The 57,671-nt window shown below is 31.3% G+C and carries 46 protein-coding genes (2 of these 46 running past the window's edge); 36 read left to right on the top strand and 10 right to left on the bottom strand.

Annotation, left to right across the window (positions count from 1 at the left end):
• A protein-coding gene (locus V9L05_RS03655) for a carboxy terminal-processing peptidase (protein WP_338814417.1) crosses the window boundary here: on the bottom strand, positions 1–527 show its 5' portion. Its footprint begins 1,762 nt before the window's first position; the window shows 527 of its 2,289 coding nt (coding positions 1–527); the start codon lies at positions 525–527; the stop codon falls past the left edge of the window.
• Positions 528–869: 342 nt separating this feature from the next.
• Here V9L05_RS03655 and V9L05_RS03650 point away from each other — a divergent pair, with 342 nt between their 5' ends.
• The 5 genes from V9L05_RS03650 (at position 870) to V9L05_RS03630 (ending at position 7,179) form a co-directional block, all read left to right on the top strand.
• Complete coding sequence (locus V9L05_RS03650) at positions 870–1,574, top strand: FkbM family methyltransferase (protein ID WP_338790275.1); 705 nt, start codon at positions 870–872, stop codon at positions 1,572–1,574.
• A gap of 9 nt (positions 1,575–1,583) precedes the next feature.
• Positions 1,584–2,405 carry a hypothetical protein gene (locus tag V9L05_RS03645; protein WP_338814416.1) on the top strand — a complete coding sequence of 274 codons (822 nt, stop codon included), beginning with the start codon at positions 1,584–1,586 and terminating at the stop codon, positions 2,403–2,405.
• 143 nt (positions 2,406–2,548) lie between these two features.
• Entirely contained in the window at positions 2,549–4,477 is a 1,929-nt protein-coding gene (locus V9L05_RS03640) for an O-antigen ligase family protein (RefSeq protein ID WP_338814415.1), read from the top strand.
• 307 nt (positions 4,478–4,784) lie between these two features.
• A complete protein-coding gene (locus V9L05_RS03635; RefSeq protein ID WP_338789949.1) occupies positions 4,785–5,795 on the top strand; it encodes an IS110 family transposase in 1,011 nt (336 codons plus the stop codon).
• Between the two features lie 307 nt (positions 5,796–6,102).
• Positions 6,103–7,179: an MBL fold metallo-hydrolase gene (locus V9L05_RS03630; protein WP_338814414.1), complete on the top strand. Its 1,077-nt coding sequence runs from the start codon at positions 6,103–6,105 to the stop codon at positions 7,177–7,179.
• A 70-nt stretch (positions 7,180–7,249) separates the two neighbouring features.
• Here the strand turns inward: V9L05_RS03630 and V9L05_RS03625 are convergent, their stop codons facing one another.
• The 3 genes from V9L05_RS03625 to V9L05_RS03615 all read right to left on the bottom strand — a co-directional run bounded on the left by V9L05_RS03625 (position 7,250) and on the right by V9L05_RS03615 (position 11,229).
• A complete protein-coding gene (locus V9L05_RS03625; RefSeq protein WP_338790279.1) occupies positions 7,250–7,708 on the bottom strand; it encodes a hypothetical protein in 459 nt (152 codons plus the stop codon).
• Positions 7,709–7,895: 187 nt separating this feature from the next.
• A complete protein-coding gene (locus V9L05_RS03620) occupies positions 7,896–9,080 on the bottom strand; it encodes a hypothetical protein (RefSeq protein WP_338790280.1) in 1,185 nt (394 codons plus the stop codon).
• Between the two features lie 712 nt (positions 9,081–9,792).
• Complete coding sequence (locus V9L05_RS03615; RefSeq protein WP_338814413.1) at positions 9,793–11,229, bottom strand: C1 family peptidase; 1,437 nt, start codon at positions 11,227–11,229, stop codon at positions 9,793–9,795.
• 219 nt (positions 11,230–11,448) lie between these two features.
• Here V9L05_RS03615 and V9L05_RS03610 point away from each other — a divergent pair, with 219 nt between their 5' ends.
• From V9L05_RS03610 to V9L05_RS03600, 3 genes are all read left to right on the top strand, one after another.
• Positions 11,449–12,522, top strand: coding sequence for a nucleotidyltransferase domain-containing protein (locus tag V9L05_RS03610; RefSeq protein ID WP_338814412.1), 1,074 nt, complete (start codon positions 11,449–11,451; stop codon positions 12,520–12,522).
• A 192-nt stretch (positions 12,523–12,714) separates the two neighbouring features.
• Complete coding sequence (locus tag V9L05_RS03605) at positions 12,715–13,719, top strand: WYL domain-containing protein (RefSeq protein ID WP_338814411.1); 1,005 nt, start codon at positions 12,715–12,717, stop codon at positions 13,717–13,719.
• A gap of 84 nt (positions 13,720–13,803) precedes the next feature.
• On the top strand, positions 13,804–14,667 hold the full coding sequence (locus tag V9L05_RS03600; protein ID WP_338814410.1) for a hypothetical protein: 864 nt from the start codon (positions 13,804–13,806) through the stop codon (positions 14,665–14,667).
• A 93-nt stretch (positions 14,668–14,760) separates the two neighbouring features.
• Here the strand turns inward: V9L05_RS03600 and V9L05_RS03595 are convergent, their stop codons facing one another.
• Complete coding sequence (locus V9L05_RS03595) at positions 14,761–15,393, bottom strand: TetR/AcrR family transcriptional regulator (RefSeq protein WP_338814409.1); 633 nt, start codon at positions 15,391–15,393, stop codon at positions 14,761–14,763.
• A 185-nt stretch (positions 15,394–15,578) separates the two neighbouring features.
• On the opposite strand from V9L05_RS03595, the gene V9L05_RS03590 reads away from it, so the two are divergent.
• The 5 genes from V9L05_RS03590 (at position 15,579) to V9L05_RS03570 (ending at position 22,000) form a co-directional block, all read left to right on the top strand.
• Positions 15,579–16,475 carry an alpha/beta hydrolase gene (locus V9L05_RS03590; RefSeq protein ID WP_338814408.1) on the top strand — a complete coding sequence of 299 codons (897 nt, stop codon included), beginning with the start codon at positions 15,579–15,581 and terminating at the stop codon, positions 16,473–16,475.
• Positions 16,476–16,588: 113 nt separating this feature from the next.
• Positions 16,589–17,410 (top strand): orotidine-5'-phosphate decarboxylase, encoded by an 822-nt coding sequence (pyrF, locus tag V9L05_RS03585; protein WP_338814407.1) that lies wholly within the window; start codon positions 16,589–16,591, stop codon positions 17,408–17,410.
• A gap of 145 nt (positions 17,411–17,555) precedes the next feature.
• A complete protein-coding gene (locus V9L05_RS03580) occupies positions 17,556–18,632 on the top strand; it encodes a hypothetical protein (protein WP_338814406.1) in 1,077 nt (358 codons plus the stop codon).
• Positions 18,633–19,000: 368 nt separating this feature from the next.
• A complete protein-coding gene (gene porV / locus V9L05_RS03575; protein ID WP_338814405.1) occupies positions 19,001–20,188 on the top strand; it encodes a type IX secretion system outer membrane channel protein PorV in 1,188 nt (395 codons plus the stop codon).
• A gap of 141 nt (positions 20,189–20,329) precedes the next feature.
• Positions 20,330–22,000, top strand: coding sequence for an IS1182 family transposase (locus V9L05_RS03570; protein WP_338812234.1), 1,671 nt, complete (start codon positions 20,330–20,332; stop codon positions 21,998–22,000).
• Positions 22,001–22,054: 54 nt separating this feature from the next.
• On the opposite strand, the gene V9L05_RS03565 is transcribed toward V9L05_RS03570, so the two are convergent.
• Complete coding sequence (locus V9L05_RS03565) at positions 22,055–22,522, bottom strand: DUF4293 domain-containing protein (RefSeq protein WP_338790288.1); 468 nt, start codon at positions 22,520–22,522, stop codon at positions 22,055–22,057.
• A gap of 263 nt (positions 22,523–22,785) precedes the next feature.
• Here V9L05_RS03565 and V9L05_RS03560 point away from each other — a divergent pair, with 263 nt between their 5' ends.
• Positions 22,786–23,262, top strand: a complete 477-nt coding sequence (locus tag V9L05_RS03560; protein ID WP_338814404.1) for a GNAT family N-acetyltransferase — start codon at positions 22,786–22,788, stop codon at positions 23,260–23,262.
• 42 nt (positions 23,263–23,304) lie between these two features.
• Positions 23,305–23,691, top strand: a complete 387-nt coding sequence (locus V9L05_RS03555; protein ID WP_338814403.1) for a hypothetical protein — start codon at positions 23,305–23,307, stop codon at positions 23,689–23,691.
• Between the two features lie 79 nt (positions 23,692–23,770).
• Here V9L05_RS03555 and V9L05_RS03550 read toward each other — a convergent pair whose 3' ends face one another.
• The 3 genes from V9L05_RS03550 to V9L05_RS03540 form a co-directional block, all read right to left on the bottom strand.
• Positions 23,771–24,943, bottom strand: coding sequence for a zinc-dependent alcohol dehydrogenase (locus V9L05_RS03550; protein WP_338814402.1), 1,173 nt, complete (start codon positions 24,941–24,943; stop codon positions 23,771–23,773).
• 289 nt (positions 24,944–25,232) lie between these two features.
• Positions 25,233–25,778, bottom strand: coding sequence for a SiaB family protein kinase (locus V9L05_RS03545; protein WP_338814401.1), 546 nt, complete (start codon positions 25,776–25,778; stop codon positions 25,233–25,235).
• A gap of 120 nt (positions 25,779–25,898) precedes the next feature.
• On the bottom strand, positions 25,899–30,062 hold the full coding sequence (locus tag V9L05_RS03540; RefSeq protein ID WP_338814400.1) for a two-component regulator propeller domain-containing protein: 4,164 nt from the start codon (positions 30,060–30,062) through the stop codon (positions 25,899–25,901).
• Between the two features lie 412 nt (positions 30,063–30,474).
• Here V9L05_RS03540 and V9L05_RS03535 point away from each other — a divergent pair, with 412 nt between their 5' ends.
• The 5 genes from V9L05_RS03535 to V9L05_RS03515 all read left to right on the top strand — a co-directional run bounded on the left by V9L05_RS03535 (position 30,475) and on the right by V9L05_RS03515 (position 35,701).
• On the top strand, positions 30,475–30,627 hold the full coding sequence (locus tag V9L05_RS03535; protein ID WP_338790294.1) for a hypothetical protein: 153 nt from the start codon (positions 30,475–30,477) through the stop codon (positions 30,625–30,627).
• A gap of 231 nt (positions 30,628–30,858) precedes the next feature.
• Positions 30,859–31,470, top strand: coding sequence for a biliverdin-producing heme oxygenase (locus V9L05_RS03530; RefSeq protein WP_338814399.1), 612 nt, complete (start codon positions 30,859–30,861; stop codon positions 31,468–31,470).
• A gap of 64 nt (positions 31,471–31,534) precedes the next feature.
• On the top strand, positions 31,535–33,949 hold the full coding sequence (locus V9L05_RS03525) for an ATP-binding protein (RefSeq protein ID WP_338814398.1): 2,415 nt from the start codon (positions 31,535–31,537) through the stop codon (positions 33,947–33,949).
• Positions 33,950–34,079: 130 nt separating this feature from the next.
• Positions 34,080–34,508 carry a response regulator gene (locus tag V9L05_RS03520; protein ID WP_338814397.1) on the top strand — a complete coding sequence of 143 codons (429 nt, stop codon included), beginning with the start codon at positions 34,080–34,082 and terminating at the stop codon, positions 34,506–34,508.
• A gap of 56 nt (positions 34,509–34,564) precedes the next feature.
• Positions 34,565–35,701 (top strand): ATP-binding protein, encoded by a 1,137-nt coding sequence (locus V9L05_RS03515; RefSeq protein WP_338814396.1) that lies wholly within the window; start codon positions 34,565–34,567, stop codon positions 35,699–35,701.
• Here the strand turns inward: V9L05_RS03515 and V9L05_RS03510 are convergent.
• Positions 35,698–36,144: a hypothetical protein gene (locus V9L05_RS03510; protein ID WP_338814395.1), complete on the bottom strand. Its 447-nt coding sequence runs from the start codon at positions 36,142–36,144 to the stop codon at positions 35,698–35,700. The genes V9L05_RS03515 and V9L05_RS03510 overlap by 4 nt on opposite strands.
• Positions 36,145–36,300: 156 nt before the next feature.
• On the opposite strand from V9L05_RS03510, the gene V9L05_RS03505 reads away from it, so the two are divergent.
• The 16 genes from V9L05_RS03505 to V9L05_RS03430 all read left to right on the top strand — a co-directional run.
• Positions 36,301–37,407 carry a DNA polymerase III subunit delta gene (locus V9L05_RS03505; RefSeq protein ID WP_338814394.1) on the top strand — a complete coding sequence of 369 codons (1,107 nt, stop codon included), beginning with the start codon at positions 36,301–36,303 and terminating at the stop codon, positions 37,405–37,407.
• Between the two features lie 24 nt (positions 37,408–37,431).
• Positions 37,432–37,902: a hypothetical protein gene (locus V9L05_RS03500; protein WP_338814393.1), complete on the top strand. Its 471-nt coding sequence runs from the start codon at positions 37,432–37,434 to the stop codon at positions 37,900–37,902.
• Between the two features lie 68 nt (positions 37,903–37,970).
• Positions 37,971–38,969: a hypothetical protein gene (locus tag V9L05_RS03495; RefSeq protein ID WP_338814392.1), complete on the top strand. Its 999-nt coding sequence runs from the start codon at positions 37,971–37,973 to the stop codon at positions 38,967–38,969.
• Positions 38,959–39,543, top strand: a complete 585-nt coding sequence (locus V9L05_RS03490) for a hypothetical protein (protein WP_338814391.1) — start codon at positions 38,959–38,961, stop codon at positions 39,541–39,543. Before V9L05_RS03495 ends, V9L05_RS03490 begins: the two co-directional genes overlap by 11 nt.
• Entirely contained in the window at positions 39,540–39,809 is a 270-nt protein-coding gene (locus V9L05_RS03485) for a hypothetical protein (RefSeq protein ID WP_338814390.1), read from the top strand. Before V9L05_RS03490 ends, V9L05_RS03485 begins: the two co-directional genes overlap by 4 nt.
• A gap of 26 nt (positions 39,810–39,835) precedes the next feature.
• Positions 39,836–40,285: a hypothetical protein gene (locus tag V9L05_RS03480; protein ID WP_338814389.1), complete on the top strand. Its 450-nt coding sequence runs from the start codon at positions 39,836–39,838 to the stop codon at positions 40,283–40,285.
• Positions 40,286–40,607: 322 nt separating this feature from the next.
• Positions 40,608–42,611: an ATP-binding protein gene (locus tag V9L05_RS03475; protein ID WP_338790305.1), complete on the top strand. Its 2,004-nt coding sequence runs from the start codon at positions 40,608–40,610 to the stop codon at positions 42,609–42,611.
• A 219-nt stretch (positions 42,612–42,830) separates the two neighbouring features.
• A complete protein-coding gene (locus V9L05_RS03470) occupies positions 42,831–44,105 on the top strand; it encodes an asparagine synthetase B (protein ID WP_338790306.1) in 1,275 nt (424 codons plus the stop codon).
• A gap of 122 nt (positions 44,106–44,227) precedes the next feature.
• Positions 44,228–44,680 carry a DUF1569 domain-containing protein gene (locus V9L05_RS03465; RefSeq protein WP_338814388.1) on the top strand — a complete coding sequence of 151 codons (453 nt, stop codon included), beginning with the start codon at positions 44,228–44,230 and terminating at the stop codon, positions 44,678–44,680.
• A 257-nt stretch (positions 44,681–44,937) separates the two neighbouring features.
• Positions 44,938–47,280 (top strand): transglycosylase domain-containing protein, encoded by a 2,343-nt coding sequence (locus tag V9L05_RS03460; protein ID WP_338814387.1) that lies wholly within the window; start codon positions 44,938–44,940, stop codon positions 47,278–47,280.
• 246 nt (positions 47,281–47,526) lie between these two features.
• Positions 47,527–53,742, top strand: coding sequence for a S8 family serine peptidase (locus V9L05_RS03455; protein ID WP_338814386.1), 6,216 nt, complete (start codon positions 47,527–47,529; stop codon positions 53,740–53,742).
• Positions 53,743–54,265: 523 nt separating this feature from the next.
• Positions 54,266–54,436 carry a hypothetical protein gene (locus tag V9L05_RS03450; protein ID WP_338814385.1) on the top strand — a complete coding sequence of 57 codons (171 nt, stop codon included), beginning with the start codon at positions 54,266–54,268 and terminating at the stop codon, positions 54,434–54,436.
• A gap of 529 nt (positions 54,437–54,965) precedes the next feature.
• Positions 54,966–55,118: a hypothetical protein gene (locus tag V9L05_RS03445; protein ID WP_338790311.1), complete on the top strand. Its 153-nt coding sequence runs from the start codon at positions 54,966–54,968 to the stop codon at positions 55,116–55,118.
• Positions 55,119–55,182: 64 nt separating this feature from the next.
• On the top strand, positions 55,183–55,368 hold the full coding sequence (locus tag V9L05_RS03440) for a hypothetical protein (RefSeq protein ID WP_338790312.1): 186 nt from the start codon (positions 55,183–55,185) through the stop codon (positions 55,366–55,368).
• 117 nt (positions 55,369–55,485) lie between these two features.
• Complete coding sequence (locus tag V9L05_RS03435) at positions 55,486–57,144, top strand: cysteine peptidase family C39 domain-containing protein (RefSeq protein WP_338814384.1); 1,659 nt, start codon at positions 55,486–55,488, stop codon at positions 57,142–57,144.
• A 65-nt stretch (positions 57,145–57,209) separates the two neighbouring features.
• A protein-coding gene (locus V9L05_RS03430) for a hypothetical protein (RefSeq protein ID WP_338814383.1) crosses the window boundary here: on the top strand, positions 57,210–57,671 show its beginning. It continues 870 nt past the right edge of the window; the window shows 462 of its 1,332 coding nt (coding positions 1–462); it begins with the start codon at positions 57,210–57,212; its stop codon lies off the right edge, out of view.

The following is a 57,671-nucleotide window of genomic DNA, read 5'->3' as shown; positions in this document are numbered from 1 at the left end:
TCGAAAATTTCATAAGCTGTATTAAAGAAGGCGTAGTCGCCTTGTAGAGCTTGGTCGTCGATTAGGTTTTTTTGAGCTTCAATTTTCTTAAAGTCTTCTTGTGTAAAATAACGCTTGTTATTATCCATTCGCTTCAAAAACAAATCAAATGTTTTGGCTGCAAAATCGTCATCTAAGGCTAAAGGCTGATAATGTTGTTGTGTTAGAGCTTGCACTAAAAGAGTAAGCAAAAAGCGATTTTTCTCTTCATTATCTTCATCTGGGTTGTCTAAAGTAGCCAAATTTGGATATTGCAAGGCTACATTCTGAGCAACCATCTCTATTGGAACTTGATTAGAATCTAACTCTTGAGCTTCAGCAGTATTTTGATTTTGATTACAAGAAGACAAAACCAAAAGAGCAAAAGCTCCTACATAGCCAAATCTGAAAGTAGATTTAATTTTGGAGTTAATGGATTGCTTTGTTTTCTGAAAAAGTGTGCTATCATTTTCAGTAGTTGAATATATATTTTGAAGGTATGTTTTCATGTATAAATTAGTAATGTTGGATAACTTGAATGAAAGCGAATAAAAATGGTAAATCAACGTTATGGTATTTTACTGTTCCTATTTTTATATCATTTGAATTTGAATAAACTAGTCTAAAAAATTAAGCCAAAATACACACTATTTTTCAAAAAAAGCTATTCAGAGGTTTTAATTTGCTTTATTTTTGATTTAACAGATTAGAAATAACATTTGTTAGTTTTTCAATCAAAAAAAGACCTTCTCTAATAAAGTTACCCAAAAACAAAGTATATCTGATAAATAAAATTTTATAGGCTTATTTTTTGCCTTTAATTTTTGTGTTATCATTATAATAACAGAACTTTGTCATTTCATTCTAAACCTCATCACATGTTATTTAGAAAAGCAAAACCCTCTGAAAAAGAGTTGCATCAAAAAGTCAGTTATTCACAATCAGGAGAAGATTTGATTATAGATTTTTTCTTTACTGCTCGTAAGATAGATAAGCCTTCTTATATTGATATTGGAGCATACCATCCTTACAAAATAAGTAATACAGCACTTTTTTATGAAAAAGGTTCAAGAGGAATTATTATCGAACCTAATCCTGATGGGTTTGAAAAATTTACTAAATATCGTCCAGAAGATACAAATTTGAATATTGGTATTGGTAATGAAGAATCTGTTTTGGCTTATTACTCAATGAATTCGCCTACACTAAATACTTTTTCTGAAGAAGAGGCTAAAAGATATGAGGAAAAAGGTTCAGCACGCATAGAAAAAGTAATAGATGTACAAGTAAAAACATTGACGTATGTTCTTGAACAATATAATAAAAGTGTTTTTCCAGATTTCTTATCATTAGATGTGGAAGGTTGGGATTATCAAATATTGGAATCTCTAAAGCAATTTCAAACCACTCCTAAGCTGGTTTGTGTAGAAACATATAGCTATACAGAAGGCTATATCTACAAAGAACGATTTGATAACTTAATGAAAGAGTTAGGTTATACAATCTATGGAACGACAACTATTAACACTATTTATGTAAAAAATGAATTATTTTAATATCAATTTATGAAAAATAAACAAAAAATAATATATATCCTCCTTTGTCTATCTGTGTTTACATCTTGTATGATGCAAGCAGAATTAGACTCTATACAACCTAATTCTGTACAGGTAAAACAAGGAGCAGCTCCTATGCAAAACCAATCTACACTAGTAGAGTATGGTACATTGAGAATTTTGAAAGATTCTGTAACCAAAAGTTATACACTTACAAATACGGGTGAACAAATGCTTTACTTTAGTCAAATTACGAGTGATAGCCCAGATTTTTTTGTGAAACTAGAAAAAGATACAGTTGCTTTACTCCCTAAACAAAGCCTAAAATTTTCTGTTACTTTTGCGCCCAAATTAGGAGGAACAACAATAGGAAAGATTAGTTTTTCTACAAATGACCCTGCTTTTCCTGTATTTAGTTTTGGTGTAAAAGGACAAGCTGTTGCACCTCCTGAGATTATAGGAAGTGGTTCTCCTCAATTTAATGAACTCAATACAGTAGATTTGGGAACAAATGATTTGGGTGAAGATTTGGGAAATGCAACTCGTTTTACTATCGAAATTAATATTGACGACCCTTATGATAGAATAAACGCATCAGGACTTAGTGTTAAGTTAGTACCTATTTTTAGTAATGGAGACAGACCTGAGCCTATCACAAAAACTCCTAGTGAAATTACGCTAAGCGAGGACAAAAAACGCCTTATTTATAGTATTCCTATTCAATTTGGAAGTAGCACTTTTCTAGACATAGAGACAACACTTATTCTTTCAAACGGAGATGTATCTAATGTGTTTACAACTCGTGTAGAAAAACCAGCAGCAGCAGAATAAATAAGTTCAGCTTCAAAACAAGAAAAAGACATTTACTATTTTTATAAAAGTAAATGTCTTTTTTATGGATTATAAAATCTCTCAAAAAATCAATACATTTGAACGACTAAAAATAAATTCTTTTTCTATTTGACTTCTTTTTAATGAATCCTTCTAAATGGCTTTGGCTTGCTAGTCTTGCTTTTCTTCCCTTCTTATTTGCCAAAAATGGACAAACTCAAATTGATTCTGTTCTTTTCAGAACAACAGTTTGGAGTGTGGTCAATTTTTTAATTTTGGTTTTTAGCTTTAAAGAAATACCTTTTTCCATATTCAAAAAAATAGGTGTCGTTTCTTTTTTAGGTTATGCAGCAATCGGAATTTTTAGTTATTTCCTAGTTCATTTTTTATATGCTCCTTTTCAGCTTGAAGGAATTTCAGAGATTATACGACTGATTAATTGTTTTTTTTCCATCATTTTTTCTATTCATTTTATCAAAAAAGAAGAAAAATTACTGTCTTTACTTACCAAAATTATTTCGTTGCAAGCCGTCATTTTGGCAGTAATAGGGCTTTTGCAATATATAGGAGCTTTGCAGAATTGTGCTGATGGAGTTGCTCCTTGTGGCTTTTTGGTCAATCGGAATCTTTTTGGTTCATATTTAGTGTTAGGACTTCCTTTTGCTCTCTTGGGCTTTCAAAATGCAATTAAGAAGCAAAATAAAGAGGAAAATAATTTTATTACCAGTATTTCTTATTTAGTTGGAATAATTTTCATTTTAATAGGAGTTTATCTTTCTCAAACTCGTAGTGCTTATGTGGCAACAGCTTTTATAGGGCTTTTTTATGTGCTTTATTTCTTGCTCAATCTTCGCTTTTTGTATGTTGCGCTTACTGTTTTGGTTTTGGGAAGTGTTGGTGGTTTTGTGTTTTATAAATATTCAATTTTAAATACTGGAAATTTTGACCAAAACTCTAAAGAAAAAAGTTGGAGAGATTTGACACAAACAGATAGCCAAGCAGAACGACTTTTACTTTGGGAAAAAACACTTTCAATGATAAAAGAAAATCCATTTTTAGGAGTAGGTTTTCAAAATTGGAAATATCAAATTCCCAAATATAGTTTGGAAGGACTCAGAAGTGAAAAAAATGAAGTTAATGTACAACGTCCTCACAATGATTTTCTGTGGATAGCTGCCGAAAGTGGAATTATTACACTGCTTTTTTATCTTTTTTTGATGAGCTATTTGGTGTATGTCGGAATAAAAAACAAAAATATTTTGGTGCTTGTTGTTTTTGCTTTTCTAATTGATTCTGTCTTTTCTTTTCCAAAAGAAAGAATTGTTCATACTCTTATTTTGACTACCAGTATTGGAATTATTTTGATAGATGATAGAAAATTATTTAGTAAAAATTCTCTTTCAGAATCTAATACAAAGAAGGAAATTGATAAAGTAGAAGAAATTAAGATAGAAGAAAAACCGATTATACAAAACTCAAAAAATAAGAAGAAAATTAAATCTAAAAATAAAAAAACAGGTTCAAAATTAGTTCAAAAACACATTGAAAAACCTAAAGTTATTCTTCCTACTTTCAAAATAATTCCTACTTATTTAGCCTATTTAAGTCTATTTGTATTAGCTATTTGTGTTTATATTTCCTTTGTTCAGAACCGAGATAAAGCCAAAACGATTGATTTACTTATCAACAATCAAAGCCGAAATTTTAATGCTGTTTTGCCTTTAGCTGACCAAATAAATGATTATTTTGTGCCATCTGATTATTTTATCAATTCGGTTTATATGCACAAAGGTTATGCGTATCTAAACTTAAAAAATCCAAAAGCTGCAAAAGAAAATTATCTAAAAGGATTAGAACAAATGCCATATAGTATTGCACTTCTGAAACAAGTAGCTGTTCTTTATCAATCTGAAAAAAAATATGATAGTGCTATTTTTTATTATGATAAAATGCAAAAAATAATCCCTCATTTGCCTGAAACGTATCAACAGATGTATAATAATTATCTTCTGAAAAAGGATACATTGAGTGCAAAGGAAATGATAGAAAAATGCCCTGCTCCTTGTAAGTAATATTCGTTGTTGGTGTCGCTACGCTAAAACACCAACCTTTAGGTTTGCACTAGATAAATAGAATGAAATACTTATCTTGTATTTAAGTATTCATCAAGTAGGTAGAGAACCTGTAACACCAACAAGAACATAGATTCTATCCGTTGAATTAGCCTCTACCTACATTTATTCAATCGCATACTTATATAGAATTCGGAGAACTTTTATTACTCTAAATAATAAAAATTACCTCATTAGATAAGGTTTTAAGTTTGATTGACTAATTGATGAACTACTCTATTAAATAATCACTTAAAATTAACTTTTTATGCAAACTTATCAAACTTTTTTAGGAATCGATGTAAGTCGCAATCATTTAGATTGTACTTTATTGAAAGATGGTGTTATAGTAAGCCAAAAGCAAATTAAAAATAACTTAGCTTCAATAGAGAGTTACTTAGCAAAATTAGAAACTCAAATAGATATTTCTTTTTTATTAGTTTGTTTAGAGCCTACAGGCGTATATATAAATTTTTTATTGACTGCACTACTAGACAAAAAAATGAATGTTTGGGTAGAGAATGCCCTTCAAATAAAACAATCTATGGGCTTTACTAGAGAAAAAAATGACAAAGAAGATGCCTATAGAATAGCTTTGTATGCTTTTCGTTTTCAAGACCGTTGCAAACTGTATACCCCTGTAAGTCAGTCTATTAAGACCTTAAAAACATTGCAATTAGTTCGTAAAAATTTAATCAAATGCAAAAAACAACTGGAAACATTTTGGAAAGAATCTCAAAAATTTGAAACAGAACAACAAAATGAATACTTAACAGAACATCTACAAAAGCCAGTAGAGCAGATAAAAGAACAAATTATAGCAGTAGAAAAAAGCATGAAAAATGTAATTAGAAATGATGAGAAATTAAAAGAACTCTATCGACTCACTACTTCTGTTGTTGGAGTAGGAGATGTAACAGCTATAAAATTACTTGTTGTTACACAAGGTTTTACAAAGTTTAAATCTGCTAAACAACTAGCTTGTTATGCTGGTGTTGTTCCCTTTGAAAAATCATCAGGTAACCACAAAGGAAAGCCAAGGGTATCAAAAATAGCTGATAAATCACTTAAAACATTGTTACATATGTGTGCTTTAGCTGCTATAAAAGTAAAAGGGGGAGAATTAAGTGAATTTTATGAACGTAAAATAAAAGAAGGCAAAAATAAAATGAGTGTTTTGAATGCTTTACGAAATAAAATACTTCAACGTGTAGTAGCTTGTGTACAAAATAACAAAATCTATGAAAGACAAGGAGTAGGATTTCAAAATGCAGCATAAATTTATCCTAAATTTCTAAAGATTAGGCTTGACTTTGTCATAGAATTCAACAGCATAATAAACCAACTATTCAACACACAACCTGCAACAATTGAAAATTTTGGGAAGTAAATACTTTGTTGAAAATGACTAAATTTTCATTAAAATACCTTTTTTGTGAAACAAAAAATTATATATTACGTTCATCTGTTCTAAATACTTTTTATAAATGAAAAAAAAATCACTTAAAAGGTCTGAAAAAACCTTTAAACAAAAATTGAAAACGTTTTTCAAACGAACTTTCTATACTCTTTTAGTTTTAACTATTATGCTTACAATTGCTACAAATCTTATTTTACGACAAGACAAATTTGGAAAACTTCCTGATGGAGAGCGTTTGGAACGCATCAAAAAATCGCCTAATTACAAGGATGGAGCTTTTCAAAATATTCATCATACCCCAGACCTTAGTGAAGATGCCAATTATTATACAGTTTTGAAAGAATTTGCTTTTGGAGATAAAAGCCGTGTTTCACCTGTCGATAAAATTCCTTCTACCAAAATTGATTTATTTGCTTTAGATGCAACTGAAAATGTTTTAATTTGGTTTGGGCATTCGTCTTATTTTATGCAGCTTGACGGAAAAACGATTTTAGTTGATCCTGTTTTTAGTGGTTCGGCTTCTCCTTTTTCATTTACAGTAAAGGCTTTTAATGGAACAGATGCTTACACAACTGATGATATTCCAGAAATAGATTATCTCTTTATTTCGCATGACCATTGGGATCATGTAGATTATGAAACGCTTTTAAAATTAAAACCAAAAATCAAGAATGTATTTTGTGGTTTAGGTGTGGGAGCACATTTTGAGCATTGGGGATTTGATTTGAATAAAATTCATGAAGAAGATTGGAATACAGAAATCAAGTTAGATGACAATTTTGAAGTTCATGTTATTCCAACTCGTCATTTTTCTGGTCGTGGTTTTAAGCGTAATCAAGCTCTTTGGGCTTCGTATGTTTTGAAAACGCCTACCATGCAAATTTATATTGGTGGAGATAGTGGTTATGATACACATTTCAAAGAAACGGGCGATAAATTCGGAGTTTTTGATTTGGTAATCTTAGAAAATGGACAATATGATAAAAGTTGGAAATACATTCATATGATGCCTGAGGAGGTCTTAAAAGCTGCTAAAGATTTGAATGCAAAACGTTTATTTCCTGTTCACTCTTCCAAATTTGCTCTTGCTAATCATGCTTGGGACGAACCTCTAACAAAAGTTTCCACACTGAATCAAAGTTTAGAAAAACCATTTTCTTTAGTAACTCCAATTATTGGAGAGAAAGTAGAAATTCAAAATAGCAATCAACCTTTTGAAAATTGGTGGAAAGGACTGCAATAAATGAAGTTGTTTAAAATTAAAAAAGGTTTTTTTGTTTCTTAAACAACTTCAATAAATATTTATTACTTATTTATTCGGCAATTGAAACTACATTGTTTTTATGTGTTACCCAATCTTTAGCTTCTTGCAATTGGTCAGGATTAAAAAAGTCGATATGAATATTAGGTTTAAAACTTGTTATTGAATTTTTAATAATACTTGTAACAGCTTTTTCTAGTGCATTAGATGAACTTATAACAGCACAATAGATATTATTTTGGCTTAAAATAGAATGAGCTTTTTTAGTCACATAAGAAACAAACCAAATTCTGCTTTTTACTTGAGTAGATTTTTGCTTACTCAAATCGAAAATGATGCTATTATATTTGTATTCTTCGACTACTTCTAAAAACTTAAGATTTGTAGTAGTATGAAACTCTTGAGTAATATCACCTCCTGTACTGATAAGAAGATATTTCTTTTGTTCATCAATATAAATTCTGTAAAAAGCATTTTGCTTTTCGTCTTTGTTTTGGTAAATCAGTTTCATAAAAGTTAAAAATAAAATTAGAGTTAAAATAAAAAGAGAATTTTTTTAAAAAGGAAGTTTACCTTTTTTGTTATCTTAATTTTAGTGTTTTAGCAAATTAATAACAGCACCAAGTTTTCACTGTGTGAACTCGTTTTTTTCTAGTTTAGGGTTTATAAACTCTAAGCAAAATAAAATACTCTTTGGTCTAACAAATATTTTTTGAAAGTCCTAAATTTGTAAAATGAATTTCTTTCTTTTCCTCAGTAAAATTTTCTTTTAGTTTTCCGATTGGTAAAATATTACCTTTACATTGAAGGGTTGCAGCACTTAAATTAAACCTTTCAAAGGCATTATAATAAACATTTATCTGCTCTGATGATGGTATTCCCAAAATTGAAGGCAGACTATTATCCAAATGTTTCAAGAGTCCTTCTGCCATACAACACCACGAAGTAGTTGTTCCATTTTCATCATGATTAGCAAAATCAAAAGGAAAATCTGACAAATAACCTATAGTAGAGCAATCTATTAGACCTGCTTCACAAGGAACTATATCATTTTTTTCAATTACTCTCCCCCACGCTTCTTCTCTGTTCCAACAGTAAGGCTGACTATCATCTATCAATATTCTATTGGCAGGAATATCAGCAATTTGTATTACATCTTTACTGCTTACAGCACTGATTAATACCTTACTCTCATAAATAATACTGTCCTCTTTAATAGTCCCATCGTTATTTGTTGTCTCTAAAAGAACAGGAATATTAGTTATTAATTCTAATTCCTTTTTCAGATTAATTAATTCTGTTTCTTTACTAGGCTTATCTATGAGCAGCAAATAGTTGAGTTTCTTTTCTTTATTTATTAAAAGTCTTGCAAAAGCAGTTCCTACACTTCCTACTCCAAGTAGAGATATACCTTCATTTTGCATATCTACACCTAATTCATCTATCACTTTTTTATATGTCTTGTAGATAGAAATTGATGTAAGAGCATGCCCAGTAGTAATCTGGATTGGGTAATCCTTAAGAGCTTTTTTGAGATGTCTTCCATACCCTAATAGAGATGCTGTTAAGCCTCCTAAACAAACTATTTTTGTTTGTGACACAATTAACATTCTTACTACTTCACTCTCTATTAATAATCTTACCTTGCTTCTTGTAACAGGGTTGATTATTTTCTCAGCTAAACTAGGTATAAATAAAATTCCTACATTCAAATTATTAGTTCTGATTACCTCTCCAAAAACAGGTCTCATACATCCTAATAATTCAGCTTTTTCTTCAAGAGAAATTTTGTTTGCCCAAGGCAATAAACGAACTACATCTTCTTCATCTCTAGGATGAGTAAGAAGAACTACATCTAATTCTTTTGGTATATCATTGTACATAAGGCAATTTGAGCTTATTGTTTTTTTGTAAGTAATTGTTGTTTGTGTAGTAAAATTGTTTTTGATGTGGTTTGAAAAGTACAATAAGGTTTGTGTTTTGTAAAATAACTAAAAAGCCATACCTTTGACCTTATTGATAGTTCTCAAAAGTAATAAAAAATGACTTCTCTAACAAATTAAAAATACAATATTTTATTGAAAAGGTTATAAATTTTAAAAAATGCTTGTTTTTCGACTGTTTGTAATCTTAGTATGTTTATAATTTTGCTGCAAGTCGCAATCTAAAGAAGATAGTTTTGGTGATTTTTGAAGTTTTATAATCAATAAATGTAATTTAATTTATTGATTTACAGGTTTTTGTGGGTTCTGAGAAGATGTTTTAACTTGTGAAAGAGGGGAAAAAAGTGTTCAAATAAATCATATTTGTATAGACCTAATTGAAACGTTTTACTAAATAAGCAAAACAGTTTGCTAAAATCATAACATAAAATAATACCATAACTAGAATGCATAAATCTATAGCAATCTAAAATAATCTTTTTGTGAAAAGACTAATTTGTTACAAAAAAATTCTATATAAATTTGTGATGTATAGCCAACGAAAAAAGAGCCAAAAATTTAACTTGAACTTATTTGGATTCAGATAAATAGGTAAAATAAATACAATTTTTAAAAGAGTTTGTGTAGTATTTTTATAATACAAAAAAAATATTTATTTATGTTCCAATTCTACCACAAAAAAAGCAGCTGTTCCTTTTAGCGAACTGGTAGAAAATTTGACTTCATTAGTAGAATAATTAACTTCATTTGTACTGACTAATTTATTTCCTAAAACTTGCTCTAAACCTTCTTTAAGTGTGCCTTTTCGCTGTCCTAACTTCTGATAAATATCATTTATATCTAAAGGATAACGAGAATAAATAACACAAAAGTAATCTGTTCCAGCTACATTGTCCATCGTTAGATAATGTTTTTCATCTGGAAAAGCAATTTCACCATTATGATAAGGCAAAAATGGACTTATATAAGCTTTATGAGGAAAAACAACTTGTACATTTTTGGTTTTATCAGTTGCAAAAGCATATACATAAGCAGGTTCGAAATTAGAAAGATAAAGACGGAAATTAGTTCCTCCACTAAAAGGTTGAGGTGTTTTGTAAGTAGCAACTCCGTTCTTTTTTAACTCAATTTTGTTTCCATTGGCAAGTTCAAAACGCAGACTCCCAGCTAGTAAAGGACGTTCTTTTTTAGGTTTATAATAAGGCACAAGTTCGTAAGCAAAACGCACAAAATCAGTAAACGTATCATATTCTATCCACGTAAAACCACCATTTGCCCAGCCTGTTCCCCAACTGTTCATTATCTCAAAAGAACCTCTTTCTCCTTTTTTATCATCAAAGCCAACGACACAAAGAGCGTGTCCTCCCCATCCTTGACCAGCTATTTCAGTAGGTCGCCAAAATTCTTGTGCTTGATAAATTGAAGGAGGTGCTTCCATTCCTACTACAACAGGATTTCCTTCTGTCAAACTTTTTTTGAGTGCCAAAATTCGTTCTTCTTGTGTAAAACCAATATTCCACAAACGTACATAATCTTTTAGTTTATACTCTTCGGCTTCTTTATAGGTTCTCTCAGGGACATAATCGACACATTGCTCAGGAAAACTACTTCGTTTTGCTACGCCATGAACCTGCATTTTTTTGAGTGCATCGGTCATAATTGCGCCATAGGTACAATCTTGGTCTTCTTCTTCTTTTACTAATTTGTAAATAAATCCAGGGGAAAAAATGAGTTTGTCAATTTCGGCTTGTGAACGCAAATCTAATTGACGAGCTTCTAAAATTGTTCTTGCAGCATAAGCTGTTGTCCAACCTACACACGTTCCATAACTTCCTTGGTCTCCAGGGGTTGGGCAGTATTGTTTGAGTGAAACAGCAGAAGGCAGACCACGATAACTTTCTTCTGTTTGCTGAGATTTTAATTGAATTTTTTGACTTTCCTTTACTTCTTCTTCTAATAACAAACCTCTTCCATGATTATCAGCATTTGGCTTTTGTTGAGCAAAAAGAGAAAAAGAAATAAAAAGAGCAATCAAAAACACACACACAAAAGTGTATTTTGAACTATATTTATAAAATAAAACTTTCATTTGGATAGAATTTATAAGTAAAACAGACTTCCTAGTCTGTTGGGAATACTATATTTTGCACAGACTGGGAAGTCTGTGATACATTTTATACCAAAACGCAAAAGTAATGCCTTCATTGTATTGCTATAGCTGATACTTTCTAAGTGTCAGAAGTGATATATTTTATAATCACTACTTTTTTTGAATTTTAAAACGACACTTGAAAAGTGTTACCTACTTATGATAAACCTAGAAACACTAAAAAAAGAAAATCTAATCCTATTAGAAGCACTTGCAGGAAGTAAAGCCTACGGAACAGATTTACCTACTTCGGACACAGATATAAAAGGAATTTTTATTCTACCAAAAGAAAAATTTTATGGTTTGGAGTATGTTCCACAAGTGAGCGATAAGAAAAATGATGTTGTTTTTTATGAAATAAAACGTTTTATAGAACTTTTATCAAAAAATAATCCGTCTGCGATTGAAATTTTTCATACTGCCAAAGAAGATATTATCTACAAAAACCCAATTCTTGACCTTATAAAATCAGAAGACATTTTATCAAAATTATGTAGAGATACCTTTGCTGGTTATGCCCTTACACAAATCAAAAAAGCAAAAGGACTAAAAAAGAAAATTTTTAATCCGATGCCAAAAGAACGAAAAAAGGTATTAGATTTTTGTTATATCCTAACTGATAACGGAAGTATTTCTCTTCAAAAATGGCTCAAAACAAACGATTACAAACAAGAAAATTGTGGTCTTTCGTCAGTAAATCATATCAAAAATACGTATTTGCTTTTTTATCATAATCAAAATGAACAAAATGACTTTTATTATAAAGGAATTCTGAAAAATATAGATTCGAATGAAGTCAGTTTGAGTAGTATTCCGAAAGGAGAAAATCCGATTGCTCATTTGTATTTCAATAAAGAAGGCTATGCAGCACATTGTAAAGAATACAAACAATATTGGGAATGGGTAGAAAAGCGAAATGACACACGCTATGAAAACACACTTGAACATGGCAAAAATTATGATGCAAAAAATATGATGCACACTTTTCGTCTTTTAGATATGGCAATTGAGATTTTAGAGAAAAAAGAAGTCATTGTAAAACGTCCAAATAGAGAAGAATTACTAAAAATCCGAAGTGGTTTTTTTATGTATGAAGAACTGATTGAGAAAGCAGACCATAAAATTGAACTCCTAGAAAAAGCCTATCAAAACTCTACTTTACCAGAATTTCCAAATGTAGAAAATTTAGAAAAGGCTTTGATTGAAATTAGAAGTAAGTTTTCCCACGAATAAATTTGTGGGTTTTATTTAGATAATCAAAAATAAATGTTATTTTTTTTGGCAATGCCCTTTTAAAATGCGTTTTTTGTTAGAATTATGATTTGATATAAAAGTTGTTTCGTTTTTATGAATCATCAAATTAAAATTGTAATTAGATACACTGATTATTTCATAATTCGTAATTTTTAATTCGTAATTGTTACCATGGCAGCTACCAAACTCGCTTTTTTTCGCTATTTGCTTATCGACCAAATGTTACGCAGCAAATTCAAACCTTTTCCTACCAAAGATGAATTGTTGGAAGCCTGTCGTGAGCGTTTTGGAGTTTCATCGGCTTCTACCATCGAAAAAGATTTGGCTGCTATGCGTGACGAATTTGATGCACCAATTGAGTACAGCAAAAAAATGAGAGGTTATTCGTATTCAGATACAAAGTACAAATTTTTGTCTGTCAATCTTTCTGACGATGAACAACTGGCTATGGCTTTTGTAGAATCTCTTTTGGGAGAGTTTAGAGAACTTCCTATTTTTAATGAGTTTTCAGGGGCAGTAGATAAAGTCTTGGACGGAATGGAAATTGCCAAAAGCTCTGAAATACAAAAAAATGTACAGCGAATTATTCAAGTCGAACAATCGATTTATAAAGGAAAAGGAACGCACCAACTCAAAGATTTAATTTATCATATTTCAGAGCAGAATGTCATCAAAATATTCTATCAAAAACACAACGAACCACACACAAAACCATACAGCATTCATCCTTATTTGCTCAAAGAATACCGAAATATGTGGTATTTGATTGGTTGGGTACGAAAATACAATGAAGTCAGAACCTTTGGTTTGGATAGAATAATGGAAATAGAACCCTCCGATGAAACTCTTTTTATGACTCCCGAACAAGCGCATTTCAATCCAGAAGAATTTTATCATTATTGCATTGGTGTTTCGGCTCTGAATCAAAAACCAGAAGATGTAATTTTGAGTTTTGACCCTTTTCAAGGCAAATATATCAAATCGCAACCGATTCATCATACGCAAGAAGTTTTGGTAGAAGATGATAATGAATACAGAATCCGTCTGCATCTGATTGTCAATTATGAACTCAAAATGTTGATTTTGGGCTATGGCTCGTCCGTTCGTGTGATTAGTCCTTCTCCTCTTGAAAAACAAATCCGACTGGAACTTGAAAATACATTGCAGCAGTATTGATGTAGCTCATTTTGTAGCTTATGCTTTAGCGTGAGTGAAACTGTACCGAATGCTTTAGCTTTCGGCTAAAAAAACATCTATTTTATGAAATTACTCTTCAAATTCCTTTTTGCAATTATTATAATAGGTGTTTTTTCTTGTCAAGAGAATAAAGCTATTATTTCACAAAAAAAAGAAATACAAGAAATGGATTCTGCTATAATTAATGTATCATATGCAGATGCTTATGATGAGTTTGATAACGAAATGAAAAACACAATTGCAGAAGCTAAAGAAAAGATTAAATATTTAATTAAGAATAACAAAAATGAAAAAATAGTTAAACATAATTATAAACAAAAATCAAAAATAACTAATTCAGAATCGCATATAGAAATTGAGTTTGGAAATCTTTTTATTGAAACTGACATTCATGCTCTACTTCGCATAGGTGCAATTTATCAGACCGTAATTTGTGTTTACTATCCTAATTCCGATTCTTTACAAACGTTACTTTATTTTGATGAATATCACAATACATATCAAGGAGATACAATAAGAGATGTAAATGGAGATAATAAAAAGGATTTTATAATAAAAAGTTATCCAATGAGTGGTTGCTGTCTAGCAGAATTACGAGATGTTTATTTATTCCAAACAGCAACAAAATTTTCAGCACAATATCATTTTCTCAATCCTACATTTTATCCAAAAGAAAAAATAATTAGAGGACTTACTTATGGCTGGAATCCTTCGCTCTACAAGTATAAATGGAATGAACTAAAAATAGATACATTAGAATATATTATTCCAAATATAGAAGACACTACAAGAAGTACATTTTTCAAAACTAAAAAATGGAGATACCCACTTAATATGGAGAATGTAGAAAAAATAAACCTAAATTCTATTCCAAAAGAGTATCATTCTATTGATAATTTTGATGTTTTTCTAAGAGGTTTAGATTAGTGTTTTCTACAAAAAGTAATTTGCATTTGACTTCTTCGACTTTCAGTTATCTGTATTCTCAATCCTGTAAATCCGACCAATCCTTTACCAATCCTACCCAATATTCCCCTCAAATTCCTCAAAAATAACCCTTCCTTTTTCAGATAAATAAGGAAACATAAGACGATTTACATAATTGACATATTCATTTTTCAAACTCGGTTTTTCAAACTCTTCATTTCGTAATTGCATAAAAAAGAAAGTTCGCATTGCGCCACTAAGTTCCATCAGATAGAGCATGTCTTTTTCTTCAAACTCATTTCTAAAAATATCATTTTCTATAAGCTGCATAAAGATAGATTTCAAAACAGTTTTTCGCTGCTCATTTTCTTGATTAATTTTTTGAGCTAATTCTTCGTATTCTCTAAGTAGAAAAACATAATCTTTGAAGAAAAATAAATAGGAAAGTGAAATATCAAACGTATAAAAAGGTGCTTTCAAAATTGCCAAAAATAAATTTTCTTCTCCAAAAAAAGCCTGTGAAACTTGCTGCATTTCAGTTCTAAAATCTTTATACAATTCTTCAATCAGTTTTTCTTTTGTAGAAAAATGATAAGTAATATTTCCATAACTTTTATTCATTGCCTTTGCCACTTCACGAAGCGTAACAGAGGGAATTCCTTTTTTGTTGAATAAATCTCTTGCAATTTTCTTAATTTCTTGACTGGTGTTGGGTTTGTTTTTCATATCACAAATTTAGTAAAAAATGTTTTTAGGTCAAATGGACTAATTTTTAAATTATTGACTATCTTTGTTTCAAATTATAGGTTAATTAGGTAATTCAGACTTCCTAATCTGAATAAAAAACTCTAAATAAAAAACTTCTACACAGACAGAGATGTCTGTGATACATACATTACAATCTAACTACAATGAAAACAGGAACAATCTATAAAAAGCCGATTTACAAACAAAATTTGATGAGTTTGTACGATGAAAAACTCCATTCTTTTGCTACAGAAGAAGAATATGAAGAATTGAATATCGAAACTTTTGCAGGAAATACGCATATTATTGTAAGAGGAGAAAAGAATTTACCTCCTGTGGTCATTTTTCATGGCATTCATGCAGGTGCGCCAGTCGCTGTGGAAGCCATGCAGGATTTGTATAAAAAATATTGCATTTATGCTATTGATACAATCGGACAAGCCACAAAAAGCGATGAAACAACGCTTGATTTTAAAAGTAATGAATATGGAAAGTGGGCAAGTGAGGTACTGGAAAAACTCAAACTTCCACATGTTCCTATAATTGCTATTTCGTATGGCGCATTTATTTTGAACGAACTCATAAGAGTAAGTCCTGAAAAAATAAAAAAAGCTATTTATATTGTTCCTTCTGGATTTGCAAATGGCGATTTTTTGCCTTCTTTTTCTCGTTTGACTCTTCCACTTTTTAAGTTTCATTTTACCAAAAAGCAAAAGGATTTAATTAAATTTATGGACGCATTTTTCACTACCAAAGACAAGCATTGGGTAGAAGTTCAGAAAAATATTTTATTGGGCGTAAAAATGGATTACCGTCGTCCTCCTTTACTTTCTGAAAAAGATACCCAAAACTTTGATGCACCTGTTTTTACTATCATTGCAGAAGATGATATTTTTTTCCCTAAAGAAAAAGCTATTCCACAAATGAAAAAAGTATTTTCAGACTTGAGAGAAATTCATATTTTGAAAAATGCCAAACATATTCCTGATGCAAGCCGATATGATGAAATCACAAATAAAATTGAAAAATGGCTTTCTTTTTCTGATAAAAATAATGAATGAAAAACAAGCATTGAAAGAGTTAGATAAAAACACTATTTTTGTATAAAATTTATTCCAAAATTTAGATACCTCAACGACGACGAAGTCTCGTTGACGGTTAAAATACAAAAAAAGTGAACCGTACTAAACTTATTTCCCAAATAAAAGCCAAAAATTCCTATCTCTGTGTAGGTCTGGATAGCGACATCAAAAAAATTCCATTTCATTTATTAAATGCAAAAGACCCTATTTTTGAATTTAATAAAAGAATTATTGATGCGACAGAAAAATATGCCGTTTCTTACAAAATCAACACTGCTTTTTATGAAGCTCTAGGAACAAAAGGCTGGGAAAGTCTTCAAAAAACGATTGACTTTTTACCTCATGATGTCTTTATTATTGCAGACGCAAAACGTGGCGATATTGGAAACACATCTTCACAGTATGCAAAAGCATTTTTTGAAAATCTAAACTGTGACGCCGTTACGGTTGCGCCTTATATGGGTGAAGATTCGGTAAAACCTTTTTTAGAAATAAAAGATAAATGGACAATTTTGTTGGCTCTAACTTCCAATTCTGGAGCGCAAGATTTTGAAATGTTAGAACTCAAAAATGGTAAAAAAGTCTATGAAGAAGTGTTAGAAAAAAGCCAAAACTGGGGAACAGACGAAAATCTAATGTATGTAGTAGGCGCAACAAAGGCAGAATATATTGAAAACATTCGTAAAATAATTCCAAATCATTTTCTATTAGTTCCAGGAGTAGGAGCGCAAGGAGGGAATTTAGCAGAAGTTTCGAAAGCAGGACTTACAAAAGACTGCGGGCTTTTAATAAACTCTTCCCGTCAGATTATTTATGCCAGTAAAGACCGAGATTTTGCAGAAAGGGCAGGAAAAAAAGCACAAGAAATTCAAGAAGAAATGGCGATTCAGTTATCAGTTATCAGTTATCAGTGACCAGTAACCAGTTGAATAAAGTTAGAAGTCGGAAGTTAGAATTTAGATTTAATGAAATTGCTTATTTTCATTCTCTATGTTCTCCGTAACTCTGTGTTTAAAAAATGTATTCGTATTTTCCTAATTTCCAATCCCTAATTCCGATTTGCAACATTTCAAACATCATCAAATCGATAAGAAAAAATGGGATAAATGTATTTCTTCATCAAAAGAAAATATAATTTATGCCTTTTCTTGGTATTTGGATTGTGTTTCTCCTTCTTGGGAAGGATTTGTTTTAGAAGATAATGAGCAAAATTATGAGGCTGTCATGCCACTTCCTGTCAAAAAAAAATATGGAATTTCATTTTTGCAGCAACCTCTTTTTGTACAACAATTAGGTGTTTTTTCTACTAAAAAATTATCTACTTCGGAGTTTAAAACCTTTTTGATTTTACTTCAAAAGAAATTCAAATTGGTTTCAAATTATCCATTTAATACTTCAAATTACGAAGATTTTAAAAATGAATTTGAAGAAGTATTTCATCAAAAAGTAGATTCTAATTTAAAAAACTTTAAAAATCATCATCTTTCTGTGCAGCAGAATTATCTTAAAATTCGTCAAAACTATAAGAGAGATACAAAATACAGAATCAACCAAGCTCAAAAACAGAATTTTAAAATTATCAAAAAAACAAAAGTTGATGATATAGATTTGGTTTGGCAGTTTTTTGAAGAAAGTGTTTTTTTAGAAAATGGAATTTCAAATCAAGCAAAACCAGTTTTAAAAAAACTTTTCCATATTCTGAAAGAGAAAGAACTTGCAGAGTTAGTTTACATTCAAAATAATGAAAAGGAAATTGTAAGTGGAGTTTTGTTGGTAAAAAGCAAATCATTGTATCAAGAAAATTCTATTACAAAATGGATTTATTTATTCAATGCAGCCAAACCAACTTATAAAAGAGATGAAAGTAGAAGATGGTTTTTAGATAGATTTATTCAAGAAAAAAGTAATCAAGAGGAGTGTTTTTTAAATGAAAATAATTTTGATATTCAAAGTAAATATATAACTCATGAAACAATTTTAGATTTTGAATCGGCACAAGAGAAAGAAGTTGCTCGTTTTTATGCTAGTTTTGGAAGTGAAGAAAAGACTTTTTTTGTTGTAGATTATAATGAATTACCATTTTATATAAAACTTGCCCAAGAAATAATTCAGTTTATTAATAGAAAAATACTATAAAGTAAGTTTCAAGAAAATAATTTTAAATTTTTCTCCTATTTTTTCAATGTTTTTATAGATTTAATTCTCTTTACTATCGTTTAATAGATTTTTTTTATATTTTTGTAAACGGTCATTAAATATCCACTTTTACCAAACCCTTTGGTATTTTCCTTAGTTACGTGCTGATTTAGCCTATGAAAAAAACTTTTACTTGTCTTTTATTTTGTCACAACTAGTTTATTCAAGAAAATATAATTTTATCTTAACTAATTAGGATAGAAATGTTATTTTATTAAAACAAAAAAAAAGATTTAATGAGGCTTAATCCCTTCAGCTTTTAACTAAATTAGATTCGAAATTTATATTCTTAAAAATTAAATAATTGTATGCAAATACGTAAAGTTCTTGCAGCCGTTTTGGGTTGCTTAGTAGTGAGTTTTTTTTACTCACATTTTAATACAGTTTCAGCTCAAATTGGTGTTGATTCTACTGGACGTAGAGTTATCACAACTGCTGTTCCTATTTTATTAGTTGGTCCTGATTCTCGTGCTGCTGGTATGGGAGATTTGGGAGCTGCTACTTCGCCTGATGCAAATGCTGCACATTGGAATCCTTCAAAATTAGCTTTTATAGAAAATGATTGGTCTTTTGGTGTTTCTTATTCTCCTTGGTTACAAAAATTGGTAAATGATATGTGGTTGGGCTATGTAAGTGGTGTAAAACGCATTTCAAAGACGCAAACAGTAGGTGTTTCTTTTCGTTATTTTGATATGGGAAGTCTTCAATTTACAGATGCTAGAGGAGAACCTCTAAGAGATTTTAACCCTCGTGAAGCAGCTATTGATGCAACTTTTGCTCAACAGCTTTCTAAAAAATTAAGTATTGCAGGTACGTTTCGTTATATTCACTCTAATTTAGCAGGAAATGTAACCAACAACGGACCAGTAGAAAACGTTAAACCAGCTAACACAGGTGCAGTAGATGTGTCAATGTTTTATAAGAGCAAACTAAACTTTAAAAGTTTTGAAGGAGATTGGGCATTAGGTGTAAATATTTCAAATATTGGTGCGCCAGTAACTTATAATGATGCAGCACAACAAGATTATTTGCCTGCCAACTTACGTATCGGAACGGCTTTTAATGCAGAGTTTGATGAGTTTAATAAACTAACTCTTGCTTTTGATGTAAGCAAATTACTTGTTCCTACTCCTGAAAATACAGCTTCTAATGGAAAAAATGACCCTGTTTTATCTTCTATCTTCAAATCTTTTGGAGATGCTCCTGATGGTTTTGGTGAAGAAGTAAAAGAAATGATTTTTGCCGTAGGTGCAGAATATTGGTATGCTGATTTGATTGCGCTTCGTGGAGGATACTTTCATGAAAACCAAGAAAAAGGAAATCGTCGTTACTTTACAGTAGGTTTGGGCTTGCGTTATCAAGTTTTTGGTTTTGATTTCGCTTATCTTATTCCAAATCAACAACAACATCCACTTGCTGATACAATTCGTTTTTCTCTTTTATTCAATATGAATAAAGGGGATAAATTAGATGTGCCAGAAGAAGGAGCAAATTAATTATTAGTTATAAATGATTAATATCCTAATTTAACAAAAAACAAAAAGAGGCTGTCCGAAAAGTACGGATAGCCTTTTTTTTATGGTTAATTTTTTTTATTTTCGAGGTATATATACTTTTATACTAACGTTATATAGCCTATGGCAAAAGTAGTTTTCAAAAACCAAAGTGGTAAGCAGCCCGAACTTTTTCCTGTCAATATATTTGACAAAATTCCAGCTCACCATCCTGTTCGTTTAGTTGAAAAGGTGGTTGATTCATTGGATATTAGCGATTTGATTTCTCAATACAAAGGTGGAGGTTGTTCAGCTTATCATCCAAGAATGCTCGTTAAAGTGCTATTCTATTCTTATTTATCCAATATTTATTCTTGTCGTAAAATAGCTAAAGCTCTTGGGGAGAATATTCATTTTATGTATTTATCAGGCAATTCTACACCAGATTTTAGAACAATTAATGACTTTAGAGGTAAAATTTTGAAGGCACACATTCATCGTTTATTTGGAGAAGTTGTTAAAATGTTGGTTGAAATGGGTTATGTAAGTCTTGATGTTCAATATATTGATGGAACAAAAATAGAGGCTTGTTCTAATCGTTATACTTTTGTTTGGCGTGGTAGTATTGAAAAAAATAAAGAAAAGTTAGAAACTAAAGTAAATAAAATTTTATCTGATATTGAAAGTAGTATTCAATCAGATAATCAAGAAGAAAATAAAGAAGAAGTATCTACTCCATTAGATTCAGAATTATTAAAAGAAAAACTCGCTCAAATCAATAAAAAACTAAAAGAACCGAGTAAACAACAGGCAAGAGAACTAAAAAAAATGCAAGATGAATATCTTCCTAGATTAAGTAAATATGAAGAGTCTCTGAAAATTTTAGGTTGTAGAAACTCGTATAGTAAAACAGATACGGATGCTACTTTTATGCGGATGAAAGAAGATCACATGAAAAATGGACAACTCAAACCTACTTATAATGCTCAAGTGTCCACAGAAAATCAATTTATTACCCACGTTTCTATTCATCAAACGGCAGGAGATACCACCACTTTATCCTCTCATTTAGAAGGATTTGAAAATCAGTACAATAAACAAAGTAAAGAAGTAGTAGCTGATGCAGGTTATGGAAGTGAAGAAAATTATGAATTACTTGAAAAAAAAGAAATTACTGCCTACGTTAAGTACAATTATTTCCATAAAGAGCAAAAAAGGAAAATGAAAAATAATCCTTTTTTAGTTCAGAATTTATTTTACAACAAAGAATTAGATTTTTATGTCTGTCCGATGGGGCAAAGAATGAAGAAAATAAGAGATGGAAAACGTACTTCAAGTAATGGATACGAATCGCAAGTATCTTATTATCAAGCAAAAAGGTGTCAAGATTGTCCTCTTCGCAATTTATGTCATAAAGCTGAAGGCAATAGAATAATACAAGTGAATCATCGTTTAAACCAACTAAAAGAGAAAGCTAGAAATTTACTAACTAGTGAGAAAGGATTAGAGCAGCGCAGTAAACGCCCTATAGAAGTAGAAGCTGTTTTTGGGCATCTCAAATATAATAATAAGTTTAATCGATTTACTTTTAAGGGATTAGTAAAAGTAGAAATGGAGTTTCTATTGATGGCTCTTGGACATAATTTTAGAAAAATGGTGGCAAAAACTGCCGATAAGCTAAAAAATACTTTCAATTCTAAAAAATCATCTTTTTGCACCTTTTTTTATACTCAAAAAAATCACCAAAAGACAAAATTTGTTTGCATCATCAAAAAAATCAACCAAAAAGAAGAATTACAAAAAATAGCTGCATAAAAAGAGGCTGACCTTTTCGGACAGCCTCTTTTTGTTTTTTTAGGTATAAAAAAATCATCTCAAACGGTCTGCACTACGCACCATATCTTCGTCTTTTTTGATAAAACGAACAGAAAGCCAATTAAATAAAATGGCTGCCACAGGTAAGTAATAACCGTACGCCATAGTTCCTCCTACCTCAGGAGAAAAAATGTCTTGTGCTTGGAAGGTTATGAAGGTAGCAATACCAATAAAAGCAGCGATGAGAAGAGTACAAAAGAGTGCAATTTTCATCTGAAAACGACGATTTTTGAAATTAAAAATATTCCAAAGAGCTAAAATAGCTGTCAGACCTGCAATAACGGCGAGGTAAACTGTTGTTTGTTGCATAACTGTTTCCCCTGCTGAAGTTTGTATCATTTCAATAGCATTCATCTCAATTTTGTTTGTACCATCTACTTTTCCCCAAATAGGAAGAAAAACAGTAAGTCCCATTAAGATAGAAACCATCAATAAAAAAATACTTTGAATACGCTGAATCATAATTTTATGAATTTTATGAATGAATCAAAGACAATTACGAATTACGAATTACAAATTAATCTAAGTAAATATAATTTTTTTTAGTTAATAAGTCGTTCAAAATTTGAAAGTATTTTTAGTAAAACGTTGTCCTTTGTAAATTAAATAAATTATTTTTGTGGCTGCAAAATTACAGAACTTAGTCTAAAAAGTGGTATTAGATTCTGAAATCTTTTTTATTTAATCCTTAAAATCTCTTTTTTATTTATTTTATCTGCTCTATTATGAAGATTCAGCTTTTTGATTCAACAGCATTAGAAAATTTAGAACGTGCTTTTTCTATTCGTAGAATTGTTTTTATTGAAGGACAAGATGTTCCTGAAGAAGATGATTTTGATGGACTAGATGAAATCGCAACTCATATTCTAGCAATAGATAAAACTAATTATGATAATGAGAAGGCAGTTGGAACAGCTCGTTTTAGAGTAACTGAAAAACACAAAGATAATTCTCCAAAAAAAATAAAATTAGAGCGTTTTGCTGTTTTGGAAGAAGCTAGAGGAAAAAAGATAGGACAAAAAATGGTAGAATTTGCATTAGAAAAAATCCAAAAAAAGGAAGAGTTCAAGACCATAGAAACAATTTATTTACACGCTCAACTCGCAGCCGTTTCATTATATGAGCGTTGTGGCTTTAAAAAAGACGGAGATATTTTTGAAGAAAGTGGAATTATGCACTACAAAATGATTTATAAAGTTTAAATTACGAATTACGAAATTTTTTCTTTTTATAAAATTTTGATTATGATAGTTCTTTATATTCTTGGGGGAATTGTGTTATTTATTGCTGTATTTATTCCTCTCATAACTGCGTTTTATCATATCAGGTATTACTTTTTAATACAAAAGACAGAAGTTCATGAAGTTTTAAATGAATTTGTCAATACGGAAAAGTTTCTAAAGGAAAGTAATTATGTCGGTGGGAATATTGAAAAGAAAAGACTTATGCCAATAGAAATGAAATTTGATAATTTTTTCAATCCAAATGATATTACTACGATTGGGATTAGTTTAGATTCTACCAATGAAATTCCCATTTATTCTTTATGTTGTTCTCTTAAAAAGACAGATAAAAAATGGATTGTTTATGAATATTCGGAATTTATTAGTACACTACAACAGCATTTATAAGGTCTATTCAACCAAATACTAAAACAAAAAACCTATTTTACATACATTGTAAAATAGGTTTTAATCATATAGGTATAAATTAAGGAGTCAATACAACCTTAATACATTTGTCTTGTTTGTCTCTAAATGTTTTATAAGCCTCTGGAGCTTCATCTAATTTTAGACGGTGTGTAATGAGGAAAGACGGATCAATTTCTCCTCGTTCTACTTTTTCTAAAAGTGGTTTAAGATAATGTTGTACATGTGTCTGACCCATTTTGAAGGTAAGCCCTTTATTCATAGCAGCACCAAAAGGAATTCCATCCACTACACCCACATAAACTCCTGGTATAGAAACCGTGCCTCCTTTTCTACAATTTTTAATAACTTGCTGTAATACATAAGGATGAGGGCTATGTAAATTAACAGCTTTTTCTATCTTATCTTTTGCATTCTCCAACATTGTTCCATGTGCTTCTGCTCCTACTGCATCTATACAACTTGCAGGACCAAAACCATCTGTCATGTCTTGCAAACGTTCATACACTTCTTTTTCGTTAGTAGTGCGAATTACTTCTGCTTTTCCATATTTTTCTGCCATATCTAATCGTTCTTCTACATCATCTATAGCAATTACCCGTCCTGCTCCCATCATCCATGCGCTCTGAATAGCAAACTGACCTACAGGACCACAGCCCCAAACAGCTACTGTACTTCCTTTTTTAATTTGGGCATTTTCAGCTGCCATATACCCTGTCGGAAAAATATCAGACAAGAACAATACTTGATCATCACGAAGCGAATCAGGTACTTTGATAGGTCCATAATCAGCAAAAGGGATACGTACATATTCTGCTTGTCCACCAGCATAGCCACCCAGCATATGAGAATATCCAAAAATACCTGAAATACTATGTCCTAAGTTTTCTTTAGCTTGCTCTACATTTCGGTTTGAGTTGTCACAAAGCGAGTATAAATCATCATCACAAAAATTACAATGCCCACAAGCAATAGTAAAAGGAACAACAACTCTGTCTCCTTTCTTAAAATTTTGTATAGATTTTCCAACTTCTACTACCTCACCCATAAACTCATGACCTAAAATATCTCCTTCTTTCATAGTAGGAACCATTCCTGCCAATATATGCAAATCAGAACCACAGATTGCTGTTGCAGTTACCTTTATAATAATATCGCCTTGATCTTCAATAATAGGATCATCTACCCTATCAATTCGAACATCGTTTTTACCATGCCAACAAAGAGCTTTCATAAAAATTGGTTTTTATAAGTTTAAAAAATGATTGAATAATATGATTATTTTAATAATCAATTATAGAACAAACTTACTTTGTTTAAGAATGTTTTATATGAGAAGGGCTTTTTTGGAAAAAGCTAAACAAGATATAATTAGGATTATTCGTAAAGAATCTATTTTTTCTTATGTTATTCTATCAGAAAAGAGGATACCAAGTAGTTTATTTATTAACATTTGAAAATTATTACTACAATAGAAAATAGTATGCGAGAAGAATTTGATAAAAATAAAGAAAAAATAATTTTTAAAATACCTCAAGTCGATTCATTTTTACTTGAATAGAAAAGTACGCCATTTTTTCATTTTTTTCTGAAACAGTAAATTCAGTTTCTAATGGATTATTAGATTTTCTGACCATTTCTATAAAGCCAATATTTCCTCCATAGTGTCCGTCCTGACGAGTGGCTCTTCGCTGTGAACGATAAAAAACACGCAAGTCTTTAGGATTTAGTGAATTGATATGTTCGCAATGTTTTTTCATTTTTTTTATTTTTCCAGCTTTTATCTTATTGGCAGCTGTAAAAATATAATGTGTATCTGTTTTTTGTACGACAAACATTCCATAGCCTACTTCTCTTCTGTCAGCAACAGAAAACTCTCTTTTTTCAGAATAATGATTGATATTCTGTCCTAGTTCGATAATGATAGCAAAAAGACGTTTGCTAAGTAAATAATCTTCTTCGGCTTCACGCAACCTACGAGCCATTGTAGCTAGAATAGTTTGGGACATTGCCCCTTGATACATCAAAATGACATCTTTATGAGCTAAGGAAGGGTATAAATCAAGCATATTCAGTTATCAGTTATCAGTTATCAGTTACCAGTTAAATACTGTATCTGAATTCTGTAATTCGTAATCATTAATTTGTAATTCTCCATTCTCTAATTCCCAATCTCCAATTTCCAGTTATTAAAGTCTAATTCCGATAAGGGTAATATCATCACGTTGTTTTTGATTTCCTTGATGACGATCCAAATCTTCTTCTAAAATAGTTTTTTGTTCACTCATATCAAAATCTGAATTCTGATTTAATAATTGATGTAAACGTTTCGAACCATATTTTGCACCTGCAATATTATTTTGATCAGTTATTCCATCAGTAAATAAGTAAAGCGCATCCCCTTTTTTGGCAGTCATTTGAAGTTGAATAAACGGACGTTTTTTGCTTTTTCTCCAACCACCAATAGATTTTTTATCGCCTTTCAAAATATGTGATTCTCCTCTGCTTATCCAAACGGCATGACGTTTTGCACCTGCAAAAACAATTTCTCTTTCTAGTGTATCTTCTTCTAAAGCATCAATTCTACATAGAGAAACATCCATTCCATCATCATTCTTAGAATCTTCTTGTTTTAAAGCTGTTTTCAAACGAACGTGTAATTCGTCTAAAATTTTTGCAGGTTCAAGAACATTTGCTTCATTGATAATTTCATTGAGTAACCTACTTCCAATCATAGACATAAATGCTCCTGGTACTCCATGTCCTGTGCAATCAACAGAAGCAATAAAAGTGCGTCCTTCAATTTCTCTAAGCCAATAAAAATCTCCAGAAACCACATCTTTTGGCTTGAAAATCATGAACGAATCATCAAAACTATTTTTAAGCATATCATCAGTAGGCAAAATGGCTTGTTGAATCGTTTGTGCATAACGCAGACTGTCCATAATACGCACGCTACTTTCCTGAATCGTATTTTTAGCCTGACCCAACTCTGAATAATTTTGGATGTTATCTAAGGCAATCGAAACATAAGAAGCTAACCCTTTTAATAACGTCAAATGACGATCAGAATAAGTGTTTTTTTCTAAAGATTGTACTGTCAGAACACCAACAGGACGATTTTTGATAGCCAACGGCAAATAAATAAGCGATTTTGGAATTGTAGTCCCTACTGCTACTACTTCTCCAGCTACATACTTTGCATATTCACTTTGAAGGTCTCCGATTTTTACTTCTTTTTGATTACGAATTGCCCAAGCAGAAAGCAGTGTTTTATCTCTAGCTGCATTAAAATCATACTTTAAGGGATTTCCTTCTACTGAATATCCTCTAAATTCTATCAAACTGCTTTTCTCATTCAAAACACCAATTCCAAAACCTGGGGCATTCATTAAACTATTGACGTGTTGATAAAGAACAGCTACCATTTGGTCAAAATCTAAAGTAGCTGTTACTTGTTGCCCAATATCTGAGAGTATACGTACATTTTGATACGAATTTTCGATTTCATTTCTTTGTTTTGAAAGGTCATCACGTTGCGCCATTACTTCAGCTTGTTTTTGTTTCAAAACAGCATTCATATCTAAAATCTGACGACTTTGATTAGAAATTTCGTTGTAAGCAATCTGTAATTTTTCTTTTTCTCCTTCTAGTTCATTTGTTCTTTGATGAACTTCCATAGAAAGACGGCTTTTTTGTTTTTGCATTTCCCCATTTCGCCAAAACCAAAATGAAGCTCCAGCACCAATCAAAAGCATAGCTAATGCAATTTTGAACCAAATTGCTTCCCAGTAAGGAGGATTAATATAGATACGTAAAGTAGCACCACTTTCATTCCAGTATCCATCATTATTGGCAGCTTTTACTCTCAAAATATACTCTCGTCCTTCTGGTAAGTTGGTATAAGATGCAGTATGATTACGATAAGATGTATAATGCCATTCCTCATCAAAACCTTCTAATTTGTACATATAGACTGTTTTTTTAGGAAGGCGATAATTTAGGGCGACAAAATCAACCGAAAAACTATTTTGTCCGTGAGCAAGCGTTATCATGTCTGTTTGAGCAATATTTCTACTCAAAATGCCTGTTTCATCATTTGCACGAATATCTCTACCCAAAATCTTTAAATTAGTAAGATAAACAGGTGGAATATAATTATTGTCCTTAATGCTATCTGGATGAAAGACAGTAATTCCATACACTGTACCAAAGATAAGTTCACCATTTTTTGTTCTTTCTATGGCATTGTGATTAAAGCGATTGCTTGGAAGTCCATCATTTACATCATAATTCCTAAAAACTTGCGTATCAATATTAAACCTTGACAGACCTCTATTTGTACTAATCCATAAATGACGACTGTTGTCTTGTTCGATGGCATAAATTACACCATCAGGCAAACCATCTTTTTCGGTATAATGTGTAAAATTGTCAGCTTCTTTATGGAAACGATTAAGACCTCCTCCATGTGTACCTGCCCAAAGTACGCCTGTTTCATCTTCGAAAAGAGTAACAATATAACCATTACTAAGTCCACCAGAATTATCATTGGCTTGATTGTAGGTAATAAAATCATTACTTTGTTTTCTAAAACGATTAAGTCCATTGCTCGTTCCTACCCACAAAATGCCATATCTATCTTGTAATAATGCCCATACTGAATTATCACTTAATCCTGAGCCATCTCTTTCTGTATATTTATATACTTTTTCAGTTTTGTCTTTTATGGCGTACAGTCCATTATTTGTTCCTATCCAAATATCATTATATGTATCTTGCATCATTGTCCAGACACTATTGTCTGCAAGTTGAGGGTCATTTTTTTCTTGTTTATTTGCTAATTTGGTCAAATCAAATGGAATAGCTTCAGAAGTAGAGTTTCCTGTAAGTCCTAATGATTTTAAATTGTATTTGTACAATCCGTCTTGTAGTGTTCCTATCCAAAGATTGCCGTTTTTATCTTCTAATAAACTCAAAATATGTTTGTTTCGAAGTCCAATTTTATCACTTATTTTGATGAGTTGCCATTCTGTTGATTCTGGTTTTGGCATATAGACATACAATCCGTTTTCTGTTCCTAGCCAAGTATTTCCTAAATAATCTTGTTCTAAAGCCCAAATTTCGGTTTGAAGATGGTGTGCTACATATTGTAACGGAATTGGATAATTATAAAAGACCTCTTTTTCTTCATCATATTTATTAAGACCATCATAAGTTCCTATCCACATGATGCCACTTCGGTCGTGGTAGATAGTTTGTACAATATCATCACTCAATGAATACTGTTCAGCATCATTCTGACGGATAGTTATGATCTGTTCTGTTTTGGCTATAAAACGATTTATTCCACCTCCATACGTTCCTACCCAAATGTCTCCTTTTTGATCTTGTGCAATTGTTTTGACAATATCATTACTAAGTGTATGTGGGAAACTTGTAGAAGAATATTTTTGTACTTCTGTTTTTTTTCTATCTAATTTAAAAGCTCCTTCTTGTGTTCCTATCCAAAGATTTTGTTTTTTATCTTCAAAAAAAGTATAGACAGGAAATTGTGTAAGTTGTTTGTCATTTATAAAAACAGAAACAAATGCTTTACGGTGTCTATCTAATTTGTAAAGACCATTTTCAGTTCCTACCCAAAATGTACTATCACTATCTTCGAACAAAGCCAAAACAGGAACATCTAAAAGACCATTATATTCTTGTGAGTATTCTATACTATTATTTAGCTTATCATAAATCTTGATTCCGTTTTCAGTTCCTACCCAAAGTGTTTCATGACTATCTTGAAAAATACTTCTTACTGTACGAGTATTTAGATTAGAAATTTTGTTTTCTTTAAGCCTGTATTGAATAAAACGATCTTGAGTAAAATCATATTTATTGATTCCATTTGTAGTTCCTACCCAAAGCACTCCATTATCGTCTTGGTGTAGAGCTGTTACCATTCCAGATGAAAGTGAAGAAGAATCTTCTACTATGTGCGTATAGTTTTTGAACTCATATCCATCATAGCGACTAAGTCCGTCGCCTGTTCCTATCCATAAAAAACCACGAGTATCCTGTAAAATAGCAGTAATATTATTTTGTGCTAAACCATCATCAGAGTTAAATTTCTTGAAACGCAAGCCCATTATTGCTTGTGCTTGTTGTATTTGTTCGGCTTGTATTTGTTTAGAAATTCCTTTTTGGGCGAACGTAGAAAAACTAGAACCAAAGAAAAGGACTACCAAAAGAACAATGTAACCTAGAAGAGGTACTATAAAAAATGGAAGCGAAAAAACACTTCTATATAGGTTATATAAATTGTTTTTGGTAAAATTAGTATTTAAAGAAGATATAGATCTCATAACTTAAATTATTAATTACGTATGGGTGCGTATAGGAAATAGGATTTTTACTAAGTCTTTGCTATACTTTTCAAACTTGTAGCCATAAAGAAGCTATATGATAAAAATGCTCGGTAAATAATCTGAAATACTCGACGAAAAAAAGGAAGCTATAACTATTTGAAGATTAGTATCTTTATGACATATTATACACCAAAAAGGCAAGTTATTTGCTTTAAATTTTATACACCATTAATATATACCAATTTAAACAAAAATACGTTCTCTAAATACATTTTGACAGAACCAAGTCATCAAAAATTTCGTACTTTTGTATTATTATCGTCTTTTAAATTATATTTATTTCTTGAACTAGTATTTTACCATTATCCTAGTAATCCTAAAGATATTTTATACCTCAAAATTTACTTCTATGAAAATTACTTCAATCAAAAATCTTCGCAGAGCATCAGCTATTATCGGTTGTCTTTTAGTAATCACAGCTAGTTCTTGTGCCTCTTACAAAACATGTCCTACCTATGCTAAAAAAACAAACACAGTTCAAAATTCTTCTGTGAATAGCTAATTCGTTTTCTATCTATACGATAAAAAAGGCTTACTGTTGTCGTTAGAAAGTATATCGCCCTTACTTATTTTTCAAAAATGAGTAGGGGTTTTGTGTGTTATAACTTATATTTGTTTAATGATTTTTTTTTAAGATGTTATTTTGTGAGTTAAGTTTAAACATTGTATCTTTACTGTTTAATAAAGCTAGACTATTTTTTAAACATTCTATTTTTTATCTTTCATATCCACTATGTCTATTCTTCAAACTGTCCGAACTGTTACTCGCCCTAGGCATGATTTAATGGAAAGTCTGATTGGCTCAGACCGTTTGAGTAACTTTTCTGTTGAAGATTATAAGTTGCTTTTAAGTACCAATTATCTTTTTCATTCTCATTTAGAACATCAAAGTCATTTTTTTTTATCTCTAAAAGATGAAAATCAAGAAGAGCAAGTCAAAAAACTAGATTTTTTAAATCGTATAAAGAAAGATTCTTTAGAAATAGAATTAAGAGCAATGCTTCCTGTAGCTATTTTTCAAGAACTCAAACAACAAGAAAATACAATTCATTTTTCTAGTTTTGAGAATCTTTTGGGCTGGCTATATGTAGCAGAGGGTTCAATGTTGGGAGGAAAGATGATTCATAGAATTTTGGCTCAAAATAAAGAAATTCCTTTAGTTACAAACTTTGATTTCTTTAAAAATTATGAAGAAAAAACATCTTATTTGTGGAAGTCATTTAAAGAATTAGTTGAACAAACGTGTAATACAGAGCAAAAAAAAGAAATGTTTTTAGAAGGAGCAGAAAAAGCATATCTCTATTTTGAAGCAGCATTTTATAAAGCTAAAAACATTTTACAATAAAAATAATTAATACATATTAAAGCTAAGAAATTATCTTTATTCATTCCAAATTACTTATTTCTCTATGTCTAATTTATCTGAAAAGGAATTAAAAAATGCTATCGAAAATTGTGCAAAAGAGCCTATACATCGTTTAGGTTCAATACAACCTCATGGTTTTTTGATTGTATTTTCAGAAGAAATGACAGTATTAGGGGTAAGTCAAAATCTAATACAAGAAACAAATTATAGTTTTGAAGACCTTATAAATAATTCTCTTTCTAAATTATTGGGAGAAAGACAAACTCTTTTTATCCAAAAAAAGATAAAAGAGGCTAACCTACAACAAGAAACAGCTTATTACAAAACAATCAATCCGTTACGTCTTTTCTTAGAAATAGATACAGAAAAAAAGCCATTTGATGGAATCATTCACAAAAGTAATCAAGGATTTATATTAGAATTAGAATCAATAGATACAGAAAAAACAGAACTTATAAGAGATAATTTTTATCAAATCAATAAAAAATCTATTATTCGTTTTCAACATTCCAATACGCTTACAGAGCTATATAAAGTAATTGTAGAGGAAGTAAGAAATATTACAGATTTTGATAGGGTAATGCTTTACAAATTTAATGAAGAATATGATGGACAAATTGTAGCCGAAATAAAAAGAGAGGAAATGAATCCTTATTATGATTTATGGTTTCCTTCTACCGATATTCCTCAGCAAGCAAGAGAATTATATCTCAAAAATTGGCTGCGTTTGATTGTAGATACAGACTATAAACCCTCTCCTATTTTATTAGCTGATTCTCTACAAAATGATTATTTAGATTTGAGTTTTTCCACGCTTCGAAGTGTTTCTCCTGTGCATATCGAATATCTCAAAAATATGGGAGTGGGTTCTTCTATGTCTATTTCTATTGTTATCGATAATAAACTGTGGGGACTTATCTCGTGTCATCACAACTCTGCTAAAAGAGTAGATTATTCTACTCGTATGACATCTGAGTTTTTTGGTCAGCTCGTTTCACTACAAATTGACAGGTTACAAAAAAATGCTGTTCAGTATGATAGATTAGAAAAACGAATTTTATCAGAAGGTATTATCGAATCGCTTAATGAAGAGAAAAATATCTATGCAGGAATGATAAAAAAAGGAAATTCTTTTCTTAGACTTTTGGAAGCTGATGGTTTTGTTGTTGTCAATCTTATTGAAAATACTAGAAAAATAAAAAAAATAGGACTCACACCAACTAATGAGCAAATTTGGGAAATTACCGATTGGTTGGATAAGGAACATGAAAATGAATTGTTTTTTTCCTCTTGCATTACGGATGATATTCCAAGTATTAAACTAAACACTTCTGTATGTTCAGGATTGCTGAGTATTATTATTTCAAAAGAAGATAATAGCCGTATAATTTGGTTTAGAAAAGAATTACAAAAGAGTATAAGTTGGGGAGGAAAGCCTGAAAAGGCTATTTTCAAAAACGGAGATGAGTTTGTACTCAAACCTAGAAATTCATTTGCGAAATGGAATCAGAGAGTAGAGTGTCGTTCGAAAGAATGGAGTACAACAGAAATAGATGTCGTGCAGAATATTCAGTCTAAAATTTTCTATCTTGTTACTCAAAATATGAATGAATATAGAGAAGAACTAAGAAGGAAAGAGTTGGAACAACAAGTACAGATTCGTACAGAAGAACTCACAACAACAAATGAAAAATTAAATATAGAGATACAGACAAGAGAAAAAATAGCGAAACAATTAAAAGATGGGATGCAGCTTTTAGAGCTTACCAATAAAGAACTAGAACACTTTGCTTATGTAGCTTCTCATGATTTACAAGAACCATTGAGAGCGATTGCTAGTTTTAGCCAACTGTTAGAAAAACGCTACAAAGGGCAATTAGATGAAAAAGCTGATATGTATATTGGTTTTATTATTGAAGGTTCTAACAGAATGAAAAGTCTTATTATGGATTTGCTGCTTTATTCAAGATTGCATCGCAACGAAACACCTCATAAAGAAGTAAATTTGCAGCAAATTTATCAAAATGCACTCAAAAACCTGACTCTTAGAATAGAAGAAACAGAAGCTAAAATAGAATTGCAAGATGAATTACCTACCACAAATTTAATGGGTAATGAAACAAAGCTAACTCAACTTTTTCAAAATTTAATAGGAAATGCAATTAAATATCGCTCTGAAAAAACTCCTCATATAAAAGTATCTTATACAGAAACAGAAGAGTATTTTGAATTTACTATCTCAGATAATGGAATCGGAATTGATTCAAGGTTTGCTGAGAGAATCTTTGTTTTGTTTCAACGTTTGCACACAAAAGAACAATATGAAGGAACAGGAATCGGACTTGCTCTTTGTCAAAAAATTGTAGAACAGCATAACGGAAAAATTTGGCTAGATACTCAGAAAAGTAAATTTGGTGAGGGAACAACCATCCATTTTACATTGAAAAAATCAGATTAATAAAATGTTTTAAATAAATAGCATTTAGCTGATATAAAATAAAAATAAACAAAGATAGATGATTCGTTGTTTATCTAAAAATAACTAACTAATAAATAAACACTTACTTACAAACAAAGTAAAAATAATTATGAAACCCATCAAAATTCTTTTAGTAGAAGATAATCTTGCTGACACTGTATTAATTCAAGAAAGTTTGCTTGAAAGTAAACTTAATCTTGATATTGATACTGTTATTGATGGCGAAAAAGCAATGGAATATCTTTATAAAAGACTAGAAAATGATAGTGAAAAGCTGCCAGATTTAATTATCTTGGATTTGAACATGCCTCGTAAAGATGGAAGAGAGGTATTAAAAGAAATCAAAGAACATGAGGAGCTTTGTCTCATACCTGTTGTGATTATGACTACTTCTGAAAATGAAGAAGATGTAAAATTTGCATATAAAAATCATGCAAACAGTTATATTAGTAAGCCTGTTGAAATGGATGAATTTACCAAAATTGTTTCTTCTATAAATAATTTTTGGCTGACCATAGTAAAACTGCCTAACTCATAGACTAGAACAAAAACACAAAAAGTGACCTTTAATTTTGAGCAATAACCTCTTACATCATGAATCGAACTTTGAATAGAATACATATTTTATTGATAGAAGATAATATAGCTGATCAGTTTCTCATGCAAGAAATATTAGAGAAGACTACATTCCCTGTCAAAAATCTAATTACAGCAGGCACTCTTACTGAGGGTTTAAAAGAATTGAATACAAAAAAAATAGATTTAGTATTCTTAGATTTGTCATTACCTGATAGTCATGGATTAGAAACATGTAAAACAATTACAGATAATTATTATGGAATACCTGTTATTGTTTTGACAGGATTAAATGATGTTCATGTAGGTTTAGAGGCTATTTCTTTAGGAGCTGCTGATTATATTGTCAAAGGAACATTGGATGAGTTTGGCATGGAAAGAGCGATTCTGTATGCTTTACAACGCAATGAAGCTCAAAAACAAATGACCAAAACAATGGACATGCTCAGAGGATATAATCAAAAACTAGAACAGTTTGCTCATATTATTTCTCATGACCTTATGTCACCAATTATTTCTATAAAGGCTTCTATTCAACTGTATGAATTAGAAAAAAAACACAATGATTTGACCCAAACTGCCGAAGAGGTAATGGACGAGGTATATAAAGGAGTGGACAAATTACACCTTAAATTAAAATCACTTGTCAAAACTCTTGTCGAACAGCAAACCTCAGGTTCTAAATTTGATACAATAGAATTATCTAGTTTTACTAGAAAGGTAATTCAAGATATGCGAGAGATTTACAATCAACCCGATATTGATATTGAGGTAAATTTAACAGACGAACAAACTATCTCTTTTGTTCCTGACTTAATGTATAGTATTATGCAAAACCTCCTTTCAAATGCTATAAAATATCGCTCTCCTAAACGTACTCCCAAAATAAAAATATGGGCAGAATCTCAAGAAGAATATTATTGCTTAAATGTAGAAGATAACGGAATAGGAATCGACATGGAAGCCAATAAAAACCGTCTATTTGGTATGTTTCAACGTTTGCACGAAGATAATACTGAAATAGAAGGAAGAGGAATTGGATTACATTTAGTTAGAAATATCGTATATAGTAATGGTGGAAAAATAGATGTAAAAAGTACAGTTGATGAAGGAACTACTTTTATTGTTTGTTTGCCTAGAGAACCAAAATTTTAATCTTTTTCGAAAAACTTTTTATAAACAGGACTTCTATAGGCAAATTGCGCCCACATTCCAGGATAAATTATTGTATCTAAAATCTTAGATGAAGTATAATAATCTATATCATCGATAATTATACACGAATTCTCATCTACTTTTTTTATTCTGTGGTGATGTTTCCATTTTTTGAGAGGAAAGGGCAAGTCTTTTTCGGCTGTATCTATAAAATAAATTTCACTTTCTGTTTCAGCTTGTTCCACAATATAAGAAGTCCATTTTGAGCTATAAATCCCAAAATCTAATTCTAGATGTACTTCATCACCTACCTTACAGCCATCAAAACGATTTAGTTTGAGCTTTGGAAAAGGAGGACTAAGTTTTAAAAATAGTTTTTCTGTAAAGCCATTCCATACCTCTTTGGCAGAACGGTTGATTGGAGTTTCAATGGTTAGTTTCATAATCTATAAAATCAAATTGTGAAGGAAAATGTTTTGTTATCTTTGTAAACTTAAATTCTTTCTCGGTCTGACCTTCGGCACTGACCTACATCATAAATAAAAAGATATTTTGCATTCATTCACAATTTATCATTCATAATTCACCATTCAAAAAAAATGCTTTTCTCTGATATTTTAGGTTTAGATCAACTCAAAAAAACGCTTACTTCTGCTGTTCATAATAATCATGTGGCACATGCACAGCTTTTTTTAGGTTATGAAGGAAGTGCAGGTCTTTCTCTTGCTTGGGCGTATGCTACTTTTTTAAATTGTGAAAACAAACAAGAAAATGATGCTTGTGGAAAGTGTAGTTCATGCATTCGTTATAAAAAGCTAATTCACCCAGATTTACATTTTGTTTTTCCGACAGCAAAAGCAAAAGCCTACAAAGAAAGAGAGGAATTTATGAAAGGTTGGCGAGAATTTTTACCAAAACATAAATACCCAGTTTTGCAAGATTGGTCTGATTATTTGGAAACAGATGGCAAGCAGTTTAGTATTTCGGTGGCAGAAAGTCGTTATATTTCAAAAATTTTATCTCTGAAAGCGTATGAAGGAGGTTACAAGATTTTGATTTTGTGGTTGCCTGAATATATGAATGCAAGTGCAGCAAACGCACTTTTGAAAGGGTTAGAAGAACCTCCAAAAAATACTATCTTTCTTTTGGTAGCCGAAAAAACTGATAAAATATTAGCTACTATTCTTTCTCGTTGTCAGCTTATTCAAGTTCCTCGTTATTCTGACCAAGAAGTCAAGGAATATTTGATAAGTCAGAATATAAAGGAAGATGAAGCTGGAGAAATTGCGCCTTTAGTAGATGGAAACTTGAATGAAGCCATGAAACTAAGTGAGCATTCGCAAAATAAAAATCAAGAGCTTTTTAGAGATTGGATGCGCCTTTGTTTCAAACACGATTATGCAGGTTTTGTAAATCAAGCTGATGTATTTCATAGCCTAGGAAAAGAAGGTCAAAAAACACTTTTAATGTACGCTCTGACTATTTTGAGAGAATCTTTGATTTCTAATTTTGGCACAGAACAGCTTATCCGTACCGAATCTGAAACACTAAAATTTGTACAAAATTTTGCTAAAGTTATTGATGAAAGAAATATTTTTTCGTTGGTAGAAAAGATAGATGAAGCCTATTTTCATTTAGAAAGAAATGCAAATTCTAAAATTATTTTTATGGATTTGTCGGTACAGATTGCTAGATTATTGAGATAAAAAAACTTCTAAACTATTCATACAATGAGAAAAATAATTGTATTTGCTATTCTATTTTTGATTTGTCCTTTCACTACTATTTCTTCAAATTCAATCATAGACAATAAAGATGATTTTTCTATTGAGATTGAAGAAAGTGCAATGCTTCGCCACAGTAATTTCAAAATTTCACAAGACTGCATAATTTTAGAGGTATGGTTATCTCCTGATGAACCTAAATATTATTCTAAAGTAGTTTCTAAAGCTGATAGAAAGGCAATTACTGATTTATTAGACAAAATAGAATTTGATTCTCTGCGAAAAGGCTACTATAATCACTCTATTGATGATATGCTAGAATATACCTTTAAATTCAAATACAAAAATGTAGATAGAGAAATTCATATATATGATATGAAAGTAAAACCTATTTTTGATTTGGTAGCCAAAATAAACACATTATTACCTTTAGAATTTAGAATAAATTATGATGATAGTTATTTTTCTAGGAAATAGAATGTGTGTAAAATTTATGTTTATCACTACAGATTGTTAGGATTTTGAGATAAATTATTTTGTCAGAAATGAAAATTATTACTTTGAATAATCTAGTCTTTTTTCGTTCTTTAGTTATGAAATATTTACAAAATTCTTATTTGCCTACAGCTATTTTATTGTTACTATTCGCTTTTTGGGGATACAAGACTTTTTTTGATGAACGTTATACTCAAACTGAAAAAGAAATTTTTGGTTATAATTATCATCAAAATATAGGCTTGAAGGAAGAATATACTGAATTAGCAACAAGAGCGTGGCATAGTGTGGGAAGGCATTTTGAAGAACATGGAGTTGAAGAAAACGATTACATAAAAAAGATAGATGCTCGTTTCAAAAAACAAAGAGATGAACTACAACAAATTTATCAAGAAATACATAATACCTATTTTGAAGAGCCAAGATTTGAGTTAGTCAAAGAAAAAGTAAAATCAAACCCCAAATATACAGAAGAGCGCAGCGTTGTCGAATTTCCTAATTTGAAAGTCGTTACAGCTTTCAATGAATATGTCCAAAAAGTATCAGCTTTAGATTCCTCACTTTCGAAGCGTTATCAAGATTTTGTGTTTGAAGAGGGAATGAACAACAAAGAATTAGACGATTTTTATTTTGATACAGACGATTATTTGAGAGCCTTTCATTATTCTCGTTTTGAGGCACAACTTGCCACTATGTATTACGAAGATGCAAAACTACTTTCAAGAAAATATTTTCTTTTTCCTCTTGCTTTGAAAGCAGAAGATATAAAAGTTGTGCCTTATGTGCATTACAAAAAAGGAAAAGACAAACCATATTATATTACTACAATGAGTGTTGTTCCTTTTGATAAAGAGAATACTCGTCTCGTTTACCCAGAAAATGTAGAAACCAAATTTGATGAGAATGGATTTATAATCATTCCAAAAGAATTTAGAAAAGGAGTACAAAAATTTCAAGTACAAATTCCAACGCTCCTTCAAAGCGATACTTCTTTTGTTATCGTACAAGATTTTGACTACCTAAATACCTATTATAAAGATGAAGAATAAAATCCTATTTTCTGTTTTGCTTTGGGTGTTGATTGCTTTCTTAGGAATTTTTTATTTCATTTCTCAAAAGAACAAGAAAGAAAATGAAGTTCTTGCAGTAGAAAAAAGTAGTCAAGTCTTGAAAAAGTCGATAAAACAGGCTCATAAAGACAGATATTTGACACTTTTGTATCACGTAGGAGCTACTATTGCTTATAGTAAAAGAGAACAATACACATTTCGCAACATAGAAAATGCTCATAAACTGGCAGAAATCAGATACGAAAAAGGTACTATTTCTCTAGATGATATGGAAAAATATCCTCTAACCAAAAATGAGTTTTCTAATAAAATTATTTCTCAAAATGATTTTAATTATTGCTCATCTAAGGAAAATAAATTTGTACAAAAATTACACAAACTTTATTTGTACAAAGACTTGATGAATTTTGTAGATGATGAAACCTACCCAAACATATCTTATTGGGGAACAGGATATAGAAGGTTTGATATTAAAATTATAGAAAACGATAAAATAGCTATTAGATTGACAGATATTTTTCATCCAGAACCTATTGAATACTATTTAAAATGAAAACTAAAACTATATTTTCTTTTTCTCTTTGGAGTTTGATAGGGATTTTTTGTTGTACATACTTGTTTTTGAAGGAGAAGCAAGAGGAAAGAAATATCAAATCACTTGAAAGAAGTAATAAATTTTTGATAGAGAAAACCAAAAGAGTTTTCTTAAAAGAATTACAAGAAGGGGAAAATCAAATGGCAGAAAGTGGCTATCACCCAAGAGATGTCAGTTTATATAGTTCATTGAGGAAGAATTATGAACTTTCGGATTCTTTGTAAAAACCGACAATTATAAATGGAATGTATTGAAAGAATATTTGAGAGATAGCTCTTATCAGAATATTATTTCTACCAAAAGTACAGAGTTATTAAATTATGGAAATCCTAACTCTTCATTACTTCAAAAATTTCATACAATGACTTTGTACAGGATACACAATCAAGCTGAAATAAGAGAATTTAGCCAAGTGAGTGGTAGCTGGGTTTCTTTTGATAAATTTTCGCTCAACCTTATTGCTTTAAATCCAAAGATATTTTTGTATTACTCTGATAATCCTAAGTTGTTTTCTTCTCAACTCTACCAAAACAATCAACCCTTAGAAAATCTATATTTTGATGTAGAGAAAGACACAACAATTCATTTTCAAATCCGAACAGATTATTATACAAATGATACGTTCGGAAATACTAAAAACTACAAACTCAATATAAAAGCTGGGCAACGAAATGATTTTGAAATTGAGGAAGTATTTTGATTTATACAAGGCAGGTATTTAAACTATTTCCAAAATTACTTTGGGTTACCAAAAAATATTTTTATGGATTTATCGGCACAGATTGCTAGGCTTTTGAGGTAAGGACAAAATAAATATAAAGTAACATAGACTTCAAATGTAAAAAATCTTGTCAATCGATACAAAGTTAGCTTTGGTCTAAAATAGAGTAGTATAATAACTATTTTTATCCTATTTTTGACTTTAAGGCAAAACTATTGCAGTTATTTAACTCTTATAGTTTTCAAAATTCTTAAAGATTTCAAGACAAATACACAAATTAAAAAACTCATCTTTCCTTTCTATGTTCAAATTTCTCAATCATGTTTCTATAAAGACAAAAGTAGTCGGTTCGATTATGATAGCGACTATTATTGCTTTGATAATTGCCTTTTCGGCTTTTATTATCTATGACTTGATTGATTACAGAACTGAATTAGAAACAGGTTTGCGTGATAGAGCGCAGATTATTTCTAGGGATGCTTATCTTCCAGTTAGTTTTGCAGATCCTAAAAATACAGAAGACCAGTTAAAAGATTTATTTGCTTCTGATCCTAATATTTTGGCTGCACAAGTATATGATACACTTGGCAGACCCTTTGCAAAATATGAGCGTTTGGGAATGAAAGTAAATCCTGCTTATAAAAAACCTCCTTATGAAAATTCTGACTTTGATTTACTAAATAATCAAATGTCAATTTATCATCGTAGAGAAGTAGATTTAGCTAATTTTGATAAAGATAATACAACAGGACTTTCGATAGATAATCGTCCTCCAACTTATCCAACCGTTTATCTTTTATCTAATCTTGACCGTTTTTATGATCGTATGCAACGTTATGCGCTCATTACGGGGCTTATTTTGCTTACCGTTTCTCTTCTTACTTATTTTATAGCTATTCGTTTACAAAGATTAGTTTCGAAACCGATTTTGGAACTGACAGCACAAACAAAACAAATTGCTCAAGAAAAAGTCTATTCTACACGAATTAGTAGAGGAGAAAGAAGGGACGAAATCGGAACACTGACAGAAAGTTTTGATGATATGCTTGCACAAATTGAACAGCAAAACTTAGCTTTAGTTTTGGCAAAAGAACAAGCCGAACAATCTGCAAAAGCAAAAGAACAGTTTTTGGCAAATATGAGTCATGAAATTAGAACACCTATGAATGGCGTTTACGGAATGTCAGAGCTTTTATTGGATACTTCTCTAAATAATGTTCAGTTGAAGTATGTCAATGCCATTAAATCTTCTGCTGACCATCTTTTAGTTATTATCAATGATATTTTAGATTTATCAAAGATTGAGTCTGGAAAAATATCTTTTGAAGAAAGTCCAATTGATTTTTATCCAATTGTAGAAAATATGATAAGTAGTATCAAAGTAAAAGCTGATACTAAAAAGGTTACTTTAAGAAGCAAAATAAGTCCAGACATTCCTGCTCGTTTTGTGGGCGATGAAGTGCGTTTAAGACAAGTTTTGCTTAACCTCCTAGGAAATGCTGTAAAATTCACACACAAAGGAGAAATAGTAATTGGTGCTAATTTGGTAGATGAAGATAAAAATTTTGTAACACTTCATTTTTATGTAAGTGATACAGGAATAGGGATTTCAGAAGAAAAGATAGATGATATTTTTACAATGTTTACGCAAGCAAGTAGCGATACTACACGAAAATATGGTGGAACAGGTCTAGGTCTTGCAATATGTAAACAATTGGTAGAACTTCAAGGAGGAGAGATTTATGCAAAAAGTAAAGTAGGACAAGGTTCTACATTTGCTTTTCAACTTCGCTACAAAAAATATACAGAAGTAAGTCAGCCTATGGTACAGCGAGATAGAACAAATCAAATTCCTGATTTTCTGCGTAATGCAATCAACTCTGAAAATCTTATCCAAAAAGAGAATATAGACAGTACAAGTATTGCAGCTCCCAAACCAATTACAAATAAAATTTTATTAGCAGAAGATAATGAAATCAATCAGCTTTTAGTAGTAACAATGCTTAAAAACTGGAACTATGAAATTGAAGTGGCTTTCAATGGAAAAGAAGCCGTCGAAAAGCTACAAAAAGAAGAGTTTAATTTGGTCTTAATGGATGTTCATATGCCTGAAATGGATGGTTACCAAGCTACCAAAATAATCAGAGAAACCATTTCTAAAGATTTGACTATTATCGCCATGACTGCTTCTGCACTAAAAGGAGAAGCCGAAAAATGTATTGCAGCAGGAATGAATGATTATATTGCCAAACCATTTAATAAAGAAGCTTTCAAGCAAAAACTTGCTAGTTATTTGAGAAAGTGAAGTTAAAACCTAGAAATAACAATTATTTTTTTGAGAATCGGCTAATTCTATACATATTTTACGTCTCATTTTTGATGTTTAACATAGTGAAAAAAAACTTAAATACCTTTATACTTCTCTCTTTGTTAGTACAAACAAGTATAATTTTTGCGATATTTAGAGTTAGATTCAATTTTATATATTTGAATTAGAATTAATAAAAAAGACAAAAATCCAATTATGAAAAAAAAACTTATTCTATCTCTATTCTTTCTGTTTTTTATAAGTGTTTCAAATTTTGCTAAAGCTAATCAGATAATGATTGCGATGGACGAAACACAGAAAAATCATTTAAAAGCCTACGGAATTGCATTTGCTGTTCTTAAACAAGATATGACTGTCGAATGGCTTCTAAACTATCGTGGTGGTAGTTTTATGTTTGATTATTCTCGTCCTTTTGAAGAAGAAATGCGCCTTCGTGGAGTGAGTTTTGAAATTATCTCAGAAGCTCAAGCAACTCAAGTTCGTAGTCAGATTGCAAAGGCTGATGTTAATATGGACATTGTAAAACTGGAAGTTGCTCCAAAAATTGCTGTTTATTCTCCAAAATCCAAACAGCCTTGGGATGATGCCGTAACCCTTGTTCTTACTTATGCAGAAATTCCTTATGATGTCGTTTTTGATGATGAAATTATGCAAGACAAACTTCCTGAATACGATTGGTTACATTTGCATCACGAAGATTTTACAGGACAATATGGAAAATTTTATGCTAGTTATTCAGGTCAAAAATGGTATCAAGACCAACAAAGAGAATATGAAGAAGTAGCAAAAAAATATGGTTTTGCTAAAGTTTCAGAGCTTAAATTAGCTGTTGTAAAGAAGATTCAAGGATATTGCTTAGGTGGTGGATTTATGTTTGCCATGTGTTCGGCAACAGATACATACGATATTGCGCTTGCAGCTGAAGGAATTGATATTTGTGATAGAGTTTATGACGGTGACCCTGCCGATCCAGCAGCCAATAAAAAATTGAAGTTTGAGAATACATTTGCTTTCAAAGATTTCAAATTAGTCTTGAATCCTTTTGAATATGAATATTCTAGTATTGATAATAGTTATCGTCAGCGCACAGGAATCACAGAAAAGAATGATTATTTTGAGCTTTTTCAGTTTTCTGCCAAATGGGATCCAATTCCGACTATGCTTACTCAAAATCACGTTACGAAAGTAAAAGGTTTTATGGGACAAACGACAGCTTTTAGAAAAGAGTTAGTAAAATCTGATGTTGTGATTTTGGGAGAATTCAAGACAGTAAATGAAGTTCGTTATATTCATGGAACAATGGGAAAAGGAACATGGACTTTTTATGGGGGACACGACCCAGAAGATTATCAACATTATGTAGGAGAAGCTCCAACAGACTTAAATCTACACCCACAATCCCCTGGATATAGACTAATTTTGAACAATATTTTATTTCCTGCTGCAAAGAAAAAGAAGAGAAAAACGTAAGCGAATTTAGAAGGTAGATTTTAGAAGTTAGAATTAAATGAATTTTTACTTTTAGAGTTTACGTTTTGTATTTCTAATTTTACTTCTGAATTCTAATTTCTAAAATCTAACTTTGTTCTCCTATGTTATTCGAAAAACAGCTTGCTGAGCTTGAGTCTTATATTCCACAACTAGAAAAAACAAACCCAAAAGTCACACATTCAAATGTAGGTTGGCAGGTTGACCATGCACTGCGTGTTATTCGTGGAGTAGCTAAACAGCTAGAAGACTCTAATCCAAGTGAGTTTAAAAGTAAATTTAGTTTTCCTAAGTTTTTTGTAATGCTAACAAAGCATATTCCTAGAGGAAAGGCAAGAGTTCCCAAATCTGTCCGAAATGAAAATCCAATTACAGAAGAATCAATTAGAGAATTTTTAGCAAAGACAAAATTGCAGGTTGATAAGATAGAAGATTTGAATAAAAACACTTATTTTCCTCATCCTATTTTTGGACACATGAATAAAAAAGAAGCAATTCGTTTTATAGGGATTCATACTGAACATCATTTGAAAATTATTCGTGATATGCTTCAATAAAAACCAAAAAAAATAGAATAAAATAGGTAAGAACAGGGCATAAGAATTTACTATTTGTGATTAATTGTCGACTAATCAGTAATTTAAATCCATAATTCGCAATTTTTAATTCGTAATTGTTATTTAGGGCTTTTCAGAATTGAAAAAGTCCTTATTTTTTTGCAATTTTGTTTGTTAATATTGCTAATACTTTAAAGTGTCCTAAAAAAGAATTTCATTATACATTTATCAAAAATGTATTTATATATATAAAAGTTATGCTAAAAAAATCCTTATTCATAAAAGCCATAAAAATTACTTGGGCAGTCTTCGGAGTAGGACTATTTTTTATTGCCATGTGGGTAATGGCAATTCAAGAAGATTTTGGAGGTTATTTTGGTGGTATGCCAGACCTAAAAGATCTTGAAAATCCAAATAGTAATGTTGCTTCTGAAATTTATTCAGCAGATGGAACATTGATGGGAAAATATTATAGAGAAAACAGAACTCCTGTACCACTCTCCGAAATTTCTCCTAATGTAATCAATGCTTTGGTTGCTACCGAAGATATTCGTTTTAGAGAACATTCTGGTATAGACTTTATTAGTTTATTACGTGTTTTTTATGGAGTTATTACTTTTGAGCTTGATGGAGGGGGAAGTACAATTTCTCAACAGCTTGCCAAAAACTTATTTAATACTCGTACCGAAAAATATGAAGGAGATTGGACAACACCAGACAATAGCAAAATTCTACGTATGGGAATTATCAAATTTAAAGAATGGATGCTTTCTATAAAACTAGAACGTTCTTATACAAAAGATGAAATCCTTTATTGGTATCTCAATACTGTAGATTTTGGTAGAAATGCTTTTGGAATAAAAGTAGCTGCAAAAACGTATTTTGATAAAGAACCTATTGATTTGACATTGCCAGAAGCTGCTACACTTGTTGGAATGTTAAAAGCTCCTACTTCTTATAACGCTATCGGAAATCCTGAAAAATCTAAGTTTCGTAGAAACGTAGTTTTTAAGCAAATGGAAAAATATAATTACATTACTGCTGAAGAACGTGCAATTTTGAAGGAAGAACCAATGGTAACAAATGAAAATTATAGTGAAGTTGATGCACACCACAACGGAGCAGCCCCTTATTTCAGAACTATTGTAAGAAATGAAGTGATGAGATGGTGTAAAGAAAATGGCTACGATTTGTTTGCTGACGGACTACGAATTTATACTACTATTGATTCAAGAATGCAACAGCATGCAGAAGGAGCAGTAAAAGAACACATGAAAGAATTACAAGGTAATTTTTTCAAACAATGGAAAGACAAAAATCCTTGGAGAGATGAATATGGAAAAGAAATTGAAGGTTTTTTAGAAAAAGCAACAAGACAAACCGAACGTTATCGTCTTACAAAAATAAAACATGATGGAGATTCTACTCTCATAGCACAAGATATGGCACAACAAATGAATGAGCCTATCAAAATGAAGGTTTTTGACTGGAATAGCAAAGGATATGAAAAAGATTCGGTCATGACACCGTTAGATTCTATTAGATATTACAAGCACTTCATGCACGTTGGAATGATGGCAATGGATCCACACACAGGACAAATAAAGGCTTGGGTAGGTGGAATCAATCACAAACACTTCCAATTTGACCACGTACAACAAGGAAGAAGACAACCAGGTTCTACTTTCAAACCTATCGTTTATGCAACGGCTATTTCTGAGAAAAAATTTCATCCTTGTTTTCAAGTTACAGATGTTCCAAAAACATTTAATTTAGAATCAGGTGGAACTTGGACAGCCAAAAATAGTGGTGGTTATACAGGACAAACCATGACACTTCGCCAAGGACTTGCTCGTTCTGTAAATACAATTGCAGCTTATTTGATTGGAGAATTAGATTCTAAAAATGGAGCAAGTAAAGTAATTGAATATGCTCGTAGAATGGGAATAGAAGCTCCTTTAGATGCCGTTCCTGCTTTGGCATTAGGTGTAAGTGATGTTTCTGTTTATGAAATGGTAGGAGCTTATGGAACTTTTAATAATGAAGGAAACTGGACAGAACCTATCTTTATTACTCGTATAGAAGATAAAAATGGACGTGTACTTCGTGATTTTTCTCCAAAAACTCGTCCTGCACTCTCCAAAGATGATGCAAATACAATGCTTTATATGCTTATGGGTGCAGGAGAAGAAAGAGGAGGAACAGCTTTAGGATTATGGAAATATAAATTTAGAAAAGCAGGCGTTCAGATAGCAGGAAAAACAGGAACTACACAAAATTATTCTGATGGTTGGTTTATGGGAATGACCAAAAATTTAGTTGTCGGAACATGGGTAGGGGGAGATGATAGAAGTATTCACTTCAACAACTTTGCTTATGGACAAGGCTCAAGAATGGCAATGCCAGCCTATGGAATGTTTATGGATTCTTTGTATATGGATTCTACTATTACTGATTATGTACTACCAAGAGTAAATCTAGTAAATAGATCTGAGCTTTCCATTGAAACAGATTGTAGTAAATATAACCGTTCAGGAAGTGACTCTTCACTACGTGATCTTATGCCAGTTAGAGGCTCTTTGGAAGATGACATTATGTGATTTTGAGTAAGCATTTTTGATTAAATTATGAATTTTATGATTTAACCTAACAGAATCATATAAATTGTGTGTTTTTTAGTAAAAAAAATAAAGTGAAGCGTGGAAATGTATATCATTATACAATAAAAGTTAAAATACTATTATGTAATTTCATTAAATTATCCTAGATTTACATACTAGCTGCTTATTATAACTTTAGATTGATACAAATCTTACCCTTTTACTTTTATTTATTTTATACTAATTATGAAGCACAGATATTCGTTTTTTTCTTCAAAGAACTCAATTATTTCTTATCAAAAACTTGTATTATTACTTGTTTTGGGAATAGGTATGTTGAGTTCTCAAATGCAATCAGCAATTGCACAAAGCTCTTCCCCTTCCTTACGTTTAAAATCGTCTATTGAACAGTATACATCAAATACTGAGCAGTTTAAAAATGATAAGAGTAGTTTTTCAGATGCTCTTTTTGGAAATCATTATTTTTTAGTAGTACAATTTACTACTCTGCCATCATATCAAGAACGTCAAAATCTAAAAAGTAAAGGTATCGAACTGATTCAGTATTTGCCAGATTTATCCTATACTGCAAAAATCAATTCTACTATTTCTAATGATAAATTAGAAGCTCTTATTTCAGATTTTAAGATTCATGCGTTTGTAAAACTGTCTGTTAATCAAAAAACGCAAACAAGATTAGTACAAGGAGATATTCCTGAGTGGGCTATTTCTGAGTCTAATCAAGTAGAATTGAATATTATTCCTTTTGATACTGTAAATCCAATGCTTACTTCTATGGCTATGACAAACATGGGAGGAAAGCTAATCTATGAAAGTAAAGTATCAGGTATTTTGACAGTAAGTGTCCCTCAAACAGCAATTATGCAAGTAGCTAATTTGCCTTGGGTACTTTGGGTAGAATCTTTACCAGAGCCTCCAAAAGAAGAAAATTATTATGGAAAATCAGCTCACCGTTCGGCTATCCTAAATTATGGTGCTAGAAATTTAGATGGTTCAGGAGTGAATCTTGGAATTTGGGACGGAGGAAACGTTGCAAATCATTTAGACTTTAGTGGAAGACGTACTCTTGTAGAAAATACATCAGATAGCGACCACGGAACACACGTAGCAGGAACAATGGCAGGAGCAGGTTTACTAAATCCTAGAAATACAGGAATGGCTCCTAATGCTCAAATTTATTCTCATAACTTTAATGGAGATATTGCTACTGAAATGCAAAATGCCATTACTAACTTTGGTATTGTAATTACTCAAAATTCGTATGGAGGAGGTCCTAATTGTGCTACTGGAGACCCTTATGGTAGTAATAATAGAGGACAAGATTTATTAGTAAATAATAATCCTCAACTTGTCCATGTATTCTCATCAGGCAATTCTCAAAGTTCTTGTGTAGGTGGTTTTGGAACAACAACAGGAAAAGCAGCCAAAAATACAATTACAGTAGGAGCTTTAACAAATAACGATGTTATTACTACATTTAGTAGTTTTGGTCCTCTTGAAGACGGACGTATCAAACCTGAAGTAAGTGCATTCGGAAATGGTGTAGTTTCTACATTACCAAGTAATGGATATGGAGCAAATAGTGGTACTTCAATGGCAGCACCAGGTGTTTCGGGTACGGTAGCTCAACTTTATCAAAGCTATCGTCAATTAAATGGAAATGCAGACCCTATTGCCTCACTTATGAAGGCTGTGTTATCAAATAATGCTGATGATTTAGGAAATACAGGTCCTGATTATAAATATGGTTTTGGTAGAATTAATGGTTTGAAAGCTGTTAAAGCATTAGAGGGAAATAATTATGCAATAAATACAGTTACGACAGCAGGACAAAATGATGTTACTATTGCTGTTCCTGCTGGTACACACGAATTGAAAGTAATGTTATGTTGGTCAGACCCAGCAGCAGCAGCAAATGCAAATCCTGCTTTGATAAATAATTTGGATTTAGAAGTATTAGACCCAACTACAAATACATGGCTTCCTTGGACATTAGACGGCGCAAATCCGAATAATGTAGCTATTAGAGCTGTAAATAATGTAGATATTATCGAACAAGTAACTATTCCTACCCCAGCAACAGGAACATATACACTACGAGTAAAAGGAACGGCTGTTCCTTCTGGAGCAAATCAGCAATATTCATTGACTTGGACAGTTACAGAACCTTATATTGAAGTTACTTATCCATCAGCAGGAATGTCTTTGACTCCTTCTGCTACTGAACTTATTCAATGGGATATGGAAGGAGTTTCAGGAACTACTTCTGTTGAGTATTCTTTGGATAATGGAACTACTTGGACAGTTATTAATGGTGCTGTGGCTGCCAACACTCGTCGTTTGAGTTGGACAGTTCCAAATGCAATGACTAATGAAGCGAAAATTCGTGTTTCTTCAACAACTCCATCTTTAAGTGGAACAAGTGAAGCATTTTCAATTATTGGTGTTCCTACTGGCATTACAGGTCAGCCTTGTAGTGGTTCAGCTATCTTACAATGGAATGCAGTAACTGATGCAGACGAGTATATTGTTTATCAGTTGAACACTACTACTGGAGTATATACACAAATAGGAACAAGTGCAACTAATACTTTTACTGCAACAGGGCTTTCAGGACAAACTTGGTTTAGTATTCGTGCAAGAAATACAACTACAGGAGCTACAAGTCAGCGTTCAGTAGCATTTTCTATTACTCCTGCTGCTGGCTCAGGAATAGATTTAGAACTTTCAGCAATCGTTTCTCCAACACAAGGTTGTGATTTGAGAACAGCTACTGAAGCCATTACAATTCGTATCAAAAACTTAGCTTGTTCTCCTATACCAAGTGGAACAACAATTCCAGTTGCTTATACAGTAAATGGTGGAACAGCAGTAAATGAAAACCTTGTTTTAGCTAGTGATTTGAATGGTGCAGCTAGTTTAGATTATACATTTACTACTACAGCAGACATGTCAGCAGGAGGTAGTTATGTTCTTACCTCCTCTGTCAACCTAGCAACTGATACAAATGGAGCAAATAATGCCATTTCAAATCATACAGTTCAAAACAATCCTCCTATTACTGTACTACCTTATACAGAAGATTTTGAGAATCCAAGCCCTGCAGAGTGTTGGGATATAATAAATGATGGAGCAGGAGTTGGAACTTGGCAATATGGAACTAACTTGGGAAGTTCTTTCTTTATTATCCCAGATGTTCCTGCTGGTAATCAATATGCAGCAGCAAATGATGATGCTTGTCCTAGTCCAGGTTGTGGAGCACCTTATAAATCGTGGTTGATTAGTCCAAAATTTGATTTTTCCTCTTATTCTCAAATTGAAATGGCATTTAGAGCTGTATTCCGAACGGATAGAGGAGAAGTTCGTATAAGTACAGATAGAATTACTTGGACAACCATTCATTCAATGGCATCTATATCTGGCGTTTGGCAAGATATTACCTTAGATTTAGATGCATATGCTAACGAACCTCAAGTATGGATTGCTTTTTACTATGATGATTTGAATACTTGGGGATATGGTTTTGCTGTTGATGATGTAGTTGTAAGAGAAAAGCCTATTGAATTAGTTAGCTTTTTGCCTGCAAATAATGCGACTAATGTAGATACAAATACATCACTAGCTCTTACTTTTAATCGTGTTCCTACTATCGGTACAGGCTCTATTACTCTTACAGGAGGAGCTACTCCAATTGTAATTCCTGTTTCTGCAACTAATACTACAATTACAGGAAATACAGCAACCGTAACTTTACCTTCAGCACTAGCAACTTCTACAACTTATTCTGTGGATGTTCCTAGCAGTACATTTACAGCTAATAGTTTAGGTTTTGGAGGAGTTTTACCTGCTAACTGGCAGTTTACTACTATTACTACATCAGCAGATGCAGACTCACGAATTGTTGCGCCCACTACAATGCCTGCTTCTGCCTCAATATCTTCATTGGCTACTACATCAGCTAGTGCAGTAGAAGTATTTTCTTTTAAGGTAGAGGATTTAGCAACGACAGATGCTTTACCTACCGATGTAACTCAGATTGATGTTAAACAAGGAGCTGCAAATACAGTAACAGACTGGACAACACAACTACAAGGAGCAGAATTATGGTCTGGAGGAACTCAGATTACTGCAACAGCTACTATTACTGCAGATAGAATTCGTTTTATTATTCCTGCTGGTAATGCAAGTACAGCAAGTGGAACAAATACAGACTATACTGTAAAAGTGTTTTTGAATACAACAGGAATTTTAGACGAAGGAGTATTACAATTCCAAATTCCTAGTGTGGCACATGGAGTACAAACTTCAAATAGTTCTTCTTCTTTTGCCTCTACTTTTCCTGCTAATGTAGTATCAAATACATTTACTTTAGATGTGGTGGCTACACGTTTAGGTTTTTCAACTGTACCAACAACAGCAACTGTTAGTTCAAACTTTGCAGTAAGCGTACAGGCACTTGATGCAAATGGAAATATAGACCGAGCAGCCAGAACAATTACATTGTTAAGAGATGGAGGAACTGGAACAGGAGTTCTTAGTGCTACTTCTGGATTAGGAAGTCGTGCTATGATAAATGGAGTATTTACTTGGTCAGATTTACAATTTGATGAAATTGGAGAGTATAGTATACGAGTAAATGATGATGGAAGTGCTTTTACCGATTTAAGTAGCCTTATAAATGTAGTTGCTCCAACAGGTGGAGGAGGAAATACTATACCATCAGTATCTGCACCTACACAATTTAAAGCTATTGCAATAGATACTTCTCGTATTGACCTTACTTGGCAAGCTGCTACAAATGCAACTGGGTATAAGTTATATAGATTAAACCGTTTGGTGGCAACTCTATCAGCTTCTACTCTTTCTTACGATGATAGCTTATTGAATGAAGATACTTTTTATGGGTATAGACTAGAAGCATTCAATTCAGTATCTAGAAAAGAAGTTGCTACCAATGCTGTTACTTACCCTAAAGCTCCAACATTAATAAGCAAAACAGATGCTTGTGCAGGTGGAAAAGGAAAGATTGTAGTAAATAGCACACATACAACAAGAAGTATTCTTTGGTATGAGTCTGAAACAGCTACTGAGCCTATTCAAGATGATTCTTATACTTTCGAAACTCAAAACCTTACTGCTGCAAAAACCTATTATGTCACTGCAAATGGTATTCGTTATGAAAGTCAGACTAGATTAGCTGTTACTATTGATGTTAAAGAAATTCCAGTAGCAACTATTTTGGGAGATTTAGTCCGTTCAACCTGTGAAAACACATTGACTTTAGAAGCAGATACACAAAATGCTTCTTCTGATTTGATTTATACTTGGTACTCAAATGGAGTAGCTATACAAAATAGTAATGCGCCAACTTATCAAGCTACTAGAAGTGGAAACTACTCATTAAGAATAACACAAAATGAATGTGTTTCGATGGTATCTTCAACTGTTCAAGTGAAAGTAGGACAAGTTGCTCCTGCTCAAATAGAACAAGGTAGTCAAGTATTGTTATGTGAAACAGGTCAGTTATCTGCTTTAGAAGTAGAAGGTGCAACTTATCAATGGTTGTTTAATGATACTGAAGTCGGAACAAGTTCTTCTATTACAGTTTCTAATTCAGGAACATATACATTGCGAGTAAGCAAAGAAACATGTACTCAAGAAGCTCAAATTAATGTAGAAGTAATTTCATTTCCAACAGATATTAGTATTACTACTGACAAAGAGCAATTTTGTACAGGAGAACAAGGTGCTACAATTTCTGTTTCAGAAGTAGAAAATGCAATGTATACTTTATTCAGAAATGGAAATAGATTGCGTATAGGTTCTGAAAATAGAAACTTTACTGTGAATAGTTCAGGGGAGTATCATGTTGAGATTTCTTTAGGAACTGGTTGTGTATTCATTACGGATTCAGTGAGTATTGAAAGAATAGATGTTCCAACAGCACATATAAATCTAATAGAAGAAAATATAGCAACAATAACATCTACTGGAACAATTACAGAGGTGGAGTGGAACAAAGATGGTGAAATGCTTAGTGTTTCTAGTTCTCTTTCACTTGCTCTTAATGAAACAGGACGTTACAGAGCTAAAGTTACCTATGATACAGGTTGTCAAGCTATTACTTCAAATAGTATTTTCTATCGCAAACCAGAACCAGTTACAGGTGTTGAGGACGAAGAAGGAAATTGTTGTACAGTAGTTTATCCAAACCCAACTAGTTCTGAGGTTCGTTTGAAATTAGCTGCTAACTTAAAAGATGCCTTCACACTTACACTTACTGATGGTATTGGTAGAACTCTTATTACTAAATCTATTTCAAAAGAAGAATCTCAACAAGAAATCCGTTTGGATTTGAGTAAGTATGCTTCGGGAATGTATTTTATCAATGTAGTTACGCCAAGCGAAACACTTACTTTCAAAATAGCTAAAGAAGATTAATCTAGTTTAATTAGAAAGCAATATAGAAAAAAGGCAAATTCTTAATTTGAGAATTTGCCTTTTTTTGTCAAAGCTTATTAAAAAATAGAACTATGTGTATTTTAAAAGAGATAAAGTAGTATTGTTTTTTGATTCTGTATGCAAATTTGTGCTAGTCTGGTCTGTGCCACCGAACTACTAAAAAGAAAGTGTAGTATTGTAAATAAAATTTGCAAAAAAAAACTTACATTAATATATTGGTGAAAATAATTATTATTGAATATTATAAGTACTTGTAAATTATCAATATTTAAAAAATGTAGTTTGAGTAAAAGTATATATTTCATAAAGATTAACATCATTTAAGTTGTTGAAAATCAATTGATTGTGTTTTTTGTTGAAAATAATTATATTTGTATTTGGAATTGAAGTTTCTTTTTTGCGATATTTACAACATCAAACTTACTCCAAAAACTAATTAAAAATTTTGAAAAGTGGTTTGAATATTATTTATAAATTATCATTTTTAAACTTATTTTTTATTATGAAGTCTTTGAAAAAGAAATTTGGAAAATTTGCGGTTTCTGAAAAAGAAATCCAAAAACTGAAAGGTGGTTTTAATTACTGTAATTGTGATCATTATCATAATTGTCCGAGAGGAGCAGCAAATTATATCGAACAACCAACAGGTTGTCAAGCTGTATGCTGTGGCTAAAATGAGCTAAATATAGTTCTTTAGTATATGATCACGCCTTACAAAACCTTGTAAGACGTGGTTATTTATAGAGGATTTAAAATTAGCTCCTTATCTGAAACACAATACCACTTCTAACTAGACAAATTAGGCGTTTTATAGACGCCTTTTTTGTCAAACCTTATTAAAAAATCCAGTCAAGCTCAAACTTCAAATAATATTATATTACTTTTTGCATACTATAAGTAGAGTCTTTAGCTATTTAGATTAAAAAGAAAGAATTATCATAAATTATAACCTTTGAAAAATAGCAATATGTTGGGTTTTAATTACAACATCAAATACTTTGTGTTTTGAAAAAATAACATTTTGTAATTTGCTGTTATTCAGAAAGTTATATCTTTGTTGAAAATAAATGTAATTTTTATTTGGAAATATGCTTTATTTTTATTGATATTTACAACGTCAAACTTACTTAGTAAGTATTAGAAATATATAAGTAAGTAATCTTGATAAATTATTTTAATTATACCTATTAAACTCAATTTTTATGAAATCTTTGAAAAAGAAATTTGGAAAATTTGCTATCTCTCAAGAAAAAGCAAATAAAGTAAACGGTGGTGAGCCACCATATCCGTGTAAGAATAAGTATTTTCCTAATCCAAATGATCCTTTTGAGTGTGATCCACTTAGAGGAAATTAAATTCATTTATTATTGATTCATTTTGTATCAATATTTTTTAATAAAACATCTGAACTCAATTTTTATGAAATCTTTGAAAAAGAAATTTGGAAAATTTGCTATCTCTCAAAAACAGAGCAAACAAATTACAGGGGGTTTTGATAATTGTGAAGTAGTTTTTTGGTGTCAAGGTAAAACGTATCCTACAAAATCACAATGTGAGTCAGGGTGTGATGATTTTTGCTATGGACAATATGTATTTCCGTGCTAGTATAAGTAATTAATATAAAAAATAGCGATAGAATAAACTTTGGTATTACCAAACTTCTATCGCTATCTTTTTTGTAGTTTTGCAAGCAAAAAAAACAATATTTAAAGCAATTGTAATATGAAAACTATTGTAAGTATCCTATTAGATAAATTTGAAGTTTCTTACACTATCACTTATTTACAAAAACTGACAGCAAAATATAATGATGCTCAAACATTAAGTGATCTTACTACACTTTTAGCACACTATAAAATAGAGTCTTTAGCTGTTCAGATTGGAAAAGAACATTTATCAGAAATTCCTTTGCCTGCTCTTGTTTTGGCTTCTCATAATGATGAAAATGGAAGAACACACACTGATTATTCTATTTTAGACGAAGTTAGAGACAATGAAGTAGTCTTGATTAATGTGAATTCAGAGAAACAGATAGTTGAAATAGAAGAATTTGAAAAATCATGGACAGGTTATACACTGTTATTAGATAAAAATGAAAATGCAGCAGAACCAAATTACTCTGCTCATAAAAAAGCACAAAAGAAACAACAGTTTTTTGGCACTATAAAAAAGACCATTCAAGTTTTAGTGGGTATTTCTTTTTTGTTTTTAGTTGGAAAAACGTTTTTTATTACAAATCAACAAGTCACAAAGTCTATTCTTGAAATTTCCTTTTATATTTTACATACTATAGGATTTGTAATTAGTGCTATCTTACTTTCTGGAGAAATTTTTAAAAATAATGCAGTTTTCAAAAAAGCCTGTACTGCCTTCGGAAAATCATCTTCATGTGCTGATACAAAACAAGAAAATACAAGTAAAATAGATTCAATCAAAAAATGGTTTACCTTTTCAGAATTGGGTGTTTATTATTTCTTTGGGGCATTTTTATTTTTACTGATTGGTAAGTTTGATTCTCTGACATTCGTTTTTCAGAGTTTGATTTCTGTTTTTGGGATTTTTGCTGTTGTTTCGTCTTTATATTATCAGAAATTTATTCTTAAAGAATGGTGTTCGCTTTGTGTTTCTGTGATGGCAGTTTTATTTGTAGAATCTGTGGTAGGGGGAATATATTTATTTAGTTTTCAAGATGAAATTTTATCTTCTACTTTTACTTTGTATTCTGTTTTTTCAATTTTAGCAATAGCTGTTTTTTCATTCCTATTGCCTATATTTATTTGGAATATTTTAAAACCAGTTCTTGAAAAATATAACTCTTCTAATAACGAAACTAAGAATCTACGTTCTTTTAAGTATGATTATGAGGTTTTTAAAACACTTCTTCATCAAAATAAAAAAGTAGATATTAGTGAAGCTCCAACCCATTTTGTTGAAGGAAGTAGTATTTCAACCGAACTAGAGGAAGAAGAAGAGGAGAATAAGGTTTCTTTAGTCGTCATTAGTCGTCCTACTTGTCCACCTTGTATTAGCGCAAAAAAAGATTTACAAAAATTGAGAGAAGATTTTGGAAATTATTTTACTACAACTATGTGCCATCTGACTGCCAATCAAACAAGTGAAGATTACAAACAGATTTCAGAAATGTTATCAAATCTTCCAACATCTTATTCTGATAAAGAAAAAGAAAGTATCATTTCACAGCATTATACTTGGATAAATCAGACAGGGATTACTTTTACACCTGCTTTTATTGTAAATGGTTATTTATTACCAGAAAAATATACAGTTACTGATTTAGAATATTTTTTAGTGCATTTGGCTAGTGAAATGGATGAGTCAGAAGAAAATCCAGAAGAAGAACTATCTTTGCAAGAAAACTAATTATCAAAATAGTTTAAAGTTGTACCTAATTAGTTTCTACTACTAAGAATAATGTAAATTTTGTAATGGAAGATAATATAGAAAGAGAAGAGATTTTTCGCTCTTATTCAGAAGAAACACAAGAATTATTGACAAGTCCACAAGGCTTTTTTATGCGTTCAGGTATTACAATCATCTTTGGTGTTTTGCTTCTAATGCTTGTCGTTTCTCATTTTATACGCTACCCTGAATTATCGACTTCAGAAGTAACACTATATGCAAATCAAGCAAAAGCAAGTTTGTTTCCAAAGATTAATAGCCGTATTATTTTTATAAATGCAGCACATAGTCAGGAGGTAAAAGAAAATGAGCTTTTATTAGTCTTGGAAAGCACAACAGATTGGAAAGAAGCCAAAAAGTTAGAAGATTATTTAGACACACTTTCTAGTCAAAATTCAGTATTTGAAAGTGTAGATTTTTTTCAAGAAAATGAAATTCCTCTTTTTACAAATTTGGGAAATTTACAATTAGATTACGAAAGACTAAAA

The organism is Bernardetia sp. Wsw4-3y2 (genome assembly GCF_037126295.1).
GTDB lineage: Bacteria > Bacteroidota > Bacteroidia > Cytophagales > Bernardetiaceae > Bernardetia.
The sequence above is the reverse complement of the archived record's forward strand: the minus strand, read 5'-3'. Positions and strand labels throughout refer to the sequence as shown.

Excerpts from the sequence above, each read along its gene's own strand:
- V9L05_RS03645 (WP_338814416.1), top strand. The coding sequence starts at position 1,584 with ATGAAAAATAAACAAAAAATAATATATATCCTCCTTTGTCTATCTGTG.
- V9L05_RS03640 (WP_338814415.1), top strand. The coding sequence starts at position 2,549 with ATGAATCCTTCTAAATGGCTTTGGCTTGCTAGTCTTGCTTTTCTTCCC.
- V9L05_RS03635 (WP_338789949.1), top strand. The coding sequence starts at position 4,785 with ATGCAAACTTATCAAACTTTTTTAGGAATCGATGTAAGTCGCAATCAT.
- V9L05_RS03630 (WP_338814414.1), top strand. The coding sequence starts at position 6,103 with ATGCTTACAATTGCTACAAATCTTATTTTACGACAAGACAAATTTGGA.
- V9L05_RS03625 (WP_338790279.1), bottom strand. The coding sequence starts at position 7,708 with ATGAAACTGATTTACCAAAACAAAGACGAAAAGCAAAATGCTTTTTAC.
- V9L05_RS03620 (WP_338790280.1), bottom strand. The coding sequence starts at position 9,080 with ATGTACAATGATATACCAAAAGAATTAGATGTAGTTCTTCTTACTCAT.
- V9L05_RS03615 (WP_338814413.1), bottom strand. The coding sequence starts at position 11,229 with ATGAAAGTTTTATTTTATAAATATAGTTCAAAATACACTTTTGTGTGT.
- V9L05_RS03610 (WP_338814412.1), top strand. The coding sequence starts at position 11,449 with ATGATAAACCTAGAAACACTAAAAAAAGAAAATCTAATCCTATTAGAA.
- V9L05_RS03605 (WP_338814411.1), top strand. The coding sequence starts at position 12,715 with ATGGCAGCTACCAAACTCGCTTTTTTTCGCTATTTGCTTATCGACCAA.
- V9L05_RS03600 (WP_338814410.1), top strand. The coding sequence starts at position 13,804 with ATGAAATTACTCTTCAAATTCCTTTTTGCAATTATTATAATAGGTGTT.
- V9L05_RS03595 (WP_338814409.1), bottom strand. The coding sequence starts at position 15,393 with ATGAAAAACAAACCCAACACCAGTCAAGAAATTAAGAAAATTGCAAGA.
- V9L05_RS03590 (WP_338814408.1), top strand. The coding sequence starts at position 15,579 with ATGAAAACAGGAACAATCTATAAAAAGCCGATTTACAAACAAAATTTG.
- porV (WP_338814405.1), top strand. The coding sequence starts at position 19,001 with ATGCAAATACGTAAAGTTCTTGCAGCCGTTTTGGGTTGCTTAGTAGTG.
- V9L05_RS03570 (WP_338812234.1), top strand. The coding sequence starts at position 20,330 with ATGGCAAAAGTAGTTTTCAAAAACCAAAGTGGTAAGCAGCCCGAACTT.
- V9L05_RS03565 (WP_338790288.1), bottom strand. The coding sequence starts at position 22,522 with ATGATTCAGCGTATTCAAAGTATTTTTTTATTGATGGTTTCTATCTTA.
- V9L05_RS03560 (WP_338814404.1), top strand. The coding sequence starts at position 22,786 with ATGAAGATTCAGCTTTTTGATTCAACAGCATTAGAAAATTTAGAACGT.
- V9L05_RS03555 (WP_338814403.1), top strand. The coding sequence starts at position 23,305 with ATGATAGTTCTTTATATTCTTGGGGGAATTGTGTTATTTATTGCTGTA.
- V9L05_RS03550 (WP_338814402.1), bottom strand. The coding sequence starts at position 24,943 with ATGAAAGCTCTTTGTTGGCATGGTAAAAACGATGTTCGAATTGATAGG.
- V9L05_RS03545 (WP_338814401.1), bottom strand. The coding sequence starts at position 25,778 with ATGCTTGATTTATACCCTTCCTTAGCTCATAAAGATGTCATTTTGATG.
- V9L05_RS03540 (WP_338814400.1), bottom strand. The coding sequence starts at position 30,062 with ATGAGATCTATATCTTCTTTAAATACTAATTTTACCAAAAACAATTTA.
- V9L05_RS03535 (WP_338790294.1), top strand. The coding sequence starts at position 30,475 with ATGAAAATTACTTCAATCAAAAATCTTCGCAGAGCATCAGCTATTATC.
- V9L05_RS03530 (WP_338814399.1), top strand. The coding sequence starts at position 30,859 with ATGTCTATTCTTCAAACTGTCCGAACTGTTACTCGCCCTAGGCATGAT.
- V9L05_RS03525 (WP_338814398.1), top strand. The coding sequence starts at position 31,535 with ATGTCTAATTTATCTGAAAAGGAATTAAAAAATGCTATCGAAAATTGT.
- V9L05_RS03520 (WP_338814397.1), top strand. The coding sequence starts at position 34,080 with ATGAAACCCATCAAAATTCTTTTAGTAGAAGATAATCTTGCTGACACT.
- V9L05_RS03515 (WP_338814396.1), top strand. The coding sequence starts at position 34,565 with ATGAATCGAACTTTGAATAGAATACATATTTTATTGATAGAAGATAAT.
- V9L05_RS03510 (WP_338814395.1), bottom strand. The coding sequence starts at position 36,144 with ATGAAACTAACCATTGAAACTCCAATCAACCGTTCTGCCAAAGAGGTA.
- V9L05_RS03505 (WP_338814394.1), top strand. The coding sequence starts at position 36,301 with ATGCTTTTCTCTGATATTTTAGGTTTAGATCAACTCAAAAAAACGCTT.
- V9L05_RS03500 (WP_338814393.1), top strand. The coding sequence starts at position 37,432 with ATGAGAAAAATAATTGTATTTGCTATTCTATTTTTGATTTGTCCTTTC.
- V9L05_RS03495 (WP_338814392.1), top strand. The coding sequence starts at position 37,971 with ATGAAAATTATTACTTTGAATAATCTAGTCTTTTTTCGTTCTTTAGTT.
- V9L05_RS03490 (WP_338814391.1), top strand. The coding sequence starts at position 38,959 with ATGAAGAATAAAATCCTATTTTCTGTTTTGCTTTGGGTGTTGATTGCT.
- V9L05_RS03485 (WP_338814390.1), top strand. The coding sequence starts at position 39,540 with ATGAAAACTAAAACTATATTTTCTTTTTCTCTTTGGAGTTTGATAGGG.
- V9L05_RS03475 (WP_338790305.1), top strand. The coding sequence starts at position 40,608 with ATGTTCAAATTTCTCAATCATGTTTCTATAAAGACAAAAGTAGTCGGT.
- V9L05_RS03470 (WP_338790306.1), top strand. The coding sequence starts at position 42,831 with ATGAAAAAAAAACTTATTCTATCTCTATTCTTTCTGTTTTTTATAAGT.
- V9L05_RS03465 (WP_338814388.1), top strand. The coding sequence starts at position 44,228 with ATGTTATTCGAAAAACAGCTTGCTGAGCTTGAGTCTTATATTCCACAA.
- V9L05_RS03460 (WP_338814387.1), top strand. The coding sequence starts at position 44,938 with ATGCTAAAAAAATCCTTATTCATAAAAGCCATAAAAATTACTTGGGCA.
- V9L05_RS03455 (WP_338814386.1), top strand. The coding sequence starts at position 47,527 with ATGAAGCACAGATATTCGTTTTTTTCTTCAAAGAACTCAATTATTTCT.
- V9L05_RS03450 (WP_338814385.1), top strand. The coding sequence starts at position 54,266 with ATGAAGTCTTTGAAAAAGAAATTTGGAAAATTTGCGGTTTCTGAAAAA.
- V9L05_RS03445 (WP_338790311.1), top strand. The coding sequence starts at position 54,966 with ATGAAATCTTTGAAAAAGAAATTTGGAAAATTTGCTATCTCTCAAGAA.
- V9L05_RS03440 (WP_338790312.1), top strand. The coding sequence starts at position 55,183 with ATGAAATCTTTGAAAAAGAAATTTGGAAAATTTGCTATCTCTCAAAAA.
- V9L05_RS03435 (WP_338814384.1), top strand. The coding sequence starts at position 55,486 with ATGAAAACTATTGTAAGTATCCTATTAGATAAATTTGAAGTTTCTTAC.